We start from the raw sequence: 57,671 nt of genomic DNA on the forward strand, positions 1-57,671 counted from the left end.
TCCGCGTCCGGTACGAAGCAGTCCGTGAACGTGACGTACGGGTGGCCTCCGGAGATCGCGCTCTCGATGGTGTGGATGTCCGGCCCGATCGTGATGCCCGGCGCATCCAATCCGGTCAGGAACATGGTCGCGCCGTCGCGTTCGTCCTCGGACGTCCGGGCCATGACGATCGCGAACGCGGCCCCGCGCGCCCCGCTGATGAAACGTTTGCGTCCGGTGATGCGCCAACCGCCGTCGACGCGCACGGCTCGCGTGGTCAGTGCGCGCGGGTCCGACCCGGCCCCGGGGTGGGGCTCGGTCATCGCGAAGCTGGAGCGGACCTCGCCGCGGGCGAGCGGAGCGAGCCACCGTTCGCGCTGCGCCGGGGAGGCGACCAGATTCAGCAGGTGCATGTTGCCCTCATCCGGCGCCATCGCATTCAGCACCGCCGGTCCGATGAGCGAGTAGCCGGCCTCCTGCAGAACCGGCGACCACTGCGCCAGGGGCAGTCCGTGCCCCCCGAACTCCGTCGGTGCCAGGGGGGCGAACACTCCGGCGTCCCGGGCCTGACCGCGCAGATCGGCGAGGCGGTCGTCCGACAGTGTCACGCCGTGCGGCGGCTCGGCCGGCAGCACGACATCGCGGATGAAGGCGCGGGTGCGATCGCGCAGGTTCTCGGACCCGCTCACGCCGTCCCTCCCGCGCGCAGCAGTCCGCCATCGAGCGTCAGCACCTCGCCGGTGATCCACGCCGCGTCCGCGGAGAGCAGGAACGCGACCGCACCGGCGACGTCCTCTGGGGTGCCCAGCCGACGCAGTGGATAGGCCGCCGACACCTCCTCTTCGCGTCCCTCGTACAGCGCTCGCGCGAAGCGGGTCTTCACCACGGCGGGGGCGACGGCGTTCACCCGGATCCGCGGGGCGAGTTCGACCGCGAGCGTGGCGGTGAGGTGGGACACCGCGGCCTTCGTGATGCCGTACCAGCCGATGCCCGGCGACACGACCTCGCCGGTGACCGAGGACAGGTTCACGATGCTGCCCCCACGTTCGCCCATGCCGGAGCGCACCACCTCCTGAGTCCAGGCGAGCGTGCCGAGCACGTTGACCTCGAAGACCTTGCGCGCGGCGTCCAGGTCGAGGTCCGCGAGCGGGCCGTAAACGGGGTTGATGCCGGCGTTGTTCACGAGGGCGTCGATCGGACCGAGTTCGGAGACCGTCCGTCGCACGGTCTCCGTGCGCGCGTCCGGGTCATCGGCCGCACCCGCGACGCCGATCGCGGTGCCGGACGGAAAGCTCGCGACCGCCGCGTCCAGCTCCTCGGCGTGGCGTGCCGTGAGACAGACACGCGCACCGTCATCGACGAGTCGGCGGGCGATGGCCAGCCCGATTCCTCGACTGGCGCCGGTCACGATCGCCACCGTCGCAGGCCGTTCCGTCATCGGGATCTCGCTTTCCGGGCGGCCTCATCGCCGCGTCCTCATTCGAATCGTGGATAAGAAATCCGTGGCGCGCAACCCCCGCCGGAATCCTCGGTTGTGCTCCGCAGATTCTAATGCATAATAAAAACGTGCTCCTCGCGAGGCAGCGAGAGCGGATCGGAAGGCACGACGATGGCGCTGACACGGGACCTCTACGATGACGACCACCGGCAGTTCCAGGGTGTCGTGCGCGCGTTCGTGGAGCAGCACGCCCGTCCGAACGCGGACCGATGGGAGGCCGCCGGGCGCGTGGATCGTGAGCTCTTCCGCCACGCGGCCGACGCGGGGATCCTCGGCTATGCGATCGCGGAGGAGTACGGCGGTGCCGGTCTGCACGACTTCCGCTTCAACGCGATCATGGGCGAGGAACTCGCGCGTCATCCGGTGTCGGACGGGATGGCCGGTATCGCGCTGTCCAATGACATCGTCATCCCCTACTTCGCCGACCTGACCACCCCCGAGCAGCAGGCGCGGTGGCTTCCGGGCATCGCCGCGGGGGAGCTGATCGTCGCCGTCGCGATGACCGAACCCGGCACCGGCAGTGACCTGTCCGGCATCCGCACCTCTGCGGTGCGCGACGGGAACGCCTATCTGGTCAACGGATCGAAGATCTTCATCTCCAACGGGCAGAACGCCGACCTGATCGTCACCGCGGTGCGCACCGGACCCGATCCGCACCGGGGACTGAGTCTGCTCGTGATCGAGGCCGACAGCGCGGGGTTCTCGCGCGGGCGGAACCTGGACAAGATCGGTCTGCACGCGCAGGACACCTCGGAGCTGGTGTTCCAGGACGTCCGCGTGCCGGCGGCCAACCTGCTCGGGGCGGAGGGTGACGGGTTCGCGGGCCTGATGCGGAATCTGCCGCAGGAGCGGCTCTCGATCGCGGCCGCCGCGGTGGCCTCCGCGGAGGGGGTGCTGGAGCGCACCATCGCCTACGTCACCGACCGCACCGCGTTCGGCCGACCGGTCGGGTCGTTCCAGAACACCCGGTTCGAACTGGCCGAGATGACGACCGCGACCGGCGTCAGCCGCGCGTACATCGACCAGGCGATCCGTGCGCACGTTGCGGGCGCGCTCAGCGCGGAGGACGCGGCGGCGGCGAAGTTCTGGACCACCGAGCAGCTCGTGGGGACCGTCAACCGGTGCCTGCAGCTGCACGGCGGGTACGGGTACATGCGCGAGTACCGGATCGCGCGTGACTACGAGGACGCACGCATCACCACCATCTACGGCGGGACGACCGAGATCATGAAGGAGATCGTCGGTCGCTCTCTCGGACTCTGAGCGGAGACACCATGGCCGAGGCCTACATCTACGACGCGATCCGCACCCCGCGCGGGCGCAATCGCGGCGGTTCCCTGCACGGCACGAAGCCGGTCGACCTCGTCGTCGGTCTGATCCACGCCGCCCTCGAGCGCAGTCCGGGACTGGATCCGGCCGCCATCGACGACATCGTGCTCGGGGTGGTTTCGCCCGTCGGCGAGCAGGGCGGGGACATCGCCCGGACCGCCGCCCTGGTCGCGGGACTGCCCGAGACGGTTGCGGGGGTGCAGTTGAACCGCTTCTGCGCGTCCGGACTCGAGGCGGTCAACACGGCCGCGCAGAAGGTCGCGTCCGGCTTCGAGGACCTCGTGCTCGCCGGCGGTGTCGAATCCATGTCGCGCGTGCCGATCGGGTCCGACGGCGGCGCTTACGCGCAGGACCCGACGACGAACTACGACCTCTCATTCGTCCCGCAGGGCATCGGCGCCGACCTCATCGCAACGCTCGAGGGCTTCACACGCGCCGACGTGGACGCGTACGCCGCGGAATCCCAGCGACGGGCGGAGGCGGCTTGGCGCGAGGGGCGCTTCGCCGACTCGGTCATCCCGGTCCGGGACCAGAACGGCGTGATCCTGCTGGACACGGACGAGCATCGCCGTCCGGAATCCGATGAAGCCGCGCTGGCGGGGCTCCCGGCCGCCTTCGCCGCGCTCGGTGACCAGGGCGGGTTCGACGCGGTCGCGCTGCAGAAGTACCACGCCGTGGAGCGCATCGACCACGTCCACACGGCCGGTAACTCGTCCGGCATCGTGGACGGCGCGGCCCTGGTCGTCATCGGAAGTGCCGAGATCGGGGAGCGGTTCGGCCTCACGCCCCGCGCGCGGATCGTGGCGACCGCGGTCACCGGATCCGAGCCCACGATCATGCTGACCGGACCGACGCCGGCGACGCGGAAAGTGCTCGCGAAGGCCGGACTCGAGGTCGTCGACATCGACCTGTTCGAGTTGAACGAGGCGTTCGCCGCGGTGGTGATGAAGTGGATGAAGGACCTGGACATCCCGCACGAGAAGGTCAACGTCAACGGCGGAGCGATCGCGCTCGGCCATCCGCTCGGCGCCACCGGGGCGATGATCCTCGGCACCCTGCTCGACGAGCTGGAACGCCGGGACCTGCGCCGAGGACTGGCGACGCTGTGCGTCGGTGCGGGCATGGGCATCGCGACCATCATCGAGCGGATCTGAGAGGAGCACCGATGGACACCACCACGGACACCGGCTACGCGTGGGAGCAGGACGCCGACGGCGACGTCATCATCACGCTCGATGACCCGAACAGCGCGGTCAACACCATGAACGAGCACTTCACGGCAGCGCTGCACGCGACCGCCGACCGGCTCGAGGCGGAACGGGAGAGCATTCGGGGCGTCATCCTCGTCTCGGCGAAGAAGAGCTGGTTCGCCGGGGGAGACCTGAACCTGCTGCGCGCCGCGGATCCGTCCCGAGCGACCGAGGAGACGGCCCACATCAACGCCGTCAAGGCAGACCTCCGCCGCCTCGAAAGGCTCGGGAAGCCGGTCGTCGCGGCGATGAACGGAACCGCTCTCGGCGGCGGGCTCGAGGTCGCGCTCGCGGCCCACCACCGGATCATCGTCGACGACCCCCGCGCCCGCTTCGGTGTTCCCGAGGTCTCGCTGGGCCTGCTGCCCGGCGGCGGTGGCGTCACCCGTCTGGTCCGCATGCTCGGCCTGCAGCGGGCGCTGACGGAGGTGATCCTGCCGGCGACGAAGTTCGCACCCGGGGACGCCCTCGCGGCGGGCATCGTGGACGAGCTCGTGGACGATGCCGCGGACCTCGTCCCGCGCGCGAAGGCGTGGATCGCTCAGAATCCCGCACCGGTGAAGCCGTGGGACGAGAAGGGCTTCCGGCTGCCCGGGGGCGCCCCCACCTCGCCCGCACTGGCCGCGCTGCTGCCCGCGTTCCCGGCGACGCTGCGCAAGCAGCTCAAGGGCGCGCCGATGCCGGCTCCCCGGGCGGCGATGGCCGCGGCCGTCGAGGGGGCGTACGTCGACTTCGACACCGCCTCCCAGGTGGAGACGCGCTACCTCGTCGAGCTCACGCACGGTCAGGTCGCCAAGAACATGATCGGAGCGTTCTTCTTCGACCTGCAGCAGATCACCTCCGGCAGCAGTCGTCCCACCGGGATCCCGAAGCGCGCGGTGACGAAGGTCGGCGTGATCGGTGCCGGCATGATGGGCGCCGCGATCGCCTACGTCTCGGCCAAGGCCGGGATCGAGGTCGTCCTCAAGGACGTCACCATCGAGGCCGCCGAGAAGGGCAAGGACTACGCGCGCGGGCTGGAGGAGAAGGCGCTGCAGCGCGGGCGGACCACACCGGAGCGCAGCGCCGCACTGCTCGCGCGCATCACTGCGACGGCGGAGGCGAGCGCTTTCGTCGGGGTGGACTTCGTGATCGAGGCGGTGTTCGAGTCCGTGCCCCTGAAGCAGCGGGTGCTGGCCGAGGTCGAGAGCATCGTCCGCCCGGACGCGGTGCTCGGGTCGAACACGTCGACCCTGCCGATCACGGAGCTGGCCGAGGGCGTCACGCGCCACGAGGACGTCATCGGCATCCACTTCTTCTCTCCGGTGGACAAGATGCCGTTGGTGGAGATCGTCCGGGGTGCGAACACCTCCGACGAGGTCCTGGCGAGGACGTTCGATTACGTGCTGCAGATCCGCAAGACGCCGATCGTCGTCAACGATCGACGGGGATTCTTCACGTCGCGGGTCATCGGGCGGTTCGTCGCCGAGGCGGTCGCCGCCGTCGGTGAGGGCGTCGAGCCGGTGTCCGTGGAGCAGGCCGCGCTGCAGGCGGGCTATCCGGCCGGAGCCCTCCAGCTGCTGGACGAGCTCACGATCTCACTCTCGCGGAAGATCCGCGTGGAGACACGGGCCGCCACCGAGGCCGACGGCGGCACGTGGATCGAGCATCCGTCCGAGGCCGTCATGGACTGGATGGTCGAGGACGCCGAGCGTCCCGGACGACGGGCCGGCGGCGGGTTCTTCGAGTACGACGAGTCCGGGCGCCGAACCGGGATCTGGCCGGGGCTGCGCGAGCACTACGGCTCCGGACGCACCGTGCTGCCGCTGCGCGACCTGCAGGAGCGCATGCTGTTCGCCGAGGCGCTGGACACGGTCCGGTGCCTGGACGAGGGCGTGCTCACCTCCGTCGCGGACGCCAACATCGGCTCCATCTACGGCATCGGGTTCCCGGCCTGGACCGGCGGCGTGCTGCAGTACATCAACCAGTACGACGGGGGTCCGGCGGGCTTCGTGGTTCGCGCCCGCGAGCTCGCGGAGCGCTACGGCGACCACTTCCTGCCGCCGGCCTCGCTGGTCGCGAAGGCCGACGCCGGCGAGATCTACGCATGACCGAGCAGAAGGAGACCAACGACATGGACGCTGCGACCTCGACCAGCCCGCGCCTGCGGACGCGCTTCACCGAGGCGCTCGGCATCGATCATCCGGTGGTGCAGGGCGGCATGATGTGGGTCGGCCGCGCGGAACTGGCGGCGGCGGTGTCCGACGCCGGGGGTCTCGGGATGATCACCGCCCTCACGCAGCCCACGCCCGCCGACCTCGTCCGCGAGATCGAGCGGGCGCGGACCCTCACCGACAAGCCGTTCGGTGTGAATCTCACGATCCTGCCGTCGATCACTCCGCCGCCGTACGACGAGTACCGGCGGGCGATCATCGATGCCGGCATCACGATCGTGGAGACCGCCGGTGCGAACCCGGAACCGCACATGGACATGTTCCGCGACGCCGGCATCCGCGTGATCCACAAGTGCACCAGTGTGCGGCATGCGCTGAAAGCGGAGAAGGTCGGTGTGACGGCGGTGTCCACCGACGGCTTCGAGTGCGCCGGTCATCCGGGCGAGGACGATGTGCCGGGGCTCGTGCTCATCCCCGCCGCCGCCGACGCGCTGTCCATCCCGTTCATCGCGTCCGGGGGGTTCGCGGACGGGCGCGGATTGGCGGCCGCGCTCGCGCTCGGGGCCGACGGCGTGAACATGGGCACGCGCTTCATGTGCACCGTGGAGTCGCCGATCGCGCAGGCGGTGAAGGAGCGCATCGTCGCGGCGAGCGAGCTGGACACGAACCTCATCTTCCGGTCGCTGCGCAACACCGCCCGGGTGGCGAAGAACACCGTTTCCGACGAGGTCGTGCAGATCCTCGCCGCCGGCGGACAGTTCCCGGACGTGCAGCCGCTCGTCGCGGGAGTGCGCGGACGGAAGGTGTTCGAGGACGGCGACATCGAGGCCGGCATCTGGACCGTCGGGCTCGTGCAGGGGCTCATCCACGACATCCCGGCCGCCGGTGAGGTCGTTCGCCGCACCGTCGCGGACGCTCACGCGGTCCTCGCCGCGCGTCTGGCCCAGTTCTCCTGACCCGATCGCGCCCCGGGTGCTGAGCGGGCGTCAGGCTCCGGCGCCGAAGCGGACCATGTCCTGCGTCGAGCGGACGAGTTCGTCGAGACTCCGCGTGCGCGGATTCCACCACTCCACGGCCCAGTTCATCGAGCCGAGCAGCAGGAGCCGGAAGATGTTGATGTCCAGGTCCGCTCGCAGTTCACCGGCGTCCTGCGCGGTGTGGAACAGATCGCGCCAGATGCGGCTGTACGCCGCTTCCTCGGCCGCGGGTCGCACACGGAGGTGCTCCGGCACCTGGCCGGCGTTGCGGATGGACGCGGTGGTGTAGTCGGAGATCTGCAGCTCGTAGCGCAGGTGCGCATCGACGGCTGCGAGGATGCGCTCCAGCGCCGTCGCGTCGGACATGTCGCCGACGACCGCCTCGACATGCTCGCGGACCCGGTGCGCGCCGGCCCACATGACCTCCTCGACGAGGTCGTCGCGGGAGGCGTAGTAGTAGTAGATCGCCGGCGCCTGCAGCCCGGCGACCTCGGCGACGTCGGTCAGTCGCATCCCGGCGTATCCCTTGCGGCTGAGAACCTGCGCCGCGGCATCGAGGATCCGCTGTCGTGTGCGCTGCGACTTCTGCGTCGCGCCGTCCTCGCCCTGTGCCACGGCTGCCTCCCCGGAGGACCGGGCGGCCTCCGTCGCTCATTCTAACGGAGATTCGAAATCCTCTTGTGCCGCTCGGATGCCGCGCGCTAGTGTGAATGACCGTTAACTTCTCACTCAAGGACGAGATCTCGATCGAGATGGAGGAGCACATGACGCTCACGGCCGACCCCACCGACGGACTGACCACGACGGACCCGCGCGACGGTTCCGTGATCGCCGTCCATCCGCTCGCCGACGAGGCCGCCGTGCGCGCCGCGGTCAGCGCCGGCCGCGACGCCGCGCGCTGGTGGCGAGATCAGGGCTTCGCGGGCCGCCGGAAGCTGCTGCTGGCGTTCACGGGGGCGATCGCCCGCGACGCGGGCGAGCTCGCCGCCGTGATCGCACGGGAGACCGGCAAGCCCAGCGGCGACGCGCTGCTCGAGGTCATGCTGACGCTCGGGCACCTGGACTGGGCGGCCAAGCACGCGGCGAAGGTGCTGCGTCGGCGACGCGTCCCGTCCGGCCTGGCCAGCTACAACCAGCGCGCATCCGTAGGGTACGAGCCGTACGGTGTGGTCGGCGTGATCGGACCCTGGAACTATCCCTTCTACACACCCATGGGGTCGATTTCGTACGCGCTCGCGGCCGGCAACGCGATCGTGTTCAAGCCGAGCGAACTGACCCCCGGCACGGCGGTCTGGGTCGCCGAGAAGTGGCGCGAGGTCTGCGCGACGCCCGTCCTGCAGGTCGTGACGGGGGATCGGAGCACGGGTGCGCACCTGGTCTCCGCCGGCGTCGACAAGATCGCGTTCACCGGATCGACGAGCAGCGCGAAGCGCGTGATGGCCGCGTGTGCGCAGACGCTCACCCCGCTGGTCGCCGAGTGCGGCGGAAAGGACGCGCTGATCGTGGCTGCGGACGCCGACCTGGACCAGGCGGCGGACTTCATCGCGTTCGGGGCGTTCGGCAACGCCGGACAGACGTGCGTCGGTGTCGAGCGCGTGTACGTCGAGGCGCCCGTCCGGGATCAGCTGATCGCGAAGGTGCGTGAGCGCGCCGAGCGCATCCGCACGGCCGGTGACGATGCGACATACGGCCCGATGACGCTCGAATCCCAGTCGGAGGTCGTCGCCGCGCACATCGCGGACGCGCTCGCTCGTGGCGGGACCGCCGTCCTGGGTGGTCCGGATGCCGTGCACGGGCGCACGGTGGATCCGGTCGTGCTCGTGGACGTGCCCGAGGACGCCGACGCCGTCCGGCTGGAGACGTTCGGGCCCACCGTGGTGATCAACACGGTGGCGGATCTCGACGACGCGGTCACTCGGGCGAACGCGACGGACTACGGTCTCGGCGCAGCGGTGTTCACGAAGGATCGCCGCACCGGCGAACGGATCGCGAGCCGGCTCGTGTCCGGCGTCGTCACGATCAACTCGGTCCTCGGTTTCGCGGCGATCGGTGCGCTCCCGTTCGGCGGACGCCGCGGATCCGGCTTCGGCCGCATCCACGGCGCCGACGGTCTGCGGGAGTTCAGCACGCCCAAGTCGGTCGCTCGGCAGGCGAGCAAGGCCGTGCTGAATCTGCTCACTCTGGAGCGGACACCGCGCGACATGCACCTCGCCGAGCGGATGATCCCGATGCTGCACGGCAAGGGGCGCTGAACCGGCCGCGTCAGCGGATACCGAGCACCGTCTCCACGAGCCGCGCGAGTCGGGAGGCCGCGGCGGCATCCCGATCCGCGAGCAGCGGAGCCTGGTCGGACACGACGTTGAGGCCGGCGTGCACGAGCACGGTTGCCTCCCGCTCGGGGAGCTCCGGCCGCACCGCTCGCAGCAGTTCCACCCACTCGTCCACATGCGCGCGCTGCACGGCGCGCAGTCGACGCTGCTCGTCCGGGCCGAGGTTTCCGATCTCGGAGAAGTAGACCCGCATGAGCCCGAGGTGCGCGAACGTGTAGTCGATGTACGCGCGGCACAGTGCCCGCAGCTCCGTCACCGGGTCCGGGGCGGTCGCTCGGGCCGCACGGACGGAACCGTCCAGCTCGGCCGCAGCGCGTTCGCATGCGGCCAGCAGCAGAGCGGCCTTGCCGTCGTAGTGCCGGTAGACCCCGGACGGCGTGAGGTCGACTTCGAGCGCGAGGTCCTCGATCGTGACCTCGTTGTACCCCCGCTTCGCGAAGAGGCGGACGGCGGCCTCCGCCAGCCGCACGCGGCGTCCCGCATCCACGGGCTGATCTGCGGGAGCGGGCACGGGCGCCGTGGTGTCAGTGACCGCCGGTTCGCTGTCGAGGACCCGCCACGCCGCCTCGCGCAGGAGGGTCCGCAGCGGGCGAACCGCGAGCACGGTGCGGTGGGACGTGATGCCGGCGGCGACGCTCAGCGCGCCGAGCACGAGAAATCGACGGTCCGCCTCGCTCACCTCCGGACGCGCCACGCGGTGCGCCCGCGCGAACCGCTCCCGGAGCGCGTCGAACTCGCCGCGCATGCGCCGACGGTCCTGCGGGTTCAGGTAGCGCGCCTCCCAGCGATAGATGCCGCCCGTCGCGCGGAGTTCGATCGTGGTGCTGATCGCGGCGTCCAGCAGGGCCTCCAGCGCCGCACGCGCCTGCGCCGGCGTCCCGATCGGGAGCGCGGCCGCCGCATCGGAGTCCTCGATGAGTCGATGTGCGAGCACGAAGGCCGTGCGGGCGAACAGCGCGTACTTGTTCGGGAAGTGGCGGTAGAGCGCCGGCGCGGAGATGCCGACCGCCGCCGCGATGTCCTGCATGCCGACGGCGTGATAGCCCTGGCGTGCGAACGCGAGGGCCGCCGCCTCCTCGATCCGCTGCTTGCGGTCCCGCGGCCGGACGCGCGGCGCGGCGGGATCCACGGTGGTCGACATGCCGCCAGCCTACCTTCCGCGTGGTGAGCGGCGGTTCACTTCGAACGCTGGTCGACATGTGAATCGTCATTAACAAAATGCGTGACTTCCGTCACGATCGCTGGCATACTCGACCGCGAGCCCGGATACCGCGACGATGCGGCATCGCTACGAAGACGTATGAGAGGGACCCGCCATGACCGAGCCGAGCAGCATCCCCGCAACCGTCCGCCGCAATCACTGGATGAACCAGGTCGCGACCCACGCGCAGAACAAGCCGGACGCTCCCGCCTTCCGCTACCTGGGCGAGACCACCACGTGGGCGCAGGCGAGCGAACGGATGGACGCCCTCGCCGCGGCGCTCGCGCGTCGCGGGGTCAGGGCCGGAGATCGGGTGCTGCTGCTCACGCTGAACCGACCCGAAGTGGTGCTGTCGGTCTTCGCCGTCAACCGACTCGGCGCCATCGCGGTGCCGATCAACATTCGACTCACCCCCGCCGAGATCGCCTACATCGTCGATGACGCCGACGCGAGCGTGCTCATCGTCGAGCAGCCCCTGGCCCCGCTCGTCGGGGCCGTGGCGCAGCTGACCGATCGGATCCGTCGCGTCATCGTGATCGGTGGGGCCGGCGAGGGGCAGGAGGCGTGGGCGGACCTCGTCGCGGAGGACCTCGACGGCTTCCAGGCTCCGGACGTCGCGGAGGACACGACCTGCCTGATCATGTACACCTCCGGCACGACCGGGCGACCGAAGGGGGCGATGCTCGACCACATCAACCTGTTCGCGCAGTCGCTGACCCTGGTCCGCGTGAACCAGGTCTTCGACGAGGAGGACATCTCATTCCTGACCGCGCCGCTGTTCCACATCGCCGGCCTCGGTTCGATCGCCCCGAACTTCGTCATCGGCATCCCGACCGTCATCCACCCGCTCGGGGCGTTCAACCCGACCGATCTGCTGGACACCTGGGAGAAGGAGCGGGCGACCATCGTGTTCAACGTTCCCCAGCAGTGGCAGGTCATCTGCGCGGACCCGACGATCGCGGAACGCGACCTGCACCTGCGGATCATCAGCTGGGGCGCGGCCCCGGCGTCCGAGACGCTGCTGCGGCAGATGGCCGACTGCTTCCCGCACGCCACGAACGTCGCGGTGTTCGGCCAGACCGAGATGACGCCGATCACGTGTGCGCTCGGCGGCGAGGATTCGTTGCGCAAGCTCGGCAGCGTCGGTCGTCCGATCCCGACGCTGCAGTACCGCGTGGTCGATGAGGATCTGCAGGACGTCCCCCGGGGCACGGTCGGTGAGATCGTCTACCGAGGCCCGAACCTGATGAAGGGCTACTGGCGCAAGCCGGAGGAGACCGCCGCGGCGTTCGAGGGCGGGTGGTTCCACTCCGGTGACCTCGTGCGTCAGGACGAGGAGGGCTTCGTCTGGGTGGTGGACCGGAAGAAGGACATGATCATCTCCGGCGGCGAGAACGTGTACTGCGCGGAAGTCGAGAACGTCCTGGCGGCGCATCCGGCGATCCTCGAAGCCGCGGTCTACGGTCGCGCGGACGAGAAGTGGGGTGAGGTTCCCGTGGCGGCGATCGCCCTCGTGCCGGGGCAGACGCTCACGATCGCGCAGCTGCAGGAGTGGCTCGGGGACAAGCTGGCGCGCTTCAAGCAGCCGACGGACCTCGCCGTCGTCCCCGCGCTGCCGCGCAACGCCGCCGGCAAGGTCAACAAGGTCGCCCTGCGCACGAGTGATCGCGCGCTGGCGCCGGCATAGGCGTGGTTCAGGGTCGGGCCGCGCTCGTCAGCGAGCGCGGCGGATCCGTCACCGTCGCCGCCGTGCGGGTGCGCCCGCCCGGCCCCGGCGAGGTGCTGGTCCGCATCGCCGCGAGCGGGGTGTGCCCCACCGACCTGTTCGGAATCGCCGGTGGGGCGGGCGAGCGCTTCCCCGGCGTCTTCGGGCACGAGGGGGCGGGCACCATCGAGCGCGTGGGTGCGGACGTGACGGACCTCGCCGCCGGCGACCGCGTGGTGCTCAGCTTCGCTTCATGCGGCACGTGCCCGGCGTGCCGGAACGGGCACCCGGCGTCCTGTCGGTGCTTCGCGCAGCTCAATCATGCGCACCGCTCCGACGCCGAGGCGGCGTCGGGTCCACTGGTCACCGGGTGGATGTCGCAGTCGTCCTGGGCCACGCACGTGGTCGTGCCGGCCTCCAGCGCGGTGGTGATCGACGACGACATCCCGTGGGCCGTCGCCGCCACCTTCGGCTGCGGCGTGCTCACCGGTGCGGGGACCGTGCTGAATGTGCTGCGACCGGACCCGGACGACGCGCTGCTGGTCATCGGCGCGGGCACGACCGGTCTGTCGGCCATCCTGGCCGCCGCACATCGCGGGGTCCGCCGGATCGTGGTGGTCGAGCCGCTGGCGGAGCGGCGCGACCTGGCGCGCGAGCTCGGCGCGACGGGGGCGTGGGATCCCGCGGAGCTGTCCGGGATGTCCGATGTGACGCACGCGATCGACACCGTCGGCAGTCAGGAGGCGATCTCCGCGGCCCTCGGCGCGATCGGTCCGGGTGGCGTCGTGGCCACCGTCGCGCTGCGGCCCGGAGCGAACGACATGCTCCTGTCGCAATCGCGCCTCCTCCGGGGCCGGGCGATCACCGGCGTGATCGAGGGTGACGCGGACACCCGCCGCGATGTGCCGCTGCTCGCCGCCCTCTGGCGCGCCGGCCGTCTCCCGGTGCAGCGCTTCATCACCACCTACGACTTCACCGACGTCGATCGGGCCGTGGAGGACCTGCGTGCCGGCCGCGTGATCAAACCGGTCCTGCTCCTGGGTGAGGACGGCGCACGGGAACCGGTCGCTCCGGTGGCACCGGAGGCGCTGTCCCAGGACGATCTCGCGCGGCTGTGGCGCTCCCTGCCGGCCGTGGCTCCCCGTGAGCTGCGCGGGCTCTGGCGCGGACGCGGACTCAGCCCGGATCACCCCGCTCACCGCCTGCTGGAGGGGACCCGCTGGTACGGCAAGCGCTTCATCGATGACGACCACGTCATCCCCCTGGTGTGCCGACGCCCGGACGGCTCGCTCTCTGACGAGGCGGATACCGCCCGGTTGTTCACCGCCGTGCACGACGGTCTCACCACCGCGGCAATGGCCTATGACAGCCGCCCGATCATCGACCTGTTCGCGCGCTTGGACGCCGACCGCGTGCTCGGCGTGATGACGGGCCGGCGTGCCGCGGGACCGGACGGCCGGTTCTACCACTTCGTCCTCGAGCGCGTGGCAGACGGGTGATCGTGACCGCGGGCGGGTCCGCTCTCCTCACGCCGCGATGAGCGTGCGCATGCGGCTGTAGCGGTGCGGAACGGTGCGATCGAGGCCGGGACGCATCCCGGACAGCGCGGCGCGCTCCGCCAGTACGCGCGCGTCGTGCGTGACCGCACCACTTCCGGCCATCGCATCCACCAGCCCGGTGCTGACCGCCCACTCCGCGTCGAAGGACTCGCCGCTGAGCAGCAGCTCCAGCGCGTGTCCGACACCGACCAGGTGCGTGGCCGCATTCGCGGCCGCTCCCACCGGTGCCGCTTCCAGCACCGGCATGACGAAGGTCGCATCCGGCGCGCAGAGGCGGAGGTCGCAGCCGAGCGCGAGAGCCAGTCCGTCGGCGGCGCACACACCCTCGATCGCCGCGATGACCGGCTTGCCGCCCGGGACGGCGCGGTCGAGGTCCGGCGGCATGGCGGGATCGTCGAAGGCGAAGTTCCCGGAGATGACGGCAGCTCCCACCGCGGAGTCGTGCTGGAAGTGCGTCAGCAGCTCCTGGATCGCGCTCACCGGACGGGGCGTCGTGTGCCCCACGGTGATCAAGGCGATCGGGCCGTCCGTGGCGTAGTCGATGCACACGATGGCCTCCTTCCTCGGACCGCCAACATCGTCGTCGCGGTCCTGGACCTCCGATCGGAAGTGTCCCCGCTCGCATCCTGGAACAGGACCGGGGGTCGCGCCATCGCTCTCAGGACTTCCAAAGGATCCCTGCGGTGATGTGTCATGTCGGCACGGGCTCATGCAGGACACCCACTGCGCGTGCGCAGAGCCTGCCGCGATACCGTCGGGGTCCGTCCGGGTCCGGAACGGGCGGCACTCGGCCGCATGCGCTAGACTGTTCCGGTTGCCCGGGCACATCTGTGCCCTGGCACGTGCAACACACCCTCCTGCGGCCGGGAGATGCCCGGTCGCCGATAGTCCGAAGGAGGTGGGTCCGTGACGCACCAGTACGAACTGATGGTGATCCTTCACCCTGAGATCGACGAGCGCCAGGTCGCCCCCAACCTCGACAAGTTCCTGAAGGTCATCACCAACGATGGTGGCTCGATTGACAAGGTCGACGTCTGGGGCAAGCGCCGGCTCGCATATGAGATCCAGAAGAAGAACGAGGGCATCTACGCCGTCGTCGACTTCACCGCGACCAGCGAGGCCACGCAGGAGCTCGACCGCCAGCTCAAGCTGAGCGAGCTCATCATGCGCACCAAGGTGCTGCGTGCCGAGGAGGCCATCGCTCAGGTGGCTGCCGAGGCCAAGCGCGCCGAGGAGAAGGCCGCTCGCAAGCCCAAGGCTGCGAAGAAGGACGCGTAACGACGATGGCCGGCGAAACCATCATCACCGTCGTGGGCAATCTCACCGCTGACCCCGAGCTGCGTTACACGCAGAACGGCCTGCCGGTGGCGAACTTCACGATCGCGTCGACCCCGCGCACGTTCGACCGTCAGGCGAACGAGTGGAAGGACGGCGAAGCGCTGTTCCTTCGCGCGTCGGTGTGGCGGGAGTTCGCCGAGCACGTCGCCGGATCGCTGACGAAGGGCTCGCGCGTGATCGCGTCGGGTCGCCTGAAGCAGCGCTCCTACCAGGACCGCGAGGGCAACAACCGCACCGCGATCGAGCTGGAGGTCGACGAGATCGGCCCCTCGCTGCGCTATGCGACCGCCCAGGTCACCCGTGCCGCCTCTTCCGGCGGCGGCGGAGGCAACTACGGCGGAGGCCAGCCGCGTCAGCAGCAGGCCGTCGCCTCGGAGGAGCCGTGGTCCACGCCCGGTTCGTCCTCCGGCGCCGACGCATGGGCGACCCCCGGGTCCTACGGCGACGACACCCCGTTCTGATCCGTCTGACCGACGGATCGATCACTCACTTTTAAGGAAACCAACATGGCTGGAAAGTCGAGCGGCGATCGCCGCAAGCCGCGGAAGGGCGCTAAGAACGCCGCTCCCGCGAAGTCCATCCGCGTCGGCGTCATCGACTACAAGGACGTCGCGACGCTTCGCAAGTTCATCTCGGAGCGTGGCAAGATCCGCGCCCGTCGTATCACCGGTGTCTCGGTGCAGGAGCAGCGTCTGATCGCCAAGGCGATCAAGAACGCCCGCGAAATGGCGCTCCTGCCCTACGCCGGCGCTGGCCGCTAAGGAGCACCCGATGGCAAAGCTGATTCTCACGAATGAGGTCGCCGGGCTGGGTAGCGCCGGTGACGTTGTCGAGGTCAAGAACGGGTACGCCCGTAACTACCTCGTTCCGCAGGGCTTCGCCGTGAACTGGACGCGTGGTGGAGAGAAGCAGGTCGCTTCGATCCAGGCCGCACGTCAGGCTCGCGCGATCCACGTCCACGAGGACGCTGTGGCTCTGAAGACCGCGATCGAGGGCGCCAAGGTTCGTCTGGCCGTCAAGGCCGGCGCCGAGGGACGCCTGTTCGGTTCGGTCAAGACCGCCGATGTCGCCGACGCCGTCAAGGCCGCCGGTCTCGGTGAGCTGGACAAGCGCAAGATCGTCATCGCCTCGCCGATCAAGTCGACGGGTGAGCGCACCGCCACCGTTCGTCTGACCGACGACGTGACCGCCACGATCACGCTGCAGGTCGTCGCCGCGAAGTAATCGCGACACGCACCGAACGCCCCTTCTCCTTCGGGAGGAGGGGCGTTCGTCATTCCGGGGCCAGCAGGGGATCGACGAGACGCCACAGTATGCAAAACACTGTTGATCTGGCATTACGTCATCTTTCCGTCCGATCGTGCCGGTAGTTTGCCCCGGCGCACGGGCATATGCGACCGATCGTGCGGATAAAATCAGGGCGTGGAGAAGGCTGATGGGCGCCGGGCTCGAGGCGAGGCGACGCGTCGACTCGTGGCGACGCGGGCCGCGATGGACGCCACGCTCTGGGGATTGGAGAGAACAACACTCGGCGAGCTCGCCGCACGCACCGGTGTGAGTAAGAGCGGCATCCTCACCGCCTTCGGGTCTCGCGAAGGAGTTCTCGAGGCGACGGTCGCGGCGGCCCGCGAGATCTACCTCACGGAGGTGCTGGGACCGACCGCGGGCAGCCCGGCCGGAGCCGCTCGGCTGCACGCTGTGGTGGATGCGTGGCTTTCATACGCGAAGCGGCATGTGTTCCCAGGCGGGTGTTTCCTCGTCACTACGGGTGTGGAGTACGCGGGCCAGAACGGCGTCGTCGCGGATCGGGTGCGGGCGTTCAAACGCGAGTGGCTGGACTTCCTCGCGCACCACTTCGCTCGCGCCGGGGTGCGGGACCCCTTCGCCGCGGCACTCCATTTCGACTCCGTGCTCGGGGGTGGGATCTCGACCTGGGGCCTGCTCGGTGAGGAACGTGTGCTGGATGTCGCGGCGGAGGCTGCGCGCGCCCTCATCCCCTGATCGAGCGGGTGAATCCGGTTAATACCTGTGGTGGAATTGATCCCGTGTCCGAGTCCCTTCCGTACCCGCTGCCGCCAGACTGGCCGCTGCGGCGCGGCCGTGGGCCGCGGATCCTCACGGTCGCCGTCTTCGTGATCGCGTGGGTCGTCGTTCTCGGTCTGACGGTCACGAGCTTGGCCGACGGCAGCACCTGGCCCGGGCTGTGGTGGACCTTTGCGTTCCTGCTGCTGGGACTCTGCCTCTCCGTCGTGTTCCTGCGCAGCGGCGGTGAACAGGGTGTTCCGCGCTTCGTGAACGCGATGGCGATGTCCGTCGGGGCCGATCGCCCCGTTGACAGCTGGGTGCACTACGTGCCGGAAATGAGGCACAGCGCTTGGTATGCGATCTGTCTCCTCATCACCGGTGTTCCGGCGATCGGGCTCGCCGGGTGGGGTGCTGTCCTCGCGATCGCGGCCGGCGGTTCCACGCTGTGGGCGCTCGTCCTGGTCGCGGTGAACGTCGCGGTGGCCGCGGTCTTCGTGAACGCCGGAGTGAAGAGCGCTCTGATCCGACGGAACAGTCGAACGTTCGGCAAGCACGATGTGGGCATCGCCGTCGGTCGGAACGGCGTGTCTCGTCACCTTCTGGAGGGCATCTCCGCGTGGCCGTGGGAGGAGATCGCGGACATCACGCCGACCACCATCGTCACAGACCGCGACAGTGACGATGTCACACCGGACATCCGCCTGACCCTGCGCAACGGTGAAGAGGTGCTGCTCGAGTTGTCGTTCAAGGACGTCCACCCGTTGCTCTTCTACTGCGTGGTGCGGTTCTGGTGGGATCGCCCGGACCTGCGTGACGAGCTGAGCACGACCTTCGCGCAGCAACGCATCGAGCGCTGGCACGAGGACCTCCAGGCGCGACTGTCCGCGGGCTGATTCCGTCGACGCACTCCGCCTGTGGACGCCCGCGCTTGACGTCTTCTATATCGGCACAGTAGTTTCATCTGTACCGATATAGAAGGAGGCTGACGTGACGATTGATCCCAGTGGAATCCCGGCCCTGATGGCCGCCGAGAAGAGCGCGGCCGCACGTGGTCCGCACGAGGACGCACGCCGCGCGGCGCTCGTGACGAACGACGCGCGCTATCGCCGACTGGCGCGGATCGAGCGTCGCCGACGCCGTCGGTTCCGACTCGCCGGACTGCTGCGGCGCATGGCCGCCGCCGTCGAGCCGACGCCGGCATGCGTGCCGTCCCGAACGATCGGCTGAGGCCCGCGCCGCGGTCCGCCGTCATCTTCGCCATGGGAGAGGATGGGGAGGACGGAGGGAGCGGGATGGCACGCGCGACGCTGCAGACGATCGCCGACGAGGTCGGCGTGAGTCGCATGACGGTCTCGAATGCGTTCTCGCGCCCCGACCAGCTCTCCGCCGAGCTGCGCGAGCGGATTCTCGCCGTCGCGGAGCGCGTCGGCTACGCCGGACCCGATCCCGCCGGACGAGCGCTCGCACGCGGACGCACCGGGGTGATCGGAATGGTCCTGACCGACTCGCCGCGCGACGCCTTCACCGATGACGTCGCCGTCGGCTTCGTTCGCGCCGTCGCCGGGAAGCTCGCCGATGCGAATTACTCGCTCGTGCTGCTGCACGGTTCCACCGCGGACGGACGCAACCCCGCGCGGGACGTCGCGATGGACGGCGCCATCGTCTACTCGTGTGTGCCTCGTGCGAGCGGCGTGACGGCACTGCGCGAGCGGCACCTGCCTCTGGTGACCGTGGAGAGCACGCCGATCGCGGACGAGCCGCGCGTGAACCTCGATGACGCACTGGGCGCGCGCGAGGCGGCGCAGCACCTTCTGGATCTCGGTCACCGTGACATCGCTCTCGTGGTGACCTCCGTCAACGCCGCCGGCGAACCGCTGTCCGAGGCGCACGGTCGGGACGCCGTCGACGACGCGATCGGCCGCCGACTGGCCGGTTGGGGCGCGGCGCTGTCCGCCGCGGGAGTTCGTCCGCGGGTCATCGGCACGCCGGGACACGACGTGGATGACATCCTCCGCGATCGGATCGACGCGTTGCTGGATCAGCCGCCGACGGCCGTCCTCGCCTTCTCCGACCGCGCGGCGCTGGAGATCATCGACCAGGCGCGAGACCACGACCTGCGCGTCCCGGAGGACCTCTCCGTCATCGGCTTCGATGACAGCCCGCTGGCCGCGCGCGTGACACCGCCGCTGACCACCGTGCGCCAGGACATCGACGCGAAGGGTGAGGCCGCGGCGGCGTCCCTCCTCGCGCTGCTGAACGGTGATCCGACCGCGGACATCACCCTGCCCACCGAGTTGGTGGTGCGGGCGTCCACCGCTCCACCGCGCGGCGTCGGTCGCTGATCGCGCCGTTCTGATCAGCCGAGGGCGCGGAGCTGGGGGGAGACCTCGATGGAGCCGAGGGCGGTGAGGACGCGCGCCATCGTGCGGCCGGGCTCGGTGAACAGGCTGTCCTGCACGCGCACGGCGGTCAGGTGCAGTGACTCCTCAGCGGACAGGTCGAACCAGCCGCGCACGATCCACCGTCCGTGGGGCGTGACTCGCCAGAGCTTGTCCGCGTCCTTCACGACGGCGTCGCTCGGATTCAGCGCGTGCAGGCGGGAGTCGTGTCCGTCGATGATGGCCGTGATCGCCTCGATGCGCTCGTGCGCGAAGCCGAGTTCGAGGAGGATCTGTGTCGCGATGCGGGCGCCCTCCACCTCGTGACGGCGGACCAGGTCGGGCCGACCGCCGCCGGGCGCGATCGCCTCCAGCACCTCGGCGTCCGGCACCGTGGACCAGCCGATGTCGTGCAGCAGGATGGCCGGCAGCACCACGGCGGGATCCGCGGAGGGGACGTCCGCGAGCAGGGCCCGCGCGATGCCGTAGGCGTGGACCGTATGGGAGTCGTTGTCGCGCACCTGGAGGTACGGCACCGCGTGGCGCCACACCGCGTCGTCCTCGGGGCTCAGCGTCACCACGTCGGTGAGCGCGTCCGGCTGGGGCAGGTGCTCCCGGACGTCGCGGTCCAGGCGAGGTGAGATGGTCATCCGCAGATTCTCGGACGTGTCGTCGTCACCGACGACTACGCTTCCGATGAGCGGAAGTGGGATGCGTGAGCGAGAAGACGCCGGTGAAGAGCGTGACCGGGCGGGTGCTGTCGATCCTCGCGGTCTTCGAGGGCTCCCTCGCGCCGCGGAGCCTGACCGAGGTCAGCGCGGAGACGGGGCTCGCGCTCAGCACTGCGCATCGGCTCCTGGCCGAGCTGGAGGAATGGGGTGCGGTCCAGCGCGACGACAACGGCCGCTACCAGATCGGACTGCGCCTGTGGGAGCTGGGCCAGCACGCCGGTTCGCAGGTGCGTGAGCTGTCCCGTCCGCTGCTCCAGGACCTCTACACGCTGACGCGGGAGACCGTCCACTTGGCGATCCGTGACGGTGGCGAGGTGCTCTACATCGACCGGGTCTACGGCACCCGACGCGTGCCGAAGACCTCGCGCGTGGGCGGACGTCTGCCGCTGCACGCCACCGCCGTCGGCAAGGTGCTGCTGGCATTCGAGGAGGACTGGGTTCGCGACGCGCTGATCGCCCAGCCGTTGTCCGCGCGCACTCCGCGGACGGTCACCGACCCCGCTGCGCTGCGCGCGGAACTGGAGCAGATCCGTCACGCCGGCTACTCGCTGACGGTGGACGAGGTGACGCTCGGATCGGCCTCGATCGCGGTGCCGGTGATGCAGTCCGGTGGCGGCGTGGGCGCCGCGCTCGGACTCGTCGTCACGACCGATCTTGCCGGGACACTGGCCGGACACCTGCCCGCCATGCGCGGTATCGCGGCCCAGATCACCAAGCGCGTGGGGCGCTATCCGCTGCGGTCCATGCGGCCGGGAGGGGTCGCCGCTCCTGCCGCCGACTGAGCGCGATTTCCAGGGTGGACAGGTAGAATCCCGGCACCGAGACCCGAGGTGTGCCGATGCCGTCAGTGCCTGCGAACGCCGCAGCGGAGCCGGAGGAGAACGCGCCGGCATCCCGCGGTTTCGCGACGCGGGCAATGCCAGCCGATGCTCGGCTGCGGGCCTGGGAGGAGTACAACGAGCAGGCCCTGTTCGGGTTGCGCGCCTCCACGCTCGCGGCGGAGGGACTGCTGGCCGAGCAGCGCAACCTCATCGTGGGCCGCTCGCACCTGACCGAGATCGTCGGCAACACGCACGTGATCGAGCGCACGCCGGACGCGATCGCCCGCAAACCCGTGGACACCGTGATGATGTGCCTGATGCTGCGTGGCGACGCGTTCGTCTACCACGCTCGCGGGGCCGAGCCGATCCGGGCCGGGGACGCGGTCGTGTACGACTCCGACACGCCGTTCATGTACGGCTTCAGCGGTGACAACCACCAGGTCATCCTGGAGGTCCCGCGTACCGTGTTCCAGGGTCGCATCGCGGAGGAGGGCGTGCCGGTTCCCCGCGTGCTGCGGCTGCGGGATGCGGCCGAGACGCGGCGCTGGAGCGGCACCTCCGCACGTCTCATGCTGGACGCGCTCCGCCACCCGGACGCATCGCATGAGGACCTCGAGCAGCGACTGCTGGACCTGCAGACCTGGCTGGTCGACCCGCGCGCCGCGGGGGCGGACGGCTATGTGCTGGCCGCGCAGGAGTTCATTCGCGGACACCTCGGCGACCACGACCTGTCCGCCGGCCGGATCGCGGCCGCCAGTGGCATCAGTGAGCGACACCTGCGTCGTGTTTTCGCGGATGCCGAGCTGACCGTGGCCGGATTCGTCACGCGGCAGCGTCTGGAGCGCGCGCTCGAGCTGCTGACCGATCCGCTGCGTCCGGACCGACCCATCGCGGACATCGCCGCGGCCGTCGGCTACGCGGCACCGGAGCACTTCTCCCGCGCCTTCCGGGCGCACTTCCACCTGACGCCCACGGCTGCCCGCGAGGCCGCCCGCTCCTGACGGATCCGGCCGTCGGCCTGACGGATCCGGCCATCCGGCGACCGATCCAGGCGTGCCGCGAACACTGAATGCACCGGTCGCGTCCGATCACCGAAGAAACGACGCCCACCCGGAAGCCGCTTCCACTGAATGGAAGGCGACTTCGACCGGAACATCTCGGATCGTTCAATGATTCGTGCCGCATCAGCGGCCTGGACACAAAGGAGTCGTCATGGCCTCATCGACCGCACCGACGGCATCCGCGGCCGGCACCTGCCCCGTGGGCCACACCGCCTTCGCCGGGGGACACCACGGCTACGAGCCGTTCCAGATGACCGACCCGTTCCCCGCGTACGAGAACCTGCGCCGCGACGCTCCGGTGTACTTCGATGACCGGACGGACCTCTGGGTCGTGACGCGCTGGGCCGACGTCCGCGCCGTCTTCGAAGACTGGGAGACGTTCTCCAGCGAGAACGCTCAGGCTCCGGTCCGGCCCCGCGGCGAGGCCGCGAGCCGGATCATGAAAGACGGCGGCTTCACCGCGTACTCGGGGCTCTCCGCCCGCATCCCGCCGGACCACACCCGCCTGCGCGCCATCGCCCAGCGCGCCTTCACGCCGCGCCGCTACAAGGCGCTGGAGCCGACGATCCGGGAGAACACGCGGGCCGCGCTGGCCGCGATGCTCGCCAACCCGGAGCGCACCGGCGACTTCCTCGCCGAGATCGCCTACGACATCCCGACCGTGACGATCCTCACGCTCCTGGGGGTGGACCCGGCGATGGTCCCGACCTACAAGAAGTGGTCCGACTCCCGCGCCGCGATGACCTGGGGAGACCTGGACGACGAGCAGCAGGTGCCGCACGCGCACAACCTCGTCGACTACTGGAACGAGTGCCAGCGCCTCGTCGCGGTCGCCCATGAGTCCGGCGGTGACAACCTCGTCGCCGACCTCGTCGAGGCGCAGAAGGCCGGTGCGGAGATCACCGATCACGAGATCGCCTCGCTCTGCTACTCGCTGCTGTTCGCCGGACACGAGACCACCACGACGCTGATCGCCAACTCGGTGCGCGTGCTGCTCGGTCACCGTGAGGCGTGGGACGCCATCGTCGCGGACCCCAAGCGCATTCCGTCCGCCACCGACGAGGTGCTGCGCTACAGCGGCTCGATCGTGGCGTGGCGCCGGAAGGCCACGCGAGACGCCGAGATCGCCGGCGTACCGATCGCCGAGGGCGACGGCGTGCTGCTGGTGATGGGGTCGGCGAACCGCGACGAGAACGTGTTCGCGAACCCGGACGCGTTCGACATCGATCGCGACGACGCCCGCAACCACATCTCGTTCGGCTTCGGCATCCACTACTGCCTGGGCAACATGCTCGCCAAGCTGCAGAACCGCATCGTGCTGGAGGAGACCACCGCGCTCGTCCCGTCGCTGCGCCTCGCCGAGGGAGAGATCGGGTTCCGCGAGAACCTCTCCTTCCGCGTCCCCACCACTGTTCCGGTCACCTGGGAGGCCTGAGATGTCCACGTCCACCTACATCCGCTTCTTCGACGAGCCCGGTGAGGCGCGCCTGGACGACCTCGGCGGCAAGTGCATGTCGCTGTGCCAGCTCACCGAAGCCGGCATGCCGGTGCCCCCCGGGTTCGCGGTGACCACCGCGGCGTTCACCGCGTTCATCCGCGAGACCGGCCTCGACGCCGAGATCGCGAAGCTGCTCGCGGACATCGACGCGGACGACGTCGCCAGCGTCGACGCGGTGTCCGCCCGCATCCGCGCCGAGATCGAGGGTCGCGAGATCCCCGCCGACATCCACGCGGCGTTCGGCGACGCGTTCGCCGCCCTGCAGGCCCGGTTCGAGGTCGAGACGCCCGTCGCGGTGCGCTCCTCCGCCACCGCCGAGGACCTGCCGGACGCGAGCTTCGCCGGCCAGCAGGACACCTACCTCTGGCTGCTCGGTCGCGACGAGGTCGCCGCGCACGTGCGCCGCTGCTGGGCGTCGCTGTACACGTCCCGCGCCATCGTCTACCGCCTGAAGAACGATATCCCGGACGAGGGTCTGTCCATGGCGGTCGCCGTGCAGAAGATGGTCGACGCGCTCACCGCCGGTGTCGCCATGACGCTGGATCCGTCCACCGGCGACCGCTCGATGATCGTCATCGACGCCGCCTGGGGCCTCGGCGAGACCGTCGTCTCCGGCGAGGTCACTCCGGACAACCTGCACGTGGACAAGGTGATGCTCACGATCGCGAGCGAGCACATCGGTGCCAAGCACATCGAGCTGGTGCCGGACGCCGGTGCCCGTACCGTCGTCGAGCGCGAGGTCGAGCCGGAGCGGCGCGAGGTGCGCTGCCTGTCCGACGGCGAGGTCATGGCGATCGCCGCGATGGCCAAGCGCGCCGAGAAGCACTTCGGCGCTCCGCAGGACATCGAGTGGGCGATCGACCGCTCGCTGCCGGAGACCGAACGCCTGCTGCTGCTGCAGTCCCGTCCGGAGACCGTCTGGTCGACGAAGGCCGCCACGACCAGCACCAGCGGTTTCGGCATCAGCAGCATCACCCAGTCCCTGATGGCCCAGATCGGTCGCTGAGCGACCGCCACACAGAAACCGAAGAAAGGACGCAACGTGTCAGAGCCGACCGTCGCCACGACCGTGCGCAAGTCATTCCCGAGTCCCTACGAGCAGGCCGTTCCCGCGGGTGCCGAGGGCTGGAAGGACCTCTACGCCTACAACCTGGTGTTCCAGGACAACCGCCGCGAGGTGGAGGAGGGCAAGTTCTGGTTCTGTGACAGCCAGCACTGGCCCACCGTCACCAAGCCGTTCGAGACGATCGGCTTCGAGTACGCGGTCGGCTGCCTCGGGCAGTACAACGCCCGTCAGCTGCTCATCCCGACCGCCAACGGCATCGAGTACCGCATCCACAACGGGTACGTCTTCATGTCCCCGGTCGCGGTGAACCCGGCCGAGATCGAGGCCCGCGTGCCGCAGTTCATGCAGCGCGCCGGGCACTACTTCGAGAACTGGGACTCGCTGCTGGAGAACTGGCACCGCAAGCTCAAGGAGGTCATCGACGAGCTCGAGACCATCGAGTTCACGGCGCTGCCGGACGCGATCGCGATCGAGTCCGTCCTGGAGGGTCGCGGCGTCGGTCCGGGTACCGACCTGCTCGCCGACTACGACCGCCTGATCGCGCTGACCTACCGTGCCTGGCAGTACCACTTCGAGTTCCTGAACCTCGGCTACGTCGCGTACCTCGACCTGTTCATGTTCTGCAAGGAGGTCTTCCCGCGCATCTCCGACCTCGCCATCGCCACGATGGTGCAGGGCGTGGACATGGAGCTGTTCCGTCCGGATGACGAGCTGAAGAACCTCGCCAAGATCGCCGTGCGCGACGGCCTGGTGAGCCTGTTCGCCGACGTCAGCGATGCCGACGTGACGCTTGCCGAGATCGACGCGCACCCGCAGGGCGCCGCGTTCATCGAGGCGTGGAACGGCGCGCAGGACCCGTGGTTCAACTTCACCACCGGCAACGGCTTCTACGCCCACGACGAGTACTGGCGCGACGTGCCGACGCTGCCGCTCGGGTTCATCAAGAACTACATCGAGCTGCTGCTGAACGGCGCGGACATCGATCGCCACGTGGACGAGCTGGTCGCCGAGCGCGACCGGATCACCGAGGAGTACGCCGACCTCCTGTCCGGCGACCAGCTTGCGCAGTTCCGCGGCAAGCTGGGCCTCGCCCGCACGGTCTACCCGTACGTGGAGAACCACAACTTCCACATCGAGCACTGGACGATGGGCGTGTTCTGGCGCAAGGCCCGGCAGCTGTCCGCCGTGCTGCACGACGCCGGATTCTGGACCGAGAAGAACGACATGTTCTACCTCCGTCGCGACGAGGTCCGCGAGGCGCTGTTCGACTACGTCAACGGCTGGATGGTCGGTGCCCCGGCGATCGGCCCGGACTACTGGCCGGCCGAGGTCGAGCGTCGCCGCGCGATCGTCGCGGCACTGCAGACCGAGCGTCCGCAGCCCGCGCTGAACACGCCGCCGGAGGTCATCACCGAGCCCTTCACGCTCATGCTGTGGGGCATCACCGACGACCAGATCGCCAACTGGCTCGGCGCCGGCGACGTTCCCGAGGGCACGCTGAAGGGCATGGCCGCCTCGCCGGGCGTCGCGGAGGGCATCGCCCGCGTGATCTCGTCCGCCGATCAGCTCAGCGAGGTCCAGGACGGCGACATCCTCGTCGCTCCGGTCACCGCGCCCAGCTGGGGTCCGATCTTCGGCAAGATCCGCGCGACCGTCACCGACATCGGCGGCATGATGAGCCACGCCGCCATCGTCTGCCGCGAGTACAACATGCCCGCCGTGACCGGCACCGGAACCGCCTCCGTCGAGATCCGCACGGGCCAGCGCCTGCGCGTCGACGGCGGCACCGGAACCGTCACCATCCTCGAGGACTGAGGCCCGCCGTGACCATCACAGAGAACCCGACGCGCGTGCGCACCGTCCTCGTCACGGGCGGCGCGCAGGGACTCGGCGCCGCCTTCGCGAAGGCGTTCGCCGCGCAGGGCGACCGCGTGGTGGTCGCCGACATCGACGGACCCGGTGCCGAGCGCACCGCCGCGGAGATCTCCCTCTCCGCGGCGGTGCCCGCCATCGCCGTCACCGTGGACGTCACCGATCGCGCCTCCACCGACGCGCTCGCGGCAGCCGCCGCGGCCGCCGGGGACGGCCGGATCGACGTCGTCATCAACAACGCCGCGATCTACGCCACCCTCACCCGCGCCCCGTTCGAGGAACTCGACGAGCGCGAGTGGGACCGCGTGATGGCGGTCAACCTCAAGGGCCCGTGGCAGGTGGCGCGCGCTGTCTCGCCGCTGCTGAGCGAGAACGGCCGCATCGTCAACATCGCCTCCGCGACGGTGTTCAGCGGGTCTGCCCAGTGGGCGCACTACGTCGCCAGCAAGGCCGGCGTGATCGGACTCACGCGAGTCCTGGCCAAGGAGCTCGGCCCGCGCGGCATCACCGTGAACGCGGTCGCCCCCGGCTTCACCCTCACCGAGGCCAGCCACGGCCTGATCGACGACGCCGAGAACTACGGCGTCGACCGCGGCTCCATCCGCCGCCCCATTCAGCCGGACGACATCGTCGGCACCGTGCTGTACCTCGCCTCCCCCGCGGGGGCGTTCGTGACCGGACAGACCGTCGTCGTCGACGGCGGCCGGCAGTTCATCTGACCGGCAGAACCCAGGAGATTCTCATGACCAGCACCGTCATCTACACCGCCGCGGACGGCACCGTCACCGAGCAGGACGGTCGCGTCGGCGACTCGATCATGGAGACCGCCGTGCGCAACGGCGTGCCCGGCATCGTCGGCGAGTGCGGCGGCAGCCTGAGCTGCGCCACGTGCCACGTCTTCGTCTCGGACGAGACCTTCGCCCTCGTCGGCGGTCCCGGTGACCTCGAGGACGAGATGCTCGACGGCACCGCCTGCGACCGCGAGGACAACTCGCGCCTGTCCTGCCAGATCAAGCTGGCCGAGGACACCGTCTACCGGGTGACCACGCCGGAAGAGCAGGTGTGACATGTCCGGGGACCTGACCCTCATCATCGGAGCGTCGCAGGCCGGCGTGCAGCTGGCCACCTCTCTCCGCGACCTCGGCGACACCGCCCCGATCGTCCTCGTCGGCGAGGAGAATCACCGCCCGTACCAGCGTCCGCCGCTGTCCAAGGGCTGGCTGAAGGGCGAACTGACGCCGGAAGACGTCATCCTCCGCTCGCGGCAGTGGTTCGCGGACCGGAACATCGAGCTGATCAGCGGCGACTCCATCGTGCACATCGAGCGCGACGGTCTCGGCGGCACCGCCCGCACGGCGGGTGGACGCCTGATCACCTTCACGCGTCTGGCCCTCGCGACCGGCGCTTCGCCGCGCAAGCTGACCCTGCCCGGTTCCGACCTGTACGGCATCTACTACCTCCGCGACGCGGATGACGCGCTGACGCTCGAGCCCCACCTGCGCGAGGCCGAGCACGTCGTCGTCATCGGCGGCGGGTTCATCGGCCTGGAGACCGCGGCCAGCAGCCGCGTCGTCGGCAAGGCCGTGACCGTGCTGGAGCACGCGCCGCGCCTGGTCGGCCGCGTGGTGTCCGAGGACACGTCCGCGTTCTACCTCGACGCGCACCGCCGCCGTGGCGTGAACGTGGTGCTGGACGCCCGGATCGCGGGCATCGTCGGCGACGACGGCCGCGTCACCGGTGTCGAGCTGGAGGACGGCACCGTCATCCCCGCCGACATCGTCGTGATCGGCGTCGGTGTGCTGCCGCGCGTCGAGCTCGCCGAGCAGCTCGGGCTGAACGTGGACGGCGGCATCGTCGTGAACGAGCACGCCCTCACCAGCGACGGCCTCACCGTCGCGGCGGGCGACTGCACGATCATGCCGAACCCGTATGAGCGCGGTTCGCTGCCGACCGTCCGCATCGAGAGCGTGAACAACGCCGTCGAGCAGGCGAAGGTCGCCGCCGCGACGCTGCTCGGTCGTCCGGCGCCGTACCGCTCGGTGCCGTGGTTCTGGAGCGACCAGGCCGACGTGAAGCTGCAGATCGCCGGCCTGTCCACCGGGTACGACGAGATCGTGCTGCGCGGCGAGCCCGCGAACGAGAAGTTCACGGTGCTCTACTACCGCGACGGACTGCTCATCGCCGCCGACTGCGTCAACCACCCCGCCGAGTTCCTGGCGATCCGGCACGCGATCTCGCGCGGCCAGACGATCCCGGCCGCGGCTGCCGCGGACACGTCCGTGCCCCTGAAGAAGTCCGTCGTCGACATCGCCGTCGCCGTCGCCGTCTGAGGAGTGACCCCATGACCGTTCCCACCACGATCGCCGTGGACACCACGCCGATCCACGCCGATGGCGCCGCGTCGGACCTCGATCCGCTCTGGCGTTCGATCGTCACCGAGTCCCGCGCTCGGTCCAACGACATCCACCTGCCCATCTCGTTCGCGTTCGCCGAGCGCCTGTGTGACGCCTACCCGGAGGCGGACGCCCTCGTGGTGCGCGTCGCGATCCTGCTGCACGACACCGGCTGGGCGCGCGTGGACGAGAACCGCATCCTGGACGAGGGCTTCAGTGGCGACTGGCGCAAGGCCGACGTCCGCTTCGAGCACGAGCGGCACGGCTGCGAGATCGCCCGCGAGGTGCTGCCCGGTCTCGGCTACGACGACGCGTTCATCGAGCGGGTCACCCGCATCATCGACGGCCACGACACCCGTCCGGAGTCGTACTCCATCGAGGACAGCCTGGTCCGGGACGCCGATCGCCTGTGGCGCTTCACGCCCACCGGCATCGCGCTCGCGTCCGGGTGGTTCAAGCTGACCCCGGCCGAGTACACCGCGCGGCTGCGCGCGGAGATCGTGCCCGAGCTGCTCACCGAGGCCGCCGTCGCGATGGCGCTCGCGGACCTGGAGCGCTCTGAGGCGCTGCTGAAGACGGAGCTGCTGTCGTGACCGTCGCCGAGCTTGCGGTCGTGGACGTCGAGGTGATGCGGTCCCGGCACCGGGACGCTGCGGCGACCCTGCCGTACACGCACGTGACGGACTTCCGCATCGGCGGCGCGTCCGTCCCGGCGTCCGGCGACCGTCGCATCGCGGTCGTCGACCCGGCGACGGGGGAGGAGTGGGGCTCGACGCCCGTCGCCACCCCCGCCGAGGTGGATGCCGCCGTCGGCGCCGCCCGCGCCGCGCTGCCGGAGTGGTCCGCGTGGACGCCGTCCGACCGCGCCGACGCCCTGCGCCGCATGGCGGACGCGATCGAGCGTCGGTCCGGCGAGCTGTCCGTCACGAACACGCTGGAGAACGGCTCCCCGGTCGCCGAGACCGCCGGCGCGGCCGCGAACGCCGCCGGGATCCTCCGGACGTTCGCGGACCTGTCCTCGTGGCTCGAGGCGGACGACGTCCGTCCGTTCCGCGGTGGTGCTGCTCAGGAGACCGTGGTGGCCAAGGACCCGATCGGCGTGTGCGCGCTGATCGCGCCGTGGAACTTCCCGATCAACCTCGTCGTGATCAAGCTCGCGCCCGCGCTGGTGGCCGGCTGCACGGTCGTGATCAAGCCGGCGAGCCCGACGCCGCTGTCCATCCGGTTCCTGCTGGATGCCGCCGACGAGGCGGGGATCCCCGCCGGTGTGATCAACCTCATCACCGGTGACGGTGCGGTGGGCGACCTGATGGTTCGTCACCCGGACGTCGACAAGGTCGCCTTCACCGGTTCCACCCCGGTCGGCCGGAAGATCGCCGCCGCGTGCGGTGAGCTGCTGCGTCCGGTCACCCTGGAGCTCGGCGGCAAGTCCGCCGCGATCGTGCTGCCGGACGCCGACGTGGCCGCCATCGCGCCGGGCCTGATCCGCAGCAGCATGCGCAACACCGGGCAGACCTGCTACATCTCCACGCGCATCATCGCGACCCCGGCCAACTACGACGAGGTCGTGGCGATGATCACCGAGACCATCGGCGCCGGCCGCGTCGGTGACCCGTTGGACCCGGACACGGTGTTCGGTCCGGTCGCGACCGAGGCGCAGCGTGCGTCGGTGGTCGGCTACCTCCGCTCCGGTGTGGCCGAGGGCGCGCGTGCCGTGCTCGGTGGTACCCCCGAGCCACCGATCCCCGGCGGCTCCTACGTCGCGCCGACGGTGTTCGCCGACGTGACGCCCGAGATGGCGATCGCTCGCGAGGAGATCTTCGGGCCGGTCATCACCGTCCTGCGCGCCGACGATGTCGACCACGCCGTCGCGATCGCCAACGGCACGGAGTTCGGCCTCGGCGGCATCGTGTTCGGCACGGATGAGGACGCCGCGTTCGCCGTCGCCCGCCGCATCGACACCGGCTCGGTGGGCGTGAACTTCTTCGCGTCCAACCACGTCGCCCCCTTCGGCGGCCGCCACGACTCCGGCCTCGGCCTGGAGTACGGCATCGAGGGCCTCGCCGCCTACGTCACCCCCCAGTCCCTCCCCCTCCGCGAAACACCCAAGCACGTCCGAGAAACCCCGCGTTGCGCGGCGTCCCGGACGTGCTTGGGTGTTTCGCGGGTTCTTGGCGACGACACGCGCATGCGCGCTTGTCGTACTACTGTGCACCGCGTGGTAGCGTCCAGTGCAAGACAGCGGACGAAGGGGCGCGATGGATACGACGCAACTGCTCAAGGGCGTCCTCGACGTCGCCGTTCTGGCAGTGCTGCGCACCGAGGACGGCTACGGGTACGACATCGTCCGGAGGCTCCGGGACGCGGGCCTCGGCGAGGTCGGCGACGCCTCCGTCTACGGCACGCTGCGACGGCTCTATGCCGGCGGTGCGCTGTCCAGCTACGTGGTGCCCTCCGACGGTGGACCGCACCGGAAGTACTACGCGATCAACCCGGAAGGACGTCGGATGCTGGACGCGCAGACCGACACCTGGGGACGGTTCGCCGAGGCGATGTCCGGCCTCCTCCACCCTCACGCGTCCGCTTCAGCCCAGCCTCGATCCGATGTGGGAGCGCAGCGATGAACGACACCTCCACCTTCCCGACCGCGCTGATCGCGGCGTTCGACACCGCGGTCCGCGCCGAGCTCTCCGACCTTCCCGAGGACGAGGTCGAAGACCTCGTCGGCGGTCTCGTCGCGGACCTCACCGACCAGGCGCACGACGACGGCGCTTCCTTCGATCCGGGGGATCCGGTCCACTACGCCCGCGAACTGCGGACGGCAGCCGGACTCCCGGAGCGCACGACCCCGCCGAAGGGGCCTGGTGCCATGGAGCGGATGAACGCCTGGGAGGCGGACCTGATCGCGGATTTCCGCCGGTCCCGGTTCGGTGCCTGGCTGATCGACGCCGGGATCGCGCTGCGACCGATCTGGTGGGTGGTGCGCGCACTGGTGATCTACTTCCTGGTGACCACCCTGATCTGGCCGTATGACCTCCGGGGGTTCTCGCTCGTGCGGTTCCTGGTGCTCGCCGTCATCCTGCTGGTGAGCATGCAGTGGGGACGCGGCCGGTGGCTCCCGAAGAACGGCTGGCGCCACCTCCGCACGGCGGCCAACGTCGTGGGTGTTCTCGCACTCATCCCGGCGCTCAGCATCTGGGCGTCGCCCGAGACGGTGTACGTCGACAGTGGGAGCTCGACCGATGGCCTGCTCTACGACGGCGACCAGATCGGGAACATCTTCGCCTACGACGAGAACGGCGCGCTCATCGACCACGTCCTCCTGTACACCGATCGCGGCAAGCCGCTGAACCTCTACGGCAAACACAGCGCCGACGAGAAGACGCGGATACAGCCCAACGATGAGGGCATCATCGTCCCGACGCGGGACCTGCTGAACAAGGCCATCTGGAACAGTTACCCGCTGCCTGTCGCCCCGATGACGACGAACGGCGAGGCTAAGGCGTCCCAGGTGGAGGCTCCGAAGCCGCCGTTCCTCCGCGTGCCCAGCCAGGCCACCGGCTCGGATCCGACCAACGCGCCAGAGCCCTCCGCGACGCCGACATCGACCCCGGACCCCAGCGCGTCCCCGCACCCCAGCGCGTCCCCGGACCCGACGCCACCCACGTCCGCATCCCCGGCTCCGTCGCCGTCCGCGACGTAGGTTCGGGCCCACTCGGTCCGCCCCGGGCAGTGGTCCGAGTGGGCCCGAACCTACGTCGCGGACGGCGACGGAGCCGGGGATGCGGACGTGGGTGGCGTCGGGTCCGGGGACGCGCTGGGGTGCGGGGACGCGCTGGGGTCCGGGGTCGATGTCGGCGTCGCGGAGGGCTCTGGCGCGTTGGTCGGATCCGAGCCGGTGGCCTGGCTGGGCACGCGGAGGAACGGCGGCTTCGGAGCCTCCACCTGGGACGCCTTAGCCTCGCCGTTCGTCGTCATCGGGGCGACAGGCAGCGGGTAACTGTTCCAGATGGCCTTGTTCAGCAGGTCNCCATCATCCCCTCGCCATTCGTCGGCAGCGTCAGATGTGTATAAGACACCGGGCGCGTCCCCGGACCCGACGCCACCCACGTCCGCATCCCCGGCTCCGTCGCCGTCCGCGACGTAGGTTCGGGCCCACTCGGTCCGCCCCGGGCAGTGGTCCGAGTGGGACGCTCGGTGAGGTCCACGACGGGGCTACGGGATGCTCATTCGAGCAGGCGGGGAAAATAGTTTTCCCCCGAATTGTTCACAGGCCCCCGGTGACACGCCCGAACCCTCAACACACACTTCAAGAATATTCGCTCACACCGTGTGAGGGGTGTTTATCACCAGGTCAGAGGCAATAAAAAAGTTGGCGTCGAAGACGTTCTCCCCAGTTTTCCACAGGTCCTGTCCACAGGTGCGGCGGCGTTTCTCGCAATCTCTCCACATGGTTATCCACAGGCTGGATTGACCTGCGGGAACCCGGCTCCTAACGTTGCTGGCGACCCGCGAAGCGCCCCCGCGCGACCCGCCTGACCGGCGGATGTCGGTGGCTCGTGATGCCATCAGCGCAGGAGCATCCCGGGTCATCAGCGACGGGTTCCCGCCCGTCCGAAGGTCACGCCCGCGCTGCGGGCAGGGGGAGGAGTGCACGTGTCGATCGCCGACATCTCCGAGGATCGCTACGGAGGTTCTCGCGAGCCCGATCGTGTACCGCCCCACGACCTGCTGGCGGAGCAGTCCACTCTCGGCGGCATGCTGCTGTCGAAGGACGCCGTGGCGGACGTCATCGAGTCGCTGCGCGGCACGGACTTCTACGTCCCCAAGCACGAGGTGATCTACGAGGCGATCCTCTCGCTCTACTCGCACGGTGAGCCCACGGACGTCGTCGCGGTCACGGACGAGCTGATCAAGACCGGCGACCTCCAGCGCGCCGGCGGCGCGGACTACCTGCACACGCTCACCTCGATCGTCCCGACCGCGGCCAACGCCGGGTACTACGCCGGCATCGTCGCCGAACGTGCCCTGCTGCGTCGCCTGGTGGACGCCGGCACGCGCATCGTCCAGATGGGCTACGCCGGTGAAGGTGATGTCACCGAGTTGGTCAACACCGCGCAGTCCGAGATCTATGGCGTCACCGGTCAGCAGGCGGCAGAGGACTACGTCCCGCTGACGATCGCGGTGGATGCGGCCCTCGAGGAGATCGAGGCGGCGCGCGGTCGCGACGGGTCGATGACCGGTGTGCCGACCGGCTTCGCGAAGCTCGATGAGCTGACCAACGGCCTGCACGGCGGCCAGATGATCGTCGTCGCCGCCCGTCCCGCCATGGGTAAGTCGACGCTGGCGCTGGACTTCGCGCGGTCCGCCGCCATCGGCAACGACATGCCCACCATCTTCTTCTCCCTCGAGATGGGCCGCGCCGAGATCGCGATGCGCCTGCTGTCCGCCGAGGGCGGCCTGTATCTGCAGAGCCTCCGCAAGGGCACGCTGGACTCCCGCGACTGGACCGCCGTCGCATCCACCCGCGGGCGCATCAACGACGCCCCGCTGTACATCGACGACAGCCCGAACATGACGCTCGTCGAGATCCGCGCCAAGTGCCGCCGCCTGAAGCAGCGCGCCGGGCTCAAGATGGTCGTGATCGACTACCTGCAGCTGATGTCCTCCGGCAAGCGCGTCGAGTCGCGTCAGCAGGAGGTGTCGGAGTTCTCGCGTGCGCTGAAGCTGCTCGCGAAGGAGCTCCAGGTTCCGGTCATCGCCCTGTCACAGTTGAACCGTGGTGCCGAGGGTCGCCCCGACAAGAAGCCGGCGATCAGCGACCTGCGTGAGTCCGGCTCGATCGAGCAGGACGCCGACATGGTGATCCTGCTGCACCGCGAGTCGGCCTACGACAAGGAGAACCGTCCGGGCGAGGCCGACCTCATCGTCGCCAAGCACCGCAACGGCCCGACCGACACGATCACCGTCGCCTTCCAGGGCCACTACTCCCGTTTCGTGGACATGGCCCCCGGCGACATGCCCCCCGGCCTCCCCGGCGGAGGCGGCGGCTTCGACTGACGTCACCGGAGCCTGGGTCCAACACGTCAGTCACCACGCGGGCGGTGGCAAGCGGTGGAGAGGACGACCGCCCTCGGTCTCGCGAGCCGAGCCGTTCGTGATGTGGGGCTCGCATCACGATCCTCGAAGCCCATGACGCTCATCCGTCCTGTGCGGGGTGATGCAGCCGTTCGACCTGCCGACCAGCTGGGCTCCAAATGCGAGTTGGCCGTACTGGGGACTCCCCGGCACAACTGACGGAGGAAATGGCCTCGTGAAGACCTCAGGATCGGTGAACCTCGGCTTGGGCTCGACACGAACTACTCGGAGCTTCGGTGGACAGTCCGGAACGCGGCGATAGGTGGCGGCGATGACTAGGTGATCGCCGCCGGATCTTCGTGCTCCCGAGACCGGAGAGCACGCCAGCCAACTGCGAGACAGCCCAGGCCCCAGTGGTGGGCCAGAAGCATCCGTCGATGAACACGGTGTCCTTCGGTCGGCGAAACACGGTGTCCTCCCGCCGACGCCCGCCAATCGGGGCGAAATCGACGCGGTATCGCGACCCAGCGGTGCGCAACTGCCACCGCGCTGCCACCTTTGGTGCGATGTCCTTGGGACGGTTCCCGGGCACGGACCGCCGTGCACCCTCGTCACCGGCCCACGGCATTCCAGCGCCGTCACCAAGCAGCAAATAGCTGCCGGCGAGGGTGGGCGAGCCCGCGCCCCAGAACTCGCCGATCGGATGCTTTTGTCGTTGGACGCTACTGTTGCTCGCGAGCACTCCGATCGTCTGGAGGTCCCGCGCATGACTCTTCCTCCCGCAGCTCTGGCCCGACTGGTTCACCCGCTGCGCAGCGCCGCTGCGCTTCCCCGCTCGGCCCGGGACCAGCACACCCTGCCGATCGAAGACCGGCCCTGGCAGGTGCACGTCCAGGCGCTCGCCCGCTGCATCACCGCCCTACGGGTCGCAAGCGACATCCCCGATCGAAGCTTCCATGGGATGCGGGAGCGGATCGACACCCTGCTGAGCGAACGCTCCCGCGCGGCAAACATTCTGCTGTCGCTGGAACCGTTCGACCCGTACGACTCGACCCGTGCCGACGAGCTTCTCGACCTCCTCGACCGCCTTCCTGAACAGGTCGCGGCCGTTGTGGAGACCGGCGACGCTGTGCCCGCCGACAGCCTGCGTGCCCTGGACGACGCGTCCTCCTGGTGGGCCGCTCGCGACACCCGCTGCCCGTCTGGCGGCGCACTGCGCACAGCATTCGATATGCCGCATGACCCGGTCGACCCTCGTGGCGTGTTTCGCCCGGAACAGGTACTGCAGCATTACGCGCACCGGGCTGAGCCGCTGCTGCGCCGACTCATTCCACATCTGTTCGCGCTCGGCGTCCCGCACGTCACCGACGTGCTCGCTGGGATCTCAATCGTCGGGCGGGTGCTGGACTGCGAGGACCCGGTGTTCGCGTACCTCGCGGTGGACATGCTCACCCGCAGCCACCTCGCTGCCGACCCCTCCCTGGCAGATCAGGTCTACCAGCAGCTGCGGGCCAGCGAACCAGCCCTGCAGCACACTGAGGAAGGAATCCGCCGCGCCCTGCACACCGCCGAAACCGCCCGCGACGACATGGAGACCCGCGCGACCGCGGTCGCGAGCGCGTACAAACGGACCGCGGAGGGTCCGTTCCGCCGGTTCGCTTGGGCGTTGCATTGCCTCCGCGACAGCCGGTGCAGCCGGCCGCCCACCCTCGGACCGTTGCGGGAGCGCCTCATCGCTGACGGCGGGACGCTGGCGCAGTTGGTGGGCATCATCATCCTGCCCGCTATGCGCAATAGCGAAACCCACGAGTCGCTGGCCTGGGACGGGTTCGCCGAACAATTCCTCACCCCGGATGGACCCGTCCCGTACGACGACGTGCTCACAGCGCTGATCGTCGGGTTCTCCTTCACCCAGGGCGCCCACGCCGGCCTAGCCGCCCTCCGGGTGCTGCACGCCCCGCGCCCCTCCACGGAGCTGCCCTCCTCCGAGGACGACGGCCGAATGCCGACCGCGGACCGCGTTCGCGGGTTCTTTGGCACGAACCGGCTGCTACTGGTGGAAGCACGCCTGAACACACCGCACGCCCGGTTCCGGGTGCAGCGGCTCGGCATGACCGACATCAACCCATGCTTTCAGGCGCTGCTGCTCGCCCGCCGGCTGTTGCCGCGCACCGAATCGTTTGCGGTGAGCAGCGTCGACTCCGACGACCCGCAGGTGACCGTGGACGCCGTGGCGCTGGACGCGGCGATGCCGGCCTGGGAGTACGCCGTCTCCCACCTGGACCAGATGCCGCTCGGCGCCTTCCTTCCTGCCAACTACTCAGCAAGGCGGCAGCAGGAATCGGCCGCGACGGCCACTCGCGCCGTCGCCTGGATCGCCGCCGATGACGCCGTCGGAGTGATCGACGGCAGCCCGCCGACTTGGGACTCTGACATCCGCCGACTGCTCGGCGTCCGGCTGCAGGTAATCACCACCGCCATCGAGAACACCCGGCGGATCATCCCGGAAGGCACAACCCGTTTGAGCAGCGTCCACCAGTCCGTGCAGCAGCTGCAGCAATGGATCGACACGGCCCGGCCGGCCGACCCGTGGTCGGCCGACGGGTACCCCGCCCTTCAACGCCTCCGCACGCAATGGAGAGCGTGGGGCCCTGTGCCCCGGCTGCCATCCATTATGGAAACGCCCGCACCGGACGAGATCAGCGAGGCCCAGCCGAGGCTGCGTGTCGTCGACCCGGGGGACTACCAGAGCTTCTGATCCCGCCCCGGTTGCGCCGCTCGCATCCGGGGGTTGTGGCGCGGCGCGCCCACGATCGTCTCAAGGTGGGTCGCCGATCGGCGTAACGTACGAGAGTGCCCGCCGACCACTCCACCCTCCGCACCCCAGTCCGGCCGCCGCTGCCCGAAGAAGGACCAGTCCTGAACGTGGTGGACCTGTTCAGCGGATGCGGCGGGCTCAGCCTCGGCCTCGAACAGGCCGCCACCGCCGCTGGCTGCCGCCCCGGATCACCCTCGCCCTCGCCTTCGAAGCTGCCGCCACCGCCGCGGTCACGGGCAACTTTCCCCATGCCCACGCTGTGGCCGTCGCCGCGGGGTCTGGGGGCCTGGGAGTGGTTTAAAGGAGACAGTCCTGACGGGGGGGGCCCTGTCCGGGGGAGGGGGGGGCCCCGCCCGGGCCCCGAACGGCCCCCCCCCGCCGCTGGCTGCCGCCTCGGCATCACCCTCGCCGTCGACTTCGAAGCTGCCGCCACCGCCGTGTTCACGGACAACTTTCCCGATGCCAACGCTGTGACTGCCGCCGTGGAGTCCTACTTCGACGGCGACCTCGGTGCCCCGGCCACCCCGATCGAGCAGGCGACCGCTCTAGCCCACCCCGGCACAGCGATACTGATGGGCGGCCCGCCCTGCCAAGGGCACAGCAACCTCAACAACATCACCCGTCGACGCGACCCGAAGAACGTGCTGTACGCACGAATGGCGCGCGCGGCCGAGATCCTCCAGCCCGCATTCGTGATCATCGAGAACGTGCCCTCAGTACGCCGCGACACCGATCAGGTCGTGCAGCGCACTATCGAGCACTTGGAGGGCCTGGACTACACCGTCGCCACGGGCATCGTCAGTCTCCACGACCTCGGCGTCGCGCAGAGCCGGCGCCGACACATCCTGTTCGCCTCCGCCGACCCTGCCGCGCCCGCGCCGACCCTGCTGAACAGCTTGCTCGGTAACACCGCCGCGACCGGGCGCACCCTACGCTGGGCGATCGAAGACCTCGCCGACCTCGCCGCCCCTACCGGCTACGATCGCGCCCCGGTCCCCAACGACACCAACCTCACCCGCATGCAATACCTGCTCGACAACGACGAGTACGACCTGCCCCCGCACCTGCGACCGCTGTGCCACCAGTCCGCGCATTCCTACAAATCCATGTACGGGCGGCTGAACTGGGAGCTACCGGCGCAGACCATCACCAGCGGGTTCGGCAGCATCGGGCAGGGGCGGTACATGCACCCCGACCAGACCCGCGCGCTCACCGCCCACGAAGCGGCCCGCATCCAGGGGTTCCCCGACTACTTCAGCTTCACCGCCGTCACCGGCCGCGGTGCGCTTGCCACCATGATCGGCAACGCCGTCCCCCCAGCGCTGATGCGCGAACTGGGCGCACTGCTGCTACCCGTACTCGCTGCTGCCGCCGGCGCTGCGGCCGAGCCAGTCGTCCTCGCGCCAGCGGTTCCCGCTGCCCCCGCAGCAGCGGCGCGGGCGCGAGGGCTCGTTCCCGCCTGACCGTTCGGGGCAATACTCACGGGGCCGCAGGCGCCGCTGCGCACCCATGTCGGCCGCGACCCCTAGAGTGAAGACGTGGGGGCAAAATCAGTCGACGAGTGCGTGGAGGACGCCGTCGCCGACCGGGAACGACAGGGCTTCCTGCACCTGTCTGACCTGCAGCGCCTCATCGACCAGCACCGGTTGGACGGCCAGCAAACCGCCGCCGTGTTCACCGCGCTGCGGAACCTCGGCGTCCTCGCCGACGACGACAACGAGGTCGACCTGCCCACCGCCGTCTCGCCCACCGGAACCAGCACCGGGCGAGACACCGTCGGACTGATGCTGCGCTCGGCGGGACGGATGAAACTGCTCACCGCGGACGAAGAAGTGTTGCTCGGACGGCGGATCAGCATCGGACAGCGGATCCTCACCGCCGACCCGCGCCCAACCCCGGGCAGCGACGAAGCCCGTCAGGTAGAAGACGCTCGCCGCGCCCACGACCAGCTTGTGCTCGCTAATCTGCGGCTGGTGGTCTCTATCGCCCGCCGCTACCGGCCGCACGGCATGGACCTGGCCGACCTCATCCAGGAGGGAACCCTCGGGCTGATGCGCGCAGCGGACAAGTTCGACCACACGCTCGGCTACAAGTTCTCCACCTACGCGACCTGGTGGATCCGGCAGGCCATCCAGCGGGGACTGGCCGACCGGGGCCGGCTGGTCCGGCTGCCGGTGCACGTCAACGAGAAACTGGCCCGCGTCACCGCGGCCCGCGAACGGCTGCAGTCCGCCCTGGACCGCGACCCCACCCCCGAGGAGATCGCCACCGACCTCGGCATGGACCCCGGCGATGTGCGCGGACTGCTGGACGCCGCCCGGGAACCGGTCAGCATCGACCAGCGGATCGGGGAGGACGAGGACACCGACCTCGGGGATCTGCTGAACCTGTACGCCGAGGACGTCGCCGACGAAGTGATCCGCACCATCGTCCGCGACCAGATCCGGCGCGTCCTGGACGAGATCGACGAGGCGCACACTGCGTCCGCCAAAGGCGCCAACGCACACGCCGTGCAAATGCTGAAGCTGCGGTACGGGCTGGACGACGACCGCGAACGCACCCTCGAGGAGATCGGCGACGCGTTCGGCGTCACCCGGGAGCGGGCCCGCCAGATCCTCAATAAGATCCTCGCCTCGCCCCGGCTGCGCGCCTCGCTCAGCCCGCTGACCGAAACCGAATGACACGGACCCGCACATGCGCACACCCCTGGACCCCGACGCCCTCTATGCCTCGTCGTGGCGATTCCTGCAATGGATGCACGACCGCCTGGTCACCGAGGCCCGCGGCGACCACAAACAGCGCCTGGACACCGCACCCCGCAACCGGTTCTGGCTGGGCAGGCTCGCCCCCGAGGCTGTGGTAATGACCAGCCCGCTGGGGCCCCGCGCTGAGAAGCTGGACCCGTGCGCGATCGGCATCCGGGTGCGACCGGCCATCGACGGCCCGTGGCAGGTGAAGCTACACGCCGGGTTCCGGTGCTGGCAGAAGCAGCCGGACGGCGGCTTCACCAAATCCGACCCGATCGTCGTCGATATCGAGGCGACCGTCGCCGCCGACGGGCACCTCTCCGACAACGGCGTCGCCGCCTTCGAGCGGCAACTCCACGCACTGGGCATGGACGCCCGGCACGCGGAACTACGGGTGGACGTGGAGACGTGGCGGGATCACATCGAACTGGTCTTCTCCCTCGTCAACACCAGCGATGCCCCCGACAAGCGGCACCCCGAGACCCACCTGTACGAGACCACCCTGTCCGTGGCAGGCCTTCCTTGCACCGACTTCCAGCTAGAGGCGCTGCCGGACTCCTTCCGCTACGACCGCAGTATCCCGGCAATCGGGATCAACTGCGGCGTGAACACCGCGGAAGGAACCTTCAACACCTCCGACGTGATCAGCGTCGACAAGCACCGCCCGTCCTACTGGAACTCGCCCCGCCCGCACCCCGATCTCCGCTTCGACACCCTGGCCGCCGATCCGCTGCCACCGGTCCGCGCGCTCATCGACGCCGCTCGCGAATGGGGCGACGCGCACTGGTCTGAACAAGCGCTGCAACCCCGCTCCGCGGACTGGTCCCAGCCGATGCGGGACGAGGCAGCCGCAGCTCGGGACGAGTTTCGGGTCGAACTGGACCGTCTCGAACAGGGATACCGGGCGCTGCAGGACGACCCGCACCTACTCACCGCGTTCCGCATCGCCTCCGCCGCGCTGAATCACTCCGCCACCGGTAAGAACTACGACACCTGGCGGCCGTTCCAGATCGGGTTCCTCGTCGCCGCGCTGCCCGGCGTCATCGATCCCGCCGACGCTGACTACGTCGACACGGTCTGGTTCGCCACCGGCGGCGGCAAGACCGAGACCTACCTGGGGCTCTTGGTCACCGCGATCATCTACGACCGGCTCACGGGAAAGACCGACGGGATCACCGCGTGGACCCGGTTCCCGCTGCGCAGCCTGTCGCTGCAACAGACGCAGCGGTTCGCCGACGCGCTGGCCGGCGCTGAACTGCAGCGCCGCGCCCACCGCATCGGCGGGGCGCCGATCTCGCTGGGCTTCTTCGTCGGCGCAAGCTCCGTTCCCAACAAGATCGACCCCGAAGATGACGTCGCCCACAACCGGGACGCCGCAAGCCGCTACCAGGTGCTGCTACGTTGCCCGTTCTGCCGGCACCCTGAACTGCAGATGCGGTTCAACCGGGCGCTGTGGACCCTGGACCACACCTGTCCGAACCCGCAGTGCCCGTGGCAGGACGGGCCGCTGCCGTTCCGGGTCGTCGACCAGGAGATATACCGATTCCTGCCCACCGTGATCGTCGGCACCCTGGATAAGGCCGCCTCCATCGCCATGCAGGGCGCGATGCGGGGCTTCGTCGGCGCCCCAGCCGCCAAGTGCAATCGCCCCGGCCACGGCTACTGCTACGCCGCGCGCAGCAAGACCCCCGCCGGCTGCCTGGTGCCCGGCTGCACGGGCCCCCGCGGCCCCCTGCCGATGCCTGCCGAGCGATACGCGCCCCGGTACCGGCTACAGGACGAGCTGCACCTATTGCGCGACTCCCTCGGTGCAGTTGACTCCCACTACGAATCGCTGTTCGACCACCTCCAGCACTCCCTCACTGGCACCCGCGCCAAGATCGTCGCCTCCTCTGCGACCCTCAGCGGCTTCCGCCGGCAGATCGACGTCCTCTACCGGCGAAAGGCGCGGGTGTTCCCACAACCCGGACCCAGCATCGACGAATCGTTCTGGTCCGAACCTACGGCCGTGCCCGCCCGGCTCTACGTCGCGGTCGCGCCCCGCGGCGTCACCCTGGAATTCGTGTCAGACCGGGCACTGACCACATTGCAGCAGTGCATCCGCGACCTGATCGCCGACCCCGGCGCCGTCTGCGACCCGCTCGACATCCCCGTCGCCCACGCCGACCACCTCGTCAGCCAGTACGGCGTGAACCTCGTCTACGGCAATACCGTAAAGGACGTCGAAGCGGCCCGTCGCTCCGCGGAGACCGAGTTCCCATTCCCGGTGAACGCCGAATCCCTCACCGGTGGAACCGGGTTCGATCAGGTCCGCGACGTACTTGAGCGGCTGGACCGCCCCGAACCGGACTTCACCGACCGTATCCACCTGATCGCCGCGTCCAGCATGATCTCCCACGGCGTGGACATCGACCGGCTCAACGTTATGGTGATGAAAGGGTTGCCGCTCACCACAGCTGAGTTCATCCAGACCTCCGCGCGGGTCGGCCGCCGCTGGCCCGGCGTGGTGTATGTGCTGCACCGCACTACCCGGGAACGGGAGGTCGCTACCTACGCCCAGTTCGAGAAATTCATCGTGCAAGGCGACCGATTCGTCGAACCCATCCCCATTACACGCGCCAGCCGACACGTGCTCGCACTCACCGCCGCCGGCGCCGCCGAAGCCCGCCGCCTCGCGATCCACGAATACCGCTCCCCGAAGCCGCTTACCACCGTCCGCGCCGTGCGCGACTATTACACCGCCGCCGGAATCACCGCCGCCACCGAAACCGTCGCCCTCACCGACGCGCTCGGCATGGACGGGCCGCTCGAAGAACTGCTACGCCGCGACATCACCGAATGGGAGACAGGGTTCTTCGACAACCTCAGCGACACCGCCACCCAGGCGCAATGGCCCAACCAGCTCTCCCCCAGCGGCCCTGTGATGCGCTCGCTACGAGACGTGGAAGCGGGGATTCCCGTGTACGGAGACGACTGACCATGAAAGAACTGCGCAGCTCCAGCCAGATCCTGTTCTCCCACCTGCCCGCGCAGACCGTCGACATCCAGGGCCGCATCTGGAAGGTCGATGCCTGGACCAACCCCGTCACTGTCCCCGTCGACACCGACGCCATCCGCCGCCGGCTGCTGTCTGCGATCGACATCTGGCGCACCCAGAACACCGACAACAACCTCTCCGCCGACCTGCACGCCGGTCGTCCCGTCGAGGTCATCGGCGTCAACCCGGACCAGGGCGTCAAGGTCGACGCCTTCCCCAGCGTGTGGCGCTGCGGCACCTGCCGGCGCATCCGCAATCAGCGCGGCCGCTGCGAATGCGGCAGCAGCAGCTGGCGGCAGATGCATTTCGTCGCGTTCCACGACTGCGGATGGGTCGACGCCCCGTTCGTGCCCCGCTGCCCCACCCACGGCCAGGTCGCTGTCCGCCATTCCTCAAGCAGCAGCGTCCGCGAGCTCGACTTCCACTGCCCGGTCTGCAACAGGTCGCTGCCCTCCGGACTCGGCGGCGGACGCCCTTGCCCCGCCTGCCACCAGCCGTCCGTGGTGGTCAACGTGCACCGTGCCGCATCCGTCTACACCGCGCACTCGTTTACCATGGTCAACCCCGCCCGACCCGAGCAACTGCGGGCGTTGCTGGCCGACGGCGGCAAGGACAAATGCCTGCGCTGGGTACTCGCGGACATGCCCACTGACCGGCCGGCGAGCCAGGCGCCCACCCGCCAATCACTGCTGGATACCCTCATCGGCCAGGGCCTCGACCCCGCCGTCGCGCAGCTCGCTGCCGACTCCGCCGCCGCCGGAGGGGGACTGGCCGACGCGCCATCCCCGCTGCCGCTGCAACCGGCCGTACGGGACACCGCCGAGACGGGGGCACTGGAGATCGCGCTCGCCATGTACGAAGGCCGCCGCCGCGCCAGCGACCTGCCCTCCGACCCGGTCGGCGACGACCTGCGTACTCTCTACCAGCACCGCTACCCGCCCGCGATCGACGCGGCCGGACTGTTAGGCGTCGATCACGTCGACCGGTTCCCGGTGTTGCGCGCCGTGTATGGGTACACCCGAGGCGGTAAACCCGCCGGCGAGACTCGGCTGGTTGCGTTCACCGGCCGCGGCCGCACCGTCCGGCTGCACGGCGAAGCGAACGAGACCGAAGCGCTGTACCTGCGCCTGGACCCAGTTCGGGTCGCAGCCTGGCTGCACCAGCGCGGGCTGCTACCCGCCGCGCCCGCCGACCTGCCCGCCGCCCGGCTGGCGGTCCTGAACGCGGCCACCATCCCGGCCCGCGGCGATGACGACCGCCAACGCACCGCTGGGAGCGCCGTGCTGACCCTCCTGCACTCCTACGCGCACCGCTTCATTCGGCAGCTCGCTGTGCTGGCGGGACTCGATCGCGAGTCGCTCGCGGAATATCTCGTCCCCGAACACCTCGGCGTGTTCATCTACGCCTCCAACCGTGGCGACTTCGTCCTCGGCGGATTGCAATCGGTGTTCGAGACCGAGCTGGACCGGGTGCTCGATCTGCAACTAGAAGCGGAGACCCGTTGCCCTCTCGACCCCGGCTGCGACCGCGCATCCGGAGCCTGCCTGGCGTGCCTGCACATCGGGGAACCCTCCTGCTCGTACTACAACCGGTTCTTAGATAGGAAGATGCTGTTCGGCGACCACGGTTACCTACGCCAGGACCGGACATGACATACGGGCCGGTTCCCGGAGTACCTACCGGCGCCCGCTTCCGCACCCGCCGCGCCCTTTACGACCGGCGCGTGCACCACGACATCCGCCAGATCATCTGCGGAGGACCCGACCCCGCCGTCGGCGCCGAGAGCGTTCTGGTCCCCGCTGGTCGTCCCGACGACCACGACCTCGGCGGCATCCTCTACCTCACCGGCTCCGGCAACACCCGCGCCGGCCGGGTGGTCTCCGACCAAGTCCTCACCGGTTTGAACCGCATCCTCGCCGACAACATCGACTCCGGGCAGCCGGTACGCCTGATCCGCGAGACCGCAGGGGAGTTCGCCTACGACGGGCTATTCCTCGTCGAGGATGCCTACCTACGGAGCGGTGTCGACGGGCACGCCATTTGCCAGTTCCGGCTGCGGCAGATGCGGCCCGTCGCCGCTCCAGACCGGTCGGTGCCGCCCGCCCAAGCCCAGCGCGCCCTCGCCACCCACTACCGGCTGGTCCGCGACCCCGCGGTTCCCGCCCGAGTGAAAGCCCTCTACGACCATCGTTGCCAAATCTGCGGAATCCGGATCCAGACCCTCGCGGGCGCCTACAGCGAAGGCGCCCACCTGGTGCCGCTGGGCGGCGGCACTGACGGCCCCGACACCGACGCAAACGTGCTCTGCTTGTGCCCCAACCACCACGTGATGCTCGACCACGGCGCCCTCGCCATCACCGACGAGTGGCTCGTGATCGATCGGGACGGCCAAACTATCGGTGACCTCACTCTGCATCCCGACCACCAACTGGACCCCGCCTGCGCCCGCCGCCACCGCCAGCTTCTGGGCTTCCCGCATTCGCCTCCGGAACTGGGTCTGTCGGGATAACGAAGGATCTGGCCTGGCCTTAGCAAAAGGAACGGCGTCGACCCATGCCATCCAGATGATCGGTCGAGCAACGGGAGAGATCATCGAACAGTAGTTGATTGCCCCGCAATTGCCCGCGCAGGCGAAGGAGCATGGCGTCAATCTAAGGCCCGCAGTGGCCAACGTTCGCAGTCGAAGCTCTTCCCCTTTCGCAATGTTGTCGATAACATCTCTGGCGGGAGGCTCCGATTCGTCGGGGTGGGCAAGAAGCACTGTGAACGAAGGAGTTCCGCATGCCCATTCGGCCGACTCGTCCTCATCGACAACCGACCACCCCGCGACCGACCCGTGCTCGGGCGATCACCGCGTCGATCGGTGTCGCCGTCCTGGCCGCGAGCCTGATCCCCGCTGCGCCCGCGTCCGCGGCCGATCCGGTCGTCACGATCGACTGGTCCAGCACGCAGCAGGCGATCGACGGCTTCGGGGCTTCCGGCGCTTTCCAGCAGGCCGCCGGAATCCAGGCGATGCCGGAGCCCCAGCGTTCGCAGATCCTTGAGCTGCTCTTCTCGCGCACCGCGGGAGCCGGTCTCAGCATCGTGCGCAACGACATCGGCGACGGCGGTACGTGGAGCGACGCCGCCGGCGGCCCGCACGGAACGATCCTTCCGTCCGACCCCGGCACCGGAACTCCGGTCTATGACTGGACGAAGGACGACGACCAGGTCTGGCTGATGAAAGAGGCGCAGAAGCGAGGGGTGCAGACGTTCTTCTCCACAGCCTGGAGCCCGCCGGCGTGGATGAAGACGAACAACAGCGTCGAGAACGGTGGAGCCCTGCGCGCCGACAAGTACCAGGCCTACGCCGACTACCTCGCCGCCTACATCAAGGGCTACCGCGAGCAGCACGGGCTGACGATCTCGGCGGTGTCCTTCACGAACGAACCGAACCACTCCTTCTCCTACTCGTCGTCGGACTGGACGGCCGAGAACGTCCGCGACTTCGTCAAGGTGCTCGGGCCGACGCTGACCACCGCCGGGGTGTCGGCCGACATCATCGCCGCGGAGGAGGCCAGCGCGAGCGACGCGCTCGTGGCCAAGACCCTCGAGGACCCCGCCGCTCGCGCCGAACTGGACATCACCGGCTTCCACGGCTACGCCTCGGGCCCGGTGGGGCAGGAGCCGTCACGCCTCGCGAACAAGCGCCTGTGGCTGACCGAGACGTCGTACATGAATGTGACCGACGCGTCGATCAACGCCGGACTGGACTGGGCCGGACGTATGTACGACTTCCTCTCGACCAACGTCAACGCGGTCAACTACTGGTGGCTGGCGACCGTGAAGCAGCAGGGCGGCGAAGGGCTCATCACGCTGCACCCCGCGACGAACACCTTCACCCCGACGAAGCGGCTGTTCACGATGGGCAACTGGTCCCGCTTCGTCCGCCCCGGTTGGGTGCGCGTCGCAGCGACGGTTCCGGCGGCGGTGACGAACGCGCAGGTGAAGCTGACGGCGTTTCGCAGTCCGGGCACCGGCGAGTTCGCCCAGGTGGCGATCAACTCCTCCAACGTTCCGGTCACGTTCGACCTCGCCCTCGGCGGTGGCACCACGGCCCTCACTCCGTACCGGACCTCGGCGACCGAGTCGCTGGCCCAGCTGCCCGACATTCCGGTCGCCGGTGGCACCGCCACGGTCACCCTCGCCCCGCGCAGCGTGACGACCTTCACCGGATCGGGCGCGCCCGCATCCTCGGGGCAGGGCACGCTGATCGCCGATGACACCGACACCCGCGGCGGCAACGCACAGTACTCCTTCTCCGGCGGGTGGTCGCGGAACGCCAATCAGCCGGCCGCCTACAACGGGGGCGACACCTATTCGAAGGTCGCCGGAAAGTCGTACCGAGTGACCTTCGTCGGCACCAAGGCGGTGATCCACGGCGTCAACGCGCCGAGCGCGGGCATCGCGGCGGTGTCGGTCGACGGCGGGCCGGAGACACTGGTCGATCTCTATGCGACGTCCCGCACGGACGACGTGCCCATCTTCTCCACCGGTGATCTGCCCCTCGGCCAGCACTCCGTCCGGGTGCGCGTGACGGGGACCAAGAACGCGTCCTCGTCGGACACGTGGGTCACGGCGGATCGAGCCGTGGTCACGACGCAAGGGCCGACCATCGTGAATGACACCGCGACCGGCACCGGCCTGAAGCAGGTCGAGTACCGGGGGGACTGGAGCTCCTGGTGGCGTGAGAACGGCGCCTTCCGGAAGGACAATCACTACAGCAAGACCGAGGGCGCGAGCATGGTCTTCCGGTTCGCGAATCAGGCGCGGCTGTTCGCGGCCACGGGGCCGAACGCGGGCCTGGCGTCGATCTCCGTCGACGACGGACCGGAGAAGATCGTCGACCTCTACAGCGCGGAGCGCATAGACGGGCAGCAGCTCATCTCGACGCCCTGGTTGCCCTCCGGAAAACACACCATCACGGTGACCGTGCTGGGGAAGAAGAACGCGGCGGCGACCGACTCCTATGTGAGCATCGACCGCTTCGATGCGTACTGACACTCGGTGGGCGGCGGGACGACTTGTCGTCGTCCCGCCGCCCACCGCCGACGCGGACCGTGGCGGCGGTCACCCGTATGAGAGGCTGAGGGCGTGAAGCCGGCGACCATCTACGACGTGGCTGCGGCCGCGGGGGTCTCGCACCAGACCGTCACCCGATTCCTGAACGGATTCGAAGGCATTCGCCCCGCCACGCGCGAGCGCGTGCAGAAGGCGTTGACCGAGCTCGACTACCGGCCCAACAGCGCCGCCCGCTTCCTGCGCGGGCAGCGCACCAACCGCATCGGCGTGCTGGCGCATCAACTCGACCAGCCGGGACCGGCGCGAAACATCGCCGGATCCACCCGAGCCGCACGCGACCACGGGTATGTGCTGGACATCGTCTCGGTCGATGCTGCCGACACGCGCTCCGTGGCGGAGGCTCTCGACATCCTGTTCGAGCATCAGATCGCCGGCGTGCTGGTGGCCGCGCAGTCGGACGAGGTTCGCACCGCCGTCGAGGCGCGCTCCATCGCGGTGCCGGTCGCGATCGACAACGGCACGGACCGGGTCGAACGCCGACAGCTCTCCGAACCCGGTCGGCTCGCCGCCGCGCACCTGGCCGATCTCGGCCACCGCGACGTCGGGTACATCGCCGGCCCGTCGAGCTGGATCGCCTCGCGGGAGCGTGAGCGAGGCTTCCGAGAGGTCGCCGCCGAGCGCGGACTGACCGTGCGCTGGTCATCGCGCGGCGACTGGACATCCGCTTCCGGATGGACGGCGGCGTTCGATGCGCCCGTCGGCGACAGGGGCATCACGGCGGTCGCCGCGTCCAACGACAGCATGGCGATCGGATTCATCGCGGGTCTGCACGAGCAGGGCGTCCGTGTTCCCGATGACGTCAGCGTCGTGGGCGTCGATGACGCGCCGGACTCCCGGTTCTACCTCCCGTCCCTGACCACCATCCGACTCGACTTCGAAGGCGAGGGCGCGCGACTGATGGAAGACCTCATCGCGCGAATCGAGGAGAGGGACGCCGATTCCGGGGTCGGATTCCTGCCCGCGGAGCTGGTCGCCCGCAAGTCGACGAAGGTCCGCGCCGCCTGATCTGAAAATGAAGTCTTGTCCCCTGGAGGGATCTGGGCTACTTTTCCTTCATCGCAGAATGTTGTCGACAACATTTGCCGATGAACATTCCGACGCCCGCAACCCAGAGGTCACCGATGACACGCAATCCCGGGTTCACCGACATCAAGTTCGGTGCCGCCTATTACCCCGAGTACCAGCCGACGCGCTCGTACGTCGAAGACCTCGACCTCATGGTCCAGGCGGGGTTCTCGGTGATCCGCGTGGGCGAGTCGGTGTGGTCGACGTGGGAGCCGCGCAATGGCGTCTTCGACCTCGAGTGGCTGGCTCCGGTGCTCGACGCGGCGCACGAACGCGGTATCGCGGTGATCCTCGGGACGCCGACCTACGCGGTCCCGCCGTGGCTTCAGGTGCTGCACCCCGAGATCGCGCTGCGCCGGCGCGACGGGTCAGCCGTCGGGTGGGGCTCGCGACAGGAGGCCGACCAGTCGCACCCCGCATACCGCTGGTTCGCCGAACGCGTCACGCGCCAGGTCGTGGGTCGCTACGCCGATCACCCGGCCGTGATCGGCTTCCAGGTCGACAACGAGCCGGGCGACCAGCTCGTCCACAACGACAGCACCTTCGCCAGGTTCATCGACTGGCTGCGCGACCGCTACGGCTCGGTCCAGGCCCTCAACGATGACTGGGGGTTGGTGTACTGGTCGCACCGCATCACCGAATGGACGCAGCTGTGGCGACCGGACGGCAACAAGATGCCGCAGTACACCATCGAATGGCGTCGGTTCCAAGCCGCACTCGCCACCGACCTGGTGAGCTGGCTGGCGGAGATCGTGCGTGAGTACGCCCGCGACGATCAGTTCGTCACCACGTGCATCTCCTACCCGCGTCCGCAGATCGCCGATGACCTGCTCGTCGCCGACCTCGACATCACGGCGGGCAACCCCTACTACCTCATGCAGGAGGGACTCACCGCCGAGCGCGAGCTGCCCCGCACCGAGGAGTGGTGGCACACGGGGCCGTGGGCCCTGTTCAAGTGGGGTGACCGGGCCTACTCGTCCGCCCAGCAACGATTCCTCGTGACCGAGACCAACGCGCAGAGCATCGGCCAGGCCTGGCAGAACCACCCGCCGTACCCCGGCCAACTGCGTCAGGCCGCGTTCGCGCTCATCGCGCGCGGCGCTCGGATGATCGAGTACTGGCACTGGCAGACGACGCACCACGGTCTGGAGGCCCACTGGGGTGGGGTGCTGCCGCACAGCCGTCGCCCGGGACGGGTCTACTACGAGATCGCGCACCTCGGTGCCGAACTGCGCTCGCTCGGTGACCGACTGGACGCCCTCGAGCCCGACGCCGACGTGCTGATGCTTCACTCCACTGAAACCGCGTGGCTGTGGGAGGAGTATCCCCCGTTCGCGGATGCCCGAGGTGAGGCCGACCCGACGAGCTACCGCCGCGCGGTCGACCCGTTCTACCGCGGGCTCGTCGAGACCGGTGCGCAGGTGCGCTTCCAGCACGCCCGCCAATTCGTGGACGCCGACCCGGTCGCGACGGCACGCCGCTATCCGGTGCTCGTCGCCGTGGCCGAATACGTCGCCTGCGATGGCGAGCTCGACGCACTTCGCGCGTACGCCCACGCCGGCGGCCACCTCGTACTCGGGGTGCGCACCGGATACGCGGACGGCCTCGCCCGCTCGCGTGCCGAGGTCGCTCCCGCGCGGCTCGCCGCCGCCGCGGGCGTCTGGTACGACGAGTACACCAACCTCGACGCTCCGTGGCCGGTGTCGGGAACCATCGACCTCGAAGCCGGCTCGGCGGGCGAGCTGTGGGCCGACGTGCTGAACGTCGACGACGCCGAGACACTCGTCGCCTTCGCTCGGAACGAGCTCGGAGCCCACTCGGCCGTGACCACGTGCGCCCACGGCGCAGGACGCATCACCTACGTCGCCACCGTCCCCAATGCCCCCCTGGCCCGCAGCCTCGCTCGCTGGCTGGTGCCGGACCCGATCGCCGGTCGGTGGTCGGTGTCCGACGCTGTGTCGGTGATGTCGGGATCCCGCGGGTCCGAGCGCATCTTCTTCGTCCATAACTGGTCGGGCGAAGCCGCCACGCTCACCCTGCCGCACGACGTGCGGCACCTCGAATCCGGCGACGCTGTCGCCGCCGGATTCACCTTCCCCCTCGGCCCGCGATCTGTCATCCTCTTCGCGAGCGTCGACCCCGAAGTGGCAACACCTCGTCCACACCAGGAGAAAGAATGAACACCACAGCACGACGACTGCTCGTCCTGACCTCGGTCTGCGTGACCGCGGCACTCGCGTTCAGCGGTTGCGCGACGTCCGGCACCACCACGCCGGCGACCAAAGACGGTCCCGTCTCGCAGGCGGACATCGACAAGGCGATGAAGACCCCGACCACCCTCACCATGTGGTCCTGGCTCCCCGACCTGCAGGACGAGATCGACCTGTTCGAGGCGAAATATCCGGCGATCAAGGTGAAGCTCGTCAACACCTCCAACGGCACCACCCAGTATCCGAAGCTGCGCAGCGCCCTCACGGCGGGCAAGGGCGCCCCGGACGTCGCTCACATCGAGTACGCCTTCCTGCCTGGGTTCCGCCAGACCGGTGGTCTGGCCGATCTCACCCCGTACGGCGCCGCCGACCTCAAGGACCAGTTCGTGCCGTGGGTGTGGGGGCAGGTCAGCACGAAGGACGGAATCTGGGCGGTTCCGCAGGACTCCGGACCCATGGGCACGCTCTACCGCGAGGACCTCTTCACCGCGGCGGGCATCAAGGACGTGCCCGCCACCTGGGATGAGTTCGCCACCACCGCCAAGACCTACCACGAGAAGACCGGTCAGTACCTGACGAACATCCCCGGCGACGCGTCGGATCAGATGCTGGGCCTGTTCTGGCAGGCCGGGGCGAAGCCCTTCACCTTTGACGGCGACAAGACCGTGTCGATCGACCTCGACTCCGCCGCCGCGAAGAAGGTCATGGGCTACTGGCAGGACCTGATCAAGTCGGGCGCCGTCTCGACCGACGCCGGCTGGAATGACAACTGGTACCAGGGTCTGGCCAAGGGCAAGTACGGCACCTGGCTCACGGCTGCCTGGGCGCCGGTCTTCCTCTCCGGCACCGTGAAGGACACCGCAGGGAAGTGGCGAGCCGCGGAGCTTCCGCAGTGGAAGGCGGGGGAGCACGCCTCGGGCAACTGGGGTGGGTCATCGACGGCGGTGATCGCGACGAGCGAGCACAAGATCGCCGCGTACGAACTGGCGAAGTTCCTCAACACCGACAGCGAGTCCACGGCCATGCTCACCAGCAAGCAGTCGCTGTTCCCGACGACGACGCACGCACTGACGGCGCCCGCGTTCGCCGACCAGAAGGTGGACTTCTTCGGCGGGCAGCAGGTCAACAAGGTCTTCGCTGACATCTCCGCGACCGTGGACCCCGACTTCACCTGGCCGCCGTTCATGGAGTACGTCGCATCGAGCTACACCGAGACCGTCGGCGACGCGATCGTCAACGGTGGCGACATGGTGGGTGCCCTGACGAAGTGGGACCAGGCCGTCGAGACCTACGCCAAGCAGCAGGGCTTCACCGTGAAGTGACCGTCACACCCCCCCGACCGCCGGTGGCGGGTATCTCCCCAGATGACCCAGCCCGCCACCGGCATCCCATCCACCGATCTGACGAGAGAGTCATCCATGACCGTTCTCAAGGCGCCATCCCCCGTGGTCGCCGTGCGGAAGTCCTCACTGCACCGCCCGCAGACCCGGGCCGCGTGGATGCTGTCCGCGCCGTTCATCGTCGTGTTCATCGCGATGCTGATCGTGCCGCTCGGCTACGCGTTGTGGCAGAGCCTGTTCACCACCACCCTCGTCGGCGGCACGAGTTTCGCCGGCATCGCGAACTACCTCCGAGCGATGGGCGATCCGAGTTTCTGGGCCGGCGTCGGACGATCGGTGATCTTCCTCTGCGTGCAGGTGCCGATCATGATCGCGGTCGCCCTGCTGCTGGCCCTGGCGCTGGACAGCGGACGGCTGCGCGGTGCGCGATTCGTCCGCATCGCGGTCTTCGTCCCGTACGCGGTGCCGAGCGTGGTCGCGACTCTCATGTGGGGCTATCTGTACGGCAAGGATTTCGGACCACTCGCCCAGCTCGCCCACGCGCTGTCACTGCCGTCCCCCGACCTGCTGTCGTCGCAGAACATCCTCGGCGCGATGATGAACATCGTCGCGTGGGAGTTCATCGGCTACAACATGATCATCATGTACTCGGCGCTCAAGGCCGTGCCGACCGACCTGTACGACGCCGCCGAGATCGACGGCGCGGGGCAGCTGCGCATCGCGTGGAGCATCAAGATCCCCGCCATCCGCAACGCGATCCTGCTCACGGTGGTGTTCTCCGTGATCGGATCGTTCCAGCTGTTCAACGAGCCCGCGCTGCTGGCGAAGGTCGCCCCGACGGCCATCGGCAACGACTTCACCCCCAACCTCTATGCCTACAACGTGGCGTTCACACAGCAGGACGTCAGTTACGCGGCCGCTATCGCGTTCCTGCTCGGGTTCATCGTCATGATCGCGTCGTACGTGGTGCAGACCGTCGGTGCGCGGAAGGAGAGGGTCCGATGACCGCCATCGTGGAATCCGTCAACACGTCCCCAGTGTCGCCTCGCACTCCGCCGCGGCGGAAGGTGATCGAGCGCGCTCAGCGGCGCAGCACCGTGCTGACCGTGGCGGTGTGGGCGTCGCTCGCCTACTTCCTGTTGCCGCTGGTGTGGCTGGCCGTGGCCTCGACCAAGACGAACGCCGATCTCTTCACGACGTTCGGATTCGCTCCCGGGAAGTCGTTCGCTCTCTTCGACAACATCGCCCGCGTGTTCACGCAGAACAACGGCGCCTACGGCATCTGGTTGCTGAACACTCTGCTGTACTCCGTGGGTGCGGCCGTGGGGGCTGCGGCCCTGGCGACGGCGTGCGGCTATGCGCTGGCGAAGTACACCTTCCGCGGACGCGCGCTCGTGTTCAGCGTGATCCTCGGTGCGGTGATGGTGCCGCTGACGGCGCTCGCCATTCCGACGTTCCTGCTGTTCAGCGCGTGGAACCTCGCCGATACCCCGTGGGCCATCGTGCTGCCGTCGCTCGTGAGTCCGTTCGGCGTCTACCTGATGCGCGTGTACGCCGCTGACGCGGTCGATGACAGCCTGCTGGAGGCGGCGCGGATCGATGGTGCGAGCGAGTTCCGGGTGTTCTTCACGGTCGCGTTGCGTCTGCTCGCGCCCGGAATCGTCACCGTGCTGCTGTTCACTCTCGTGTCGACCTGGAACAACTACTTCCTGCCGCTGATCATGCTCAACAGCCCTGAGCTCTTCCCGGTCACGGTGGGGTTGGCGTCCTGGCAGGCGTCGGCGACCGCCGGCGGTGGAGCCGAGGTGCTGTTCTCGACCGTGATCACCGGGTCGATGGTGTCGATCCTGCCGCTGATCATCGCGTTCCTGTTCCTGCAGCGGTACTGGCAGACGGGGCTCGGCAGCGGGGGAGTGAAGGGGTAAGTCGCACCCCTGGGGCGGTGGCGGACGATACGCCCGCGATACGGGGACGTCGGCACACTGGCTTCCATGGGGATCCAACATCGGACGGAGCGATCGCGACTCGCGTTTCTCGTCATGACCTTCGTGGCACTGCTCGCCACGATCGGGCTGCTGGCGATGTGGACGACGGCGATCGGCACGGCCGAGGCGGGCACCGGTCGTGGGTCCAGTGGGGGTACCGCGCCGGTGTCCGTGGAACTCGACACGATCACCTGGCCGGCGCAGGGAGAGGCCGCGGTCGCGATCGAGGACGGTCCGATCCTCACCAGCAGCGATGAACCGCTGCCGATGGCCAGCATCTCCAAGGTCATCACTGCGCTGATGATCCTGGAGGCCCGACCGCTCGAACTCGGAGAGTCGGGGGACTCGTTCCGGATCACCCAGGACGACGAGCGGAACTATGAAGCGGCGATGGACAGCGGGAAGTCGGCGCTCCCGGTCCCGGTGGGCGGCAGCCTGACGCAGTATGAATTGCTGGAGGGCATGCTGATCGGTTCGGCCTGCAACTACGCCGACCTGCTGGTGCAGGACATCTGGGGGTCCGACGACGCGTTCGTCGCCGCTGCGGCGGACTTCCTCGACCGGCACGACGTGTCCGGCGTGACGATGGTCGAGCCGACGGGTTTCGATCCGCGCAACACCGCGACACCGGCCGCCCTGATCGAGGTCGGACGTCTGGCCCTGGCGAACCCGGTCGTGGCGGAGATCGTCGTGAAGCAGTCCGTTGATCTGCCCGGCGCCGGACAGGTGGAGAACACGAACGACCTGCTCGCTGACCCCGGGGCCCTCGGCATCAAAACGGGCACGCTCGACGGCTACAACCTGCTCTCCGCTCGCGATCTGACCGGCGCCGACGGCACGCCCCGGCGCGCGTTCGTGGTGGTGCTGGGTCAGACCGACGATGACTCCCGGTACGCCGCCGCGCGAGCGCTCTACGCTCAGGTCGCCGGGCTCAGCGGGTGACGATCGCCCGATACGTCGGCGATACGCACGCGGCCGTACGCTGACACGTATGCGCGTGCTGATCGTCGAGGACGAGCTCTTCCTGGCCGAGGCCGTCCGGGACGGGCTGAGACTGGAGTCGATCGCGGCCGACATCGCCGGCGACGGGGACACGGCCCTGTTCCAGCTGGCGGTCAATCGCTACGACGTCGTCATCCTGGATCGCGATATTCCGGGGCCCAACGGCGATGAGATCGCGCGGCGACTCGCAAGCGCTTCGCAGAGTCCCCGAGTTCTCATGCTCACCGCTGCGGATCGACTGGATGACAAGGAATCCGGATTCGCCAGCGGAGCCGACGACTACCTCACCAAACCGTTCGCGCTGCGCGAGCTCGTGCTGCGGTTACGGGCGCTTGAGCGGCGCTCCGCGGTGAGCGCGCCCCCGGTCCTCGAATTCGCGGGCATCCGGCTGGATCCGTTCCGTCGCGAGGTCTCCCGCGACGGTCGGGACATCGAGCTGACCCGGAAGCAGTTCGCCGTGCTGGCAGTCCTGCTGGGCAGCCGCGGCGGAATCGTCAGCGCCGAGGACCTCCTCGAGCGGGCATGGGATGAGAACGCGGACCCGTTCACGAACGCCGTGCGGATCACCATCTCGACGCTGCGCAAGCGCCTCGGGGAACCGTGGGTGATCGCGACCGTCCCCGGTGTGGGGTACCGGATCGCCGAGCCGACCGATGCGGAGTCCCCGTGACGCGCCCGGCGCCGGCGCCTCGGCATGGGCGGCTGTCCGTCCGCCTCAAACTGACCCTGAGCTATGCCGGGCTCGTCGTCGTCGCGGGGATCGCGATGTTCGCGGTCGGGCTGCTGCTCCTGCGTTTCGTGCCCGAAGGGGCCATCTTCGCCGACAGCGGTGCCTGGGCGCCGAACCGGTCGAACCTCATGGACGTGTTCGTGCGATACGCGTGGTGGGCGACCGCGGGACTGGTCGTCTTCGGACTCGTCGGCGGGTGGGTGCTCGCCGGCGTCGTGCTGCGCCCGCTCGGTCGGATCACGGAGGTCACCCGCCGCGTTCGGGACGGAATGCTCGACGAGCGGATCGCTCTGCCCGGTCCGCGCGACGAATTCACCGAACTCGCCGACGTGTTCGATGAGATGGTGACGCGCGTACAGCGTGTGATCGACACC

Annotated in this window: 48 protein-coding genes and 1 pseudogene (2 of these 49 only partly in view); 42 read left to right on the forward strand and 7 right to left on the reverse strand. The window is 69.2% G+C overall.

What is annotated here, in order from left to right:
* On the reverse strand, nt 1–668 hold the 5' portion of the coding sequence (locus BN1193_RS16250; RefSeq protein WP_052460882.1) for an acyl-CoA dehydrogenase family protein. 541 nt of this gene lie to the left of the window's left edge; 668 of the gene's 1,209 nt are visible here — the first part of the coding sequence; its start codon is at nt 666–668; its stop codon lies beyond the left edge, outside the window.
* Nucleotides 665–1,417 (reverse strand): SDR family oxidoreductase, encoded by a 753-nt coding sequence (locus tag BN1193_RS16255; protein ID WP_040168013.1) that lies wholly within the window; start codon nt 1,415–1,417, stop codon nt 665–667. The genes BN1193_RS16250 and BN1193_RS16255 overlap by 4 nt, the downstream gene beginning before the upstream one ends.
* Nucleotides 1,418–1,588: 171 nt before the next feature.
* On the opposite strand from BN1193_RS16255, the gene BN1193_RS16260 reads away from it, so the two are divergent.
* Genes BN1193_RS16260 through BN1193_RS16275 form a run of 4 tightly spaced genes read left to right on the forward strand, consistent with a single transcriptional unit; the run spans nt 1,589 to nt 7,165 of the window.
* On the forward strand, nt 1,589–2,740 hold the full coding sequence (locus tag BN1193_RS16260) for an acyl-CoA dehydrogenase family protein (protein WP_040168014.1): 1,152 nt from the start codon (nt 1,589–1,591) through the stop codon (nt 2,738–2,740).
* 11 nt (nt 2,741–2,751) lie between these two features.
* Nucleotides 2,752–3,960 (forward strand): acetyl-CoA C-acetyltransferase, encoded by a 1,209-nt coding sequence (locus tag BN1193_RS16265; protein WP_040168015.1) that lies wholly within the window; start codon nt 2,752–2,754, stop codon nt 3,958–3,960.
* Between the two features lie 11 nt (nt 3,961–3,971).
* Nucleotides 3,972–6,146 (forward strand): 3-hydroxyacyl-CoA dehydrogenase NAD-binding domain-containing protein, encoded by a 2,175-nt coding sequence (locus BN1193_RS16270; protein ID WP_040168016.1) that lies wholly within the window; start codon nt 3,972–3,974, stop codon nt 6,144–6,146.
* Nucleotides 6,143–7,165, forward strand: a complete 1,023-nt coding sequence (locus BN1193_RS16275) for an NAD(P)H-dependent flavin oxidoreductase (protein ID WP_326845058.1) — start codon at nt 6,143–6,145, stop codon at nt 7,163–7,165. The genes BN1193_RS16270 and BN1193_RS16275 overlap by 4 nt, the downstream gene beginning before the upstream one ends.
* 30 nt (nt 7,166–7,195) lie before the next feature.
* On the opposite strand, the gene BN1193_RS16280 is transcribed toward BN1193_RS16275, so the two are convergent.
* The gene (locus BN1193_RS16280) at nt 7,196–7,801 is read right to left on the reverse strand and encodes a TetR/AcrR family transcriptional regulator (protein ID WP_040168017.1); all 606 of its coding nucleotides are present in this window, start codon (nt 7,799–7,801) and stop codon (nt 7,196–7,198) included.
* A 95-nt stretch (nt 7,802–7,896) separates the two neighbouring features.
* On the opposite strand from BN1193_RS16280, the gene BN1193_RS16285 reads away from it, so the two are divergent.
* Nucleotides 7,897–9,438: an aldehyde dehydrogenase family protein gene (locus BN1193_RS16285; RefSeq protein ID WP_230206530.1), complete on the forward strand. Its 1,542-nt coding sequence runs from the start codon at nt 7,897–7,899 to the stop codon at nt 9,436–9,438.
* A gap of 10 nt (nt 9,439–9,448) precedes the next feature.
* Here BN1193_RS16285 and BN1193_RS16290 read toward each other — a convergent pair whose 3' ends face one another.
* Nucleotides 9,449–10,657, reverse strand: coding sequence for a TetR/AcrR family transcriptional regulator (locus BN1193_RS16290; RefSeq protein WP_052460883.1), 1,209 nt, complete (start codon nt 10,655–10,657; stop codon nt 9,449–9,451).
* Nucleotides 10,658–10,832: 175 nt separating this feature from the next.
* Between BN1193_RS16290 and BN1193_RS16295 the strand changes: the two genes are divergently transcribed.
* Both BN1193_RS16295 and BN1193_RS16300 read left to right on the forward strand, forming a co-directional pair.
* Nucleotides 10,833–12,404: a long-chain-fatty-acid--CoA ligase gene (locus tag BN1193_RS16295; RefSeq protein WP_040168018.1), complete on the forward strand. Its 1,572-nt coding sequence runs from the start codon at nt 10,833–10,835 to the stop codon at nt 12,402–12,404.
* 2 nt (nt 12,405–12,406) lie between these two features.
* Complete coding sequence (locus tag BN1193_RS16300; RefSeq protein WP_052460884.1) at nt 12,407–13,921, forward strand: alcohol dehydrogenase catalytic domain-containing protein; 1,515 nt, start codon at nt 12,407–12,409, stop codon at nt 13,919–13,921.
* A gap of 27 nt (nt 13,922–13,948) precedes the next feature.
* Here the strand turns inward: BN1193_RS16300 and BN1193_RS16305 are convergent, their stop codons facing one another.
* A complete protein-coding gene (locus BN1193_RS16305) occupies nt 13,949–14,530 on the reverse strand; it encodes an enoyl-CoA hydratase/isomerase family protein (protein ID WP_052460885.1) in 582 nt (193 codons plus the stop codon).
* Between the two features lie 357 nt (nt 14,531–14,887).
* Between BN1193_RS16305 and rpsF the strand changes: the two genes are divergently transcribed.
* The 8 genes from rpsF to BN1193_RS16345 all read left to right on the forward strand — a co-directional run bounded on the left by rpsF (nt 14,888) and on the right by BN1193_RS16345 (nt 19,686).
* Nucleotides 14,888–15,259, forward strand: a complete 372-nt coding sequence (rpsF, locus tag BN1193_RS16310; RefSeq protein ID WP_040168019.1) for a 30S ribosomal protein S6 — start codon at nt 14,888–14,890, stop codon at nt 15,257–15,259.
* Nucleotides 15,260–15,264: 5 nt separating this feature from the next.
* A complete protein-coding gene (locus BN1193_RS16315; RefSeq protein WP_040168020.1) occupies nt 15,265–15,780 on the forward strand; it encodes a single-stranded DNA-binding protein in 516 nt (171 codons plus the stop codon).
* Nucleotides 15,781–15,825: 45 nt separating this feature from the next.
* Nucleotides 15,826–16,080, forward strand: coding sequence for a 30S ribosomal protein S18 (gene rpsR / locus BN1193_RS16320; RefSeq protein ID WP_040168021.1), 255 nt, complete (start codon nt 15,826–15,828; stop codon nt 16,078–16,080).
* A 10-nt stretch (nt 16,081–16,090) separates the two neighbouring features.
* Entirely contained in the window at nt 16,091–16,543 is a 453-nt protein-coding gene (rplI, locus tag BN1193_RS16325; protein WP_040168022.1) for a 50S ribosomal protein L9, read from the forward strand.
* A gap of 198 nt (nt 16,544–16,741) precedes the next feature.
* On the forward strand, nt 16,742–17,320 hold the full coding sequence (locus BN1193_RS16330) for a TetR/AcrR family transcriptional regulator (protein ID WP_040168023.1): 579 nt from the start codon (nt 16,742–16,744) through the stop codon (nt 17,318–17,320).
* 44 nt (nt 17,321–17,364) lie between these two features.
* Nucleotides 17,365–18,237: a hypothetical protein gene (locus BN1193_RS18075; protein WP_040168024.1), complete on the forward strand. Its 873-nt coding sequence runs from the start codon at nt 17,365–17,367 to the stop codon at nt 18,235–18,237.
* A 94-nt stretch (nt 18,238–18,331) separates the two neighbouring features.
* Nucleotides 18,332–18,571 (forward strand): hypothetical protein, encoded by a 240-nt coding sequence (locus BN1193_RS16340; RefSeq protein WP_096788227.1) that lies wholly within the window; start codon nt 18,332–18,334, stop codon nt 18,569–18,571.
* 65 nt (nt 18,572–18,636) lie between these two features.
* Nucleotides 18,637–19,686 (forward strand): LacI family DNA-binding transcriptional regulator, encoded by a 1,050-nt coding sequence (locus BN1193_RS16345; protein WP_040168026.1) that lies wholly within the window; start codon nt 18,637–18,639, stop codon nt 19,684–19,686.
* A gap of 14 nt (nt 19,687–19,700) precedes the next feature.
* Here BN1193_RS16345 and BN1193_RS16350 read toward each other — a convergent pair whose 3' ends face one another.
* Nucleotides 19,701–20,372, reverse strand: a complete 672-nt coding sequence (locus BN1193_RS16350) for an HD domain-containing protein (RefSeq protein ID WP_052460886.1) — start codon at nt 20,370–20,372, stop codon at nt 19,701–19,703.
* Nucleotides 20,373–20,437: 65 nt separating this feature from the next.
* On the opposite strand from BN1193_RS16350, the gene BN1193_RS16355 reads away from it, so the two are divergent.
* The 12 genes and pseudogenes from BN1193_RS16355 to dnaB all read left to right on the forward strand — a co-directional run bounded on the left by BN1193_RS16355 (nt 20,438) and on the right by dnaB (nt 35,224).
* Nucleotides 20,438–21,235: an IclR family transcriptional regulator gene (locus BN1193_RS16355; protein WP_230206531.1), complete on the forward strand. Its 798-nt coding sequence runs from the start codon at nt 20,438–20,440 to the stop codon at nt 21,233–21,235.
* Between the two features lie 56 nt (nt 21,236–21,291).
* Nucleotides 21,292–22,275 (forward strand): AraC family transcriptional regulator, encoded by a 984-nt coding sequence (locus BN1193_RS16360; protein WP_096788228.1) that lies wholly within the window; start codon nt 21,292–21,294, stop codon nt 22,273–22,275.
* Nucleotides 22,276–22,486: 211 nt separating this feature from the next.
* The gene (locus BN1193_RS16365; protein ID WP_040168028.1) at nt 22,487–23,770 is read left to right on the forward strand and encodes a cytochrome P450; all 1,284 of its coding nucleotides are present in this window, start codon (nt 22,487–22,489) and stop codon (nt 23,768–23,770) included.
* Nucleotide 23,771: 1 nt separating this feature from the next.
* Nucleotides 23,772–24,839 (forward strand): PEP/pyruvate-binding domain-containing protein, encoded by a 1,068-nt coding sequence (locus BN1193_RS16370; protein ID WP_040168029.1) that lies wholly within the window; start codon nt 23,772–23,774, stop codon nt 24,837–24,839.
* A gap of 36 nt (nt 24,840–24,875) precedes the next feature.
* Entirely contained in the window at nt 24,876–26,714 is a 1,839-nt protein-coding gene (locus BN1193_RS16375; protein ID WP_052460887.1) for a PEP-utilizing enzyme, read from the forward strand.
* Between the two features lie 8 nt (nt 26,715–26,722).
* Nucleotides 26,723–27,490, forward strand: a complete 768-nt coding sequence (locus BN1193_RS16380; protein ID WP_230206532.1) for an SDR family NAD(P)-dependent oxidoreductase — start codon at nt 26,723–26,725, stop codon at nt 27,488–27,490.
* 23 nt (nt 27,491–27,513) lie between these two features.
* Nucleotides 27,514–27,837 carry a 2Fe-2S iron-sulfur cluster-binding protein gene (locus BN1193_RS16385; protein ID WP_040168030.1) on the forward strand — a complete coding sequence of 108 codons (324 nt, stop codon included), beginning with the start codon at nt 27,514–27,516 and terminating at the stop codon, nt 27,835–27,837.
* Nucleotide 27,838: 1 nt separating this feature from the next.
* Nucleotides 27,839–29,101 carry an NAD(P)/FAD-dependent oxidoreductase gene (locus BN1193_RS16390; RefSeq protein WP_040168031.1) on the forward strand — a complete coding sequence of 421 codons (1,263 nt, stop codon included), beginning with the start codon at nt 27,839–27,841 and terminating at the stop codon, nt 29,099–29,101.
* Between the two features lie 11 nt (nt 29,102–29,112).
* Nucleotides 29,113–29,757, forward strand: a complete 645-nt coding sequence (locus BN1193_RS16395; RefSeq protein WP_040168032.1) for an HD domain-containing protein — start codon at nt 29,113–29,115, stop codon at nt 29,755–29,757.
* Between the two features lie 35 nt (nt 29,758–29,792).
* Nucleotides 29,793–31,235 (forward strand): annotated as a pseudogene (locus tag BN1193_RS16400) (aldehyde dehydrogenase family protein); the annotation flags it as partial.
* A 187-nt stretch (nt 31,236–31,422) separates the two neighbouring features.
* A complete protein-coding gene (locus tag BN1193_RS16405; protein WP_094770646.1) occupies nt 31,423–31,788 on the forward strand; it encodes a PadR family transcriptional regulator in 366 nt (121 codons plus the stop codon).
* Between the two features lie 2,032 nt (nt 31,789–33,820).
* Nucleotides 33,821–35,224, forward strand: coding sequence for a replicative DNA helicase (gene dnaB, locus BN1193_RS16415; RefSeq protein WP_052460888.1), 1,404 nt, complete (start codon nt 33,821–33,823; stop codon nt 35,222–35,224).
* A 262-nt stretch (nt 35,225–35,486) separates the two neighbouring features.
* On the opposite strand, the gene BN1193_RS18590 is transcribed toward dnaB, so the two are convergent.
* Nucleotides 35,487–35,870: a PDDEXK family nuclease gene (locus tag BN1193_RS18590; RefSeq protein WP_407662122.1), complete on the reverse strand. Its 384-nt coding sequence runs from the start codon at nt 35,868–35,870 to the stop codon at nt 35,487–35,489.
* Nucleotides 35,871–36,008: 138 nt separating this feature from the next.
* Between BN1193_RS18590 and BN1193_RS16425 the strand changes: the two genes are divergently transcribed.
* The 15 genes from BN1193_RS16425 to BN1193_RS16495 all read left to right on the forward strand — a co-directional run.
* Nucleotides 36,009–38,000 carry a hypothetical protein gene (locus BN1193_RS16425; RefSeq protein WP_141396714.1) on the forward strand — a complete coding sequence of 664 codons (1,992 nt, stop codon included), beginning with the start codon at nt 36,009–36,011 and terminating at the stop codon, nt 37,998–38,000.
* Between the two features lie 497 nt (nt 38,001–38,497).
* Complete coding sequence (locus BN1193_RS16430; protein ID WP_052460889.1) at nt 38,498–39,523, forward strand: DNA cytosine methyltransferase; 1,026 nt, start codon at nt 38,498–38,500, stop codon at nt 39,521–39,523.
* 75 nt (nt 39,524–39,598) lie between these two features.
* The gene (locus tag BN1193_RS16435) at nt 39,599–40,741 is read left to right on the forward strand and encodes a sigma-70 family RNA polymerase sigma factor (protein ID WP_141396715.1); all 1,143 of its coding nucleotides are present in this window, start codon (nt 39,599–39,601) and stop codon (nt 40,739–40,741) included.
* Between the two features lie 13 nt (nt 40,742–40,754).
* Complete coding sequence (locus BN1193_RS16440) at nt 40,755–43,784, forward strand: helicase-related protein (RefSeq protein ID WP_040168035.1); 3,030 nt, start codon at nt 40,755–40,757, stop codon at nt 43,782–43,784.
* A 2-nt stretch (nt 43,785–43,786) separates the two neighbouring features.
* Nucleotides 43,787–45,496, forward strand: coding sequence for a hypothetical protein (locus BN1193_RS16445; RefSeq protein WP_040168036.1), 1,710 nt, complete (start codon nt 43,787–43,789; stop codon nt 45,494–45,496).
* Entirely contained in the window at nt 45,493–46,353 is an 861-nt protein-coding gene (locus tag BN1193_RS16450; RefSeq protein ID WP_094770586.1) for a YDG/SRA domain-containing protein, read from the forward strand. The genes BN1193_RS16445 and BN1193_RS16450 overlap by 4 nt, the downstream gene beginning before the upstream one ends.
* 272 nt (nt 46,354–46,625) lie before the next feature.
* On the forward strand, nt 46,626–48,884 hold the full coding sequence (locus tag BN1193_RS16455) for a glycoside hydrolase family 30 protein (RefSeq protein ID WP_052460892.1): 2,259 nt from the start codon (nt 46,626–46,628) through the stop codon (nt 48,882–48,884).
* Between the two features lie 93 nt (nt 48,885–48,977).
* Entirely contained in the window at nt 48,978–49,970 is a 993-nt protein-coding gene (locus tag BN1193_RS16460) for a LacI family DNA-binding transcriptional regulator (protein WP_040168037.1), read from the forward strand.
* Between the two features lie 116 nt (nt 49,971–50,086).
* The gene (locus BN1193_RS16465; RefSeq protein WP_040168039.1) at nt 50,087–52,210 is read left to right on the forward strand and encodes a beta-galactosidase; all 2,124 of its coding nucleotides are present in this window, start codon (nt 50,087–50,089) and stop codon (nt 52,208–52,210) included.
* A complete protein-coding gene (locus BN1193_RS16470; RefSeq protein ID WP_040168042.1) occupies nt 52,207–53,562 on the forward strand; it encodes an ABC transporter substrate-binding protein in 1,356 nt (451 codons plus the stop codon). The genes BN1193_RS16465 and BN1193_RS16470 overlap by 4 nt, the downstream gene beginning before the upstream one ends.
* 96 nt (nt 53,563–53,658) lie before the next feature.
* Nucleotides 53,659–54,585, forward strand: a complete 927-nt coding sequence (locus BN1193_RS16475) for a carbohydrate ABC transporter permease (protein ID WP_040168044.1) — start codon at nt 53,659–53,661, stop codon at nt 54,583–54,585.
* A gap of 5 nt (nt 54,586–54,590) precedes the next feature.
* A complete protein-coding gene (locus tag BN1193_RS16480) occupies nt 54,591–55,505 on the forward strand; it encodes a carbohydrate ABC transporter permease (RefSeq protein ID WP_407662123.1) in 915 nt (304 codons plus the stop codon).
* Between the two features lie 114 nt (nt 55,506–55,619).
* Nucleotides 55,620–56,507, forward strand: a complete 888-nt coding sequence (locus BN1193_RS16485) for a D-alanyl-D-alanine carboxypeptidase family protein (RefSeq protein WP_052460893.1) — start codon at nt 55,620–55,622, stop codon at nt 56,505–56,507.
* Between the two features lie 49 nt (nt 56,508–56,556).
* The gene (locus tag BN1193_RS16490; protein WP_040168048.1) at nt 56,557–57,237 is read left to right on the forward strand and encodes a response regulator transcription factor; all 681 of its coding nucleotides are present in this window, start codon (nt 56,557–56,559) and stop codon (nt 57,235–57,237) included.
* A protein-coding gene (locus BN1193_RS16495) for a sensor histidine kinase (RefSeq protein ID WP_230206533.1) crosses the window boundary here: on the forward strand, nt 57,234–57,671 show its 5' end (the start). The gene runs 672 nt beyond the window's last position; the window shows 438 of its 1,110 coding nt (coding positions 1–438); its start codon is at nt 57,234–57,236; its stop codon lies off the right edge, out of view. The genes BN1193_RS16490 and BN1193_RS16495 overlap by 4 nt, the downstream gene beginning before the upstream one ends.

The organism is Microbacterium gorillae, from assembly GCF_000826185.2.
In the GTDB taxonomy this organism is placed as follows: Bacteria; Actinomycetota; Actinomycetes; order Actinomycetales; family Microbacteriaceae; genus Microbacterium; species Microbacterium gorillae.

What these genes read in the sequence shown, in the direction of transcription:
- BN1193_RS16470 (WP_040168042.1), top strand. Translation starts at nt 52,207, where the DNA reads ATGAACACCACAGCACGACGACTGCTCGTCCTGACCTCGGTCTGCGTG.
- BN1193_RS16260 (WP_040168014.1), top strand. Translation starts at nt 1,589, where the DNA reads ATGGCGCTGACACGGGACCTCTACGATGACGACCACCGGCAGTTCCAG.
- BN1193_RS16295 (WP_040168018.1), top strand. Translation starts at nt 10,833, where the DNA reads ATGACCGAGCCGAGCAGCATCCCCGCAACCGTCCGCCGCAATCACTGG.
- BN1193_RS16445 (WP_040168036.1), top strand. Translation starts at nt 43,787, where the DNA reads ATGAAAGAACTGCGCAGCTCCAGCCAGATCCTGTTCTCCCACCTGCCC.
- rplI (WP_040168022.1), top strand. Translation starts at nt 16,091, where the DNA reads ATGGCAAAGCTGATTCTCACGAATGAGGTCGCCGGGCTGGGTAGCGCC.
- BN1193_RS16425 (WP_141396714.1), top strand. Translation starts at nt 36,009, where the DNA reads ATGACTCTTCCTCCCGCAGCTCTGGCCCGACTGGTTCACCCGCTGCGC.
- BN1193_RS16315 (WP_040168020.1), top strand. Translation starts at nt 15,265, where the DNA reads ATGGCCGGCGAAACCATCATCACCGTCGTGGGCAATCTCACCGCTGAC.
- BN1193_RS16385 (WP_040168030.1), top strand. Translation starts at nt 27,514, where the DNA reads ATGACCAGCACCGTCATCTACACCGCCGCGGACGGCACCGTCACCGAG.
- BN1193_RS16395 (WP_040168032.1), top strand. Translation starts at nt 29,113, where the DNA reads ATGACCGTTCCCACCACGATCGCCGTGGACACCACGCCGATCCACGCC.
- BN1193_RS16275 (WP_326845058.1), top strand. Translation starts at nt 6,143, where the DNA reads ATGACCGAGCAGAAGGAGACCAACGACATGGACGCTGCGACCTCGACC.
- BN1193_RS16350 (WP_052460886.1), bottom strand. Translation starts at nt 20,372, where the DNA reads ATGACCATCTCACCTCGCCTGGACCGCGACGTCCGGGAGCACCTGCCC.
- BN1193_RS16365 (WP_040168028.1), top strand. Translation starts at nt 22,487, where the DNA reads ATGGCCTCATCGACCGCACCGACGGCATCCGCGGCCGGCACCTGCCCC.
- BN1193_RS16490 (WP_040168048.1), top strand. Translation starts at nt 56,557, where the DNA reads ATGCGCGTGCTGATCGTCGAGGACGAGCTCTTCCTGGCCGAGGCCGTC.
- BN1193_RS18590 (WP_407662122.1), bottom strand. Translation starts at nt 35,870, where the DNA reads ATGCCGTGGGCCGGTGACGAGGGTGCACGGCGGTCCGTGCCCGGGAAC.
- BN1193_RS16485 (WP_052460893.1), top strand. Translation starts at nt 55,620, where the DNA reads ATGACCTTCGTGGCACTGCTCGCCACGATCGGGCTGCTGGCGATGTGG.
- BN1193_RS16265 (WP_040168015.1), top strand. Translation starts at nt 2,752, where the DNA reads ATGGCCGAGGCCTACATCTACGACGCGATCCGCACCCCGCGCGGGCGC.
- BN1193_RS16360 (WP_096788228.1), top strand. Translation starts at nt 21,292, where the DNA reads ATGCCGTCAGTGCCTGCGAACGCCGCAGCGGAGCCGGAGGAGAACGCG.
- BN1193_RS16255 (WP_040168013.1), bottom strand. Translation starts at nt 1,417, where the DNA reads ATGACGGAACGGCCTGCGACGGTGGCGATCGTGACCGGCGCCAGTCGA.
- BN1193_RS16370 (WP_040168029.1), top strand. Translation starts at nt 23,772, where the DNA reads ATGTCCACGTCCACCTACATCCGCTTCTTCGACGAGCCCGGTGAGGCG.
- BN1193_RS16475 (WP_040168044.1), top strand. Translation starts at nt 53,659, where the DNA reads ATGACCGTTCTCAAGGCGCCATCCCCCGTGGTCGCCGTGCGGAAGTCC.
- BN1193_RS16450 (WP_094770586.1), top strand. Translation starts at nt 45,493, where the DNA reads ATGACATACGGGCCGGTTCCCGGAGTACCTACCGGCGCCCGCTTCCGC.
- BN1193_RS16285 (WP_230206530.1), top strand. Translation starts at nt 7,897, where the DNA reads ATGACCGTTAACTTCTCACTCAAGGACGAGATCTCGATCGAGATGGAG.
- BN1193_RS16270 (WP_040168016.1), top strand. Translation starts at nt 3,972, where the DNA reads ATGGACACCACCACGGACACCGGCTACGCGTGGGAGCAGGACGCCGAC.
- BN1193_RS16390 (WP_040168031.1), top strand. Translation starts at nt 27,839, where the DNA reads ATGTCCGGGGACCTGACCCTCATCATCGGAGCGTCGCAGGCCGGCGTG.
- rpsR (WP_040168021.1), top strand. Translation starts at nt 15,826, where the DNA reads ATGGCTGGAAAGTCGAGCGGCGATCGCCGCAAGCCGCGGAAGGGCGCT.
- BN1193_RS16455 (WP_052460892.1), top strand. Translation starts at nt 46,626, where the DNA reads ATGCCCATTCGGCCGACTCGTCCTCATCGACAACCGACCACCCCGCGA.
- BN1193_RS16290 (WP_052460883.1), bottom strand. Translation starts at nt 10,657, where the DNA reads ATGTCGACCACCGTGGATCCCGCCGCGCCGCGCGTCCGGCCGCGGGAC.
- BN1193_RS16440 (WP_040168035.1), top strand. Translation starts at nt 40,755, where the DNA reads ATGCGCACACCCCTGGACCCCGACGCCCTCTATGCCTCGTCGTGGCGA.
- BN1193_RS16405 (WP_094770646.1), top strand. Translation starts at nt 31,423, where the DNA reads ATGGATACGACGCAACTGCTCAAGGGCGTCCTCGACGTCGCCGTTCTG.
- BN1193_RS16465 (WP_040168039.1), top strand. Translation starts at nt 50,087, where the DNA reads ATGACACGCAATCCCGGGTTCACCGACATCAAGTTCGGTGCCGCCTAT.
- BN1193_RS16345 (WP_040168026.1), top strand. Translation starts at nt 18,637, where the DNA reads ATGGCACGCGCGACGCTGCAGACGATCGCCGACGAGGTCGGCGTGAGT.